The sequence below is a fragment of the Planomonospora parontospora genome, assembly GCA_014647935.1.
Taxonomy (GTDB): Bacteria; Actinomycetota; Actinomycetes; order Streptosporangiales; family Streptosporangiaceae; genus Planomonospora; species Planomonospora parontospora.
The window spans coordinates 1-55,917 of sequence record BMQD01000012.1 but is presented as its reverse complement, the minus strand read 5'-3'; the positions used below and the strand labels follow the sequence as shown (position 1 = coordinate 55,917).

The 55,917-nt window shown below is 70.4% G+C and carries 52 protein-coding genes and 3 pseudogenes; 28 read left to right on the top strand and 27 right to left on the bottom strand.

The window, feature by feature from the left end; all coding sequences use genetic code 11:
• Positions 1–266 precede the first annotated feature (266 nt).
• The 4 genes from IEZ07_RS19500 to IEZ07_RS19485 all read right to left on the bottom strand — a co-directional run bounded on the left by IEZ07_RS19500 (position 267) and on the right by IEZ07_RS19485 (position 3,278).
• Positions 267–722, bottom strand: coding sequence for an SRPBCC domain-containing protein (locus IEZ07_RS19500; RefSeq protein WP_191896047.1), 456 nt, complete (start codon positions 720–722; stop codon positions 267–269).
• Positions 723–773: 51 nt separating this feature from the next.
• The gene (locus IEZ07_RS19495; protein WP_189238827.1) at positions 774–1,112 is read right to left on the bottom strand and encodes an ArsR/SmtB family transcription factor; all 339 of its coding nucleotides are present in this window, start codon (positions 1,110–1,112) and stop codon (positions 774–776) included.
• A 232-nt stretch (positions 1,113–1,344) separates the two neighbouring features.
• Positions 1,345–2,073, bottom strand: a complete 729-nt coding sequence (locus IEZ07_RS19490) for an ArsR/SmtB family transcription factor (protein ID WP_191896046.1) — start codon at positions 2,071–2,073, stop codon at positions 1,345–1,347.
• A gap of 38 nt (positions 2,074–2,111) precedes the next feature.
• Positions 2,112–3,278: an NAD(P)/FAD-dependent oxidoreductase gene (locus IEZ07_RS19485; protein ID WP_191896045.1), complete on the bottom strand. Its 1,167-nt coding sequence runs from the start codon at positions 3,276–3,278 to the stop codon at positions 2,112–2,114.
• 180 nt (positions 3,279–3,458) lie between these two features.
• Here IEZ07_RS19485 and IEZ07_RS19480 point away from each other — a divergent pair, with 180 nt between their 5' ends.
• The gene (locus IEZ07_RS19480; RefSeq protein WP_307729028.1) at positions 3,459–4,160 is read left to right on the top strand and encodes an ArsR/SmtB family transcription factor; all 702 of its coding nucleotides are present in this window, start codon (positions 3,459–3,461) and stop codon (positions 4,158–4,160) included.
• A gap of 89 nt (positions 4,161–4,249) precedes the next feature.
• On the opposite strand, the gene IEZ07_RS19475 is transcribed toward IEZ07_RS19480, so the two are convergent.
• From IEZ07_RS19475 to IEZ07_RS19455, 5 genes are all read right to left on the bottom strand, one after another.
• Positions 4,250–5,452: an RNA polymerase sigma factor gene (locus IEZ07_RS19475; protein ID WP_191896043.1), complete on the bottom strand. Its 1,203-nt coding sequence runs from the start codon at positions 5,450–5,452 to the stop codon at positions 4,250–4,252.
• Entirely contained in the window at positions 5,449–5,790 is a 342-nt protein-coding gene (locus IEZ07_RS19470) for a YciI family protein (protein WP_191896042.1), read from the bottom strand. Before IEZ07_RS19470 ends, IEZ07_RS19475 begins: the two co-directional genes overlap by 4 nt.
• Before the next feature lie 444 nt (positions 5,791–6,234).
• Positions 6,235–7,434, bottom strand: coding sequence for a sulfurtransferase TusA family protein (locus IEZ07_RS19465; protein WP_191896041.1), 1,200 nt, complete (start codon positions 7,432–7,434; stop codon positions 6,235–6,237).
• Positions 7,431–8,282, bottom strand: coding sequence for a phosphate/phosphite/phosphonate ABC transporter substrate-binding protein (locus tag IEZ07_RS19460; protein ID WP_191896040.1), 852 nt, complete (start codon positions 8,280–8,282; stop codon positions 7,431–7,433). The genes IEZ07_RS19465 and IEZ07_RS19460 overlap by 4 nt, the downstream gene beginning before the upstream one ends.
• Before the next feature lie 15 nt (positions 8,283–8,297).
• Positions 8,298–9,419 (bottom strand): acyl-CoA dehydrogenase family protein, encoded by a 1,122-nt coding sequence (locus tag IEZ07_RS19455; protein WP_191896039.1) that lies wholly within the window; start codon positions 9,417–9,419, stop codon positions 8,298–8,300.
• Between the two features lie 1,385 nt (positions 9,420–10,804).
• Between IEZ07_RS19455 and IEZ07_RS19445 the strand changes: the two genes are divergently transcribed.
• Positions 10,805–12,001 carry a coiled-coil domain-containing protein gene (locus tag IEZ07_RS19445; protein WP_191896038.1) on the top strand — a complete coding sequence of 399 codons (1,197 nt, stop codon included), beginning with the start codon at positions 10,805–10,807 and terminating at the stop codon, positions 11,999–12,001.
• 77 nt (positions 12,002–12,078) lie between these two features.
• On the opposite strand, the gene IEZ07_RS19440 is transcribed toward IEZ07_RS19445, so the two are convergent.
• Positions 12,079–13,044 (bottom strand): helix-turn-helix transcriptional regulator, encoded by a 966-nt coding sequence (locus tag IEZ07_RS19440; RefSeq protein ID WP_191896037.1) that lies wholly within the window; start codon positions 13,042–13,044, stop codon positions 12,079–12,081.
• A gap of 118 nt (positions 13,045–13,162) precedes the next feature.
• Between IEZ07_RS19440 and IEZ07_RS19435 the strand changes: the two genes are divergently transcribed.
• Together IEZ07_RS19435 and IEZ07_RS19430 are read left to right on the top strand one after the other, a co-directional pair.
• Complete coding sequence (locus IEZ07_RS19435; RefSeq protein ID WP_191896036.1) at positions 13,163–13,981, top strand: SDR family oxidoreductase; 819 nt, start codon at positions 13,163–13,165, stop codon at positions 13,979–13,981.
• A gap of 251 nt (positions 13,982–14,232) precedes the next feature.
• Complete coding sequence (locus IEZ07_RS19430; RefSeq protein ID WP_191896035.1) at positions 14,233–15,306, top strand: endonuclease/exonuclease/phosphatase family protein; 1,074 nt, start codon at positions 14,233–14,235, stop codon at positions 15,304–15,306.
• Here IEZ07_RS19430 and IEZ07_RS35790 read toward each other — a convergent pair.
• On the bottom strand, positions 15,296–15,424 hold the full coding sequence (locus tag IEZ07_RS35790) for a hypothetical protein (protein WP_275413848.1): 129 nt from the start codon (positions 15,422–15,424) through the stop codon (positions 15,296–15,298). The two genes, IEZ07_RS19430 and IEZ07_RS35790, sit on opposite strands and share 11 nt — an antisense overlap.
• Positions 15,425–15,540: 116 nt before the next feature.
• Here IEZ07_RS35790 and IEZ07_RS19425 point away from each other — a divergent pair, with 116 nt between their 5' ends.
• The 8 genes and pseudogenes from IEZ07_RS19425 (at position 15,541) to IEZ07_RS36455 (ending at position 24,005) form a co-directional block, all read left to right on the top strand.
• The gene (locus IEZ07_RS19425; RefSeq protein WP_191896034.1) at positions 15,541–16,587 is read left to right on the top strand and encodes a hypothetical protein; all 1,047 of its coding nucleotides are present in this window, start codon (positions 15,541–15,543) and stop codon (positions 16,585–16,587) included.
• A gap of 261 nt (positions 16,588–16,848) precedes the next feature.
• Complete coding sequence (locus IEZ07_RS19420; RefSeq protein ID WP_191896033.1) at positions 16,849–17,922, top strand: hypothetical protein; 1,074 nt, start codon at positions 16,849–16,851, stop codon at positions 17,920–17,922.
• Between the two features lie 187 nt (positions 17,923–18,109).
• Positions 18,110–18,364, top strand: coding sequence for a hypothetical protein (locus IEZ07_RS19415; protein WP_191896032.1), 255 nt, complete (start codon positions 18,110–18,112; stop codon positions 18,362–18,364).
• A 214-nt stretch (positions 18,365–18,578) separates the two neighbouring features.
• Positions 18,579–18,995 (top strand): hypothetical protein, encoded by a 417-nt coding sequence (locus tag IEZ07_RS19410; protein WP_191896031.1) that lies wholly within the window; start codon positions 18,579–18,581, stop codon positions 18,993–18,995.
• 45 nt (positions 18,996–19,040) lie between these two features.
• Positions 19,041–21,143 carry an NAD-dependent DNA ligase LigA gene (gene ligA, locus IEZ07_RS19405; RefSeq protein ID WP_191896030.1) on the top strand — a complete coding sequence of 701 codons (2,103 nt, stop codon included), beginning with the start codon at positions 19,041–19,043 and terminating at the stop codon, positions 21,141–21,143.
• Positions 21,144–22,033: 890 nt separating this feature from the next.
• A complete protein-coding gene (locus tag IEZ07_RS19400) occupies positions 22,034–22,408 on the top strand; it encodes a hypothetical protein (protein WP_191896029.1) in 375 nt (124 codons plus the stop codon).
• Positions 22,409–22,609: 201 nt separating this feature from the next.
• Positions 22,610–23,595: pseudogene (locus IEZ07_RS35785) on the top strand (PepSY-associated TM helix domain-containing protein).
• Complete coding sequence (locus IEZ07_RS36455; RefSeq protein ID WP_465264378.1) at positions 23,592–24,005, top strand: PepSY domain-containing protein; 414 nt, start codon at positions 23,592–23,594, stop codon at positions 24,003–24,005. The pseudogene IEZ07_RS35785 and the gene IEZ07_RS36455 overlap by 4 nt, the downstream one beginning before the upstream one ends.
• 56 nt (positions 24,006–24,061) lie before the next feature.
• On the opposite strand, the gene IEZ07_RS19390 is transcribed toward IEZ07_RS36455, so the two are convergent.
• A complete protein-coding gene (locus IEZ07_RS19390; RefSeq protein ID WP_191896028.1) occupies positions 24,062–24,529 on the bottom strand; it encodes an RICIN domain-containing protein in 468 nt (155 codons plus the stop codon).
• Between the two features lie 658 nt (positions 24,530–25,187).
• On the opposite strand from IEZ07_RS19390, the gene IEZ07_RS19385 reads away from it, so the two are divergent.
• Complete coding sequence (locus IEZ07_RS19385) at positions 25,188–27,308, top strand: sensor histidine kinase (protein WP_191896027.1); 2,121 nt, start codon at positions 25,188–25,190, stop codon at positions 27,306–27,308.
• Between the two features lie 428 nt (positions 27,309–27,736).
• On the opposite strand, the gene IEZ07_RS19380 is transcribed toward IEZ07_RS19385, so the two are convergent.
• Positions 27,737–28,627, bottom strand: a complete 891-nt coding sequence (locus tag IEZ07_RS19380) for a glycoside hydrolase family 19 protein (RefSeq protein WP_191896026.1) — start codon at positions 28,625–28,627, stop codon at positions 27,737–27,739.
• 183 nt (positions 28,628–28,810) lie between these two features.
• A pseudogene (locus IEZ07_RS19375) lies at positions 28,811–29,464 on the bottom strand (transposase family protein); the annotation flags it as partial.
• Positions 29,465–29,498: 34 nt separating this feature from the next.
• Here IEZ07_RS19375 and IEZ07_RS19370 point away from each other — a divergent pair.
• The 3 genes and pseudogenes from IEZ07_RS19370 to IEZ07_RS19360 form a co-directional block, all read left to right on the top strand.
• Positions 29,499–29,710 (top strand): annotated as a pseudogene (locus IEZ07_RS19370) (transposase family protein); the annotation flags it as partial.
• A gap of 119 nt (positions 29,711–29,829) precedes the next feature.
• The gene (locus IEZ07_RS19365; RefSeq protein ID WP_191896025.1) at positions 29,830–31,266 is read left to right on the top strand and encodes a GGDEF domain-containing protein; all 1,437 of its coding nucleotides are present in this window, start codon (positions 29,830–29,832) and stop codon (positions 31,264–31,266) included.
• 85 nt (positions 31,267–31,351) lie between these two features.
• Positions 31,352–32,452: a Tn3 family transposase gene (locus IEZ07_RS19360; RefSeq protein ID WP_191896024.1), complete on the top strand. Its 1,101-nt coding sequence runs from the start codon at positions 31,352–31,354 to the stop codon at positions 32,450–32,452.
• A 91-nt stretch (positions 32,453–32,543) separates the two neighbouring features.
• On the opposite strand, the gene IEZ07_RS19355 is transcribed toward IEZ07_RS19360, so the two are convergent.
• Positions 32,544–33,128, bottom strand: a complete 585-nt coding sequence (locus IEZ07_RS19355; protein ID WP_191896023.1) for a TetR/AcrR family transcriptional regulator — start codon at positions 33,126–33,128, stop codon at positions 32,544–32,546.
• Between the two features lie 252 nt (positions 33,129–33,380).
• On the opposite strand from IEZ07_RS19355, the gene IEZ07_RS19350 reads away from it, so the two are divergent.
• A complete protein-coding gene (locus IEZ07_RS19350; RefSeq protein WP_191896022.1) occupies positions 33,381–34,541 on the top strand; it encodes an FAD-dependent oxidoreductase in 1,161 nt (386 codons plus the stop codon).
• 446 nt (positions 34,542–34,987) lie between these two features.
• On the opposite strand, the gene IEZ07_RS19345 is transcribed toward IEZ07_RS19350, so the two are convergent.
• The gene (locus IEZ07_RS19345) at positions 34,988–35,572 is read right to left on the bottom strand and encodes an NUDIX domain-containing protein (protein ID WP_191896021.1); all 585 of its coding nucleotides are present in this window, start codon (positions 35,570–35,572) and stop codon (positions 34,988–34,990) included.
• Between the two features lie 598 nt (positions 35,573–36,170).
• Here IEZ07_RS19345 and IEZ07_RS19340 point away from each other — a divergent pair.
• Positions 36,171–36,866, top strand: a complete 696-nt coding sequence (locus tag IEZ07_RS19340) for a hypothetical protein (protein WP_191896020.1) — start codon at positions 36,171–36,173, stop codon at positions 36,864–36,866.
• Positions 36,867–37,015: 149 nt separating this feature from the next.
• Here IEZ07_RS19340 and IEZ07_RS19335 read toward each other — a convergent pair whose 3' ends face one another.
• From IEZ07_RS19335 to IEZ07_RS19315, 5 genes are all read right to left on the bottom strand, one after another.
• Complete coding sequence (locus IEZ07_RS19335; protein WP_191896019.1) at positions 37,016–37,942, bottom strand: aminoglycoside phosphotransferase family protein; 927 nt, start codon at positions 37,940–37,942, stop codon at positions 37,016–37,018.
• 312 nt (positions 37,943–38,254) lie between these two features.
• Positions 38,255–38,488, bottom strand: a complete 234-nt coding sequence (locus IEZ07_RS36300) for a GNAT family N-acetyltransferase (protein WP_373868866.1) — start codon at positions 38,486–38,488, stop codon at positions 38,255–38,257.
• A 95-nt stretch (positions 38,489–38,583) separates the two neighbouring features.
• The gene (locus IEZ07_RS19325) at positions 38,584–38,820 is read right to left on the bottom strand and encodes a hypothetical protein (RefSeq protein WP_191896017.1); all 237 of its coding nucleotides are present in this window, start codon (positions 38,818–38,820) and stop codon (positions 38,584–38,586) included.
• A 62-nt stretch (positions 38,821–38,882) separates the two neighbouring features.
• Positions 38,883–39,650 carry a pirin family protein gene (locus IEZ07_RS19320; protein ID WP_191896016.1) on the bottom strand — a complete coding sequence of 256 codons (768 nt, stop codon included), beginning with the start codon at positions 39,648–39,650 and terminating at the stop codon, positions 38,883–38,885.
• Between the two features lie 84 nt (positions 39,651–39,734).
• Entirely contained in the window at positions 39,735–40,292 is a 558-nt protein-coding gene (locus tag IEZ07_RS19315; RefSeq protein WP_191896015.1) for a YceI family protein, read from the bottom strand.
• 127 nt (positions 40,293–40,419) lie between these two features.
• Between IEZ07_RS19315 and IEZ07_RS19310 the strand changes: the two genes are divergently transcribed.
• From IEZ07_RS19310 to IEZ07_RS19295, 4 genes are all read left to right on the top strand, one after another.
• On the top strand, positions 40,420–40,869 hold the full coding sequence (locus IEZ07_RS19310) for a MarR family winged helix-turn-helix transcriptional regulator (protein WP_191896014.1): 450 nt from the start codon (positions 40,420–40,422) through the stop codon (positions 40,867–40,869).
• A 428-nt stretch (positions 40,870–41,297) separates the two neighbouring features.
• Positions 41,298–41,885 carry a hypothetical protein gene (locus IEZ07_RS19305; RefSeq protein ID WP_191896013.1) on the top strand — a complete coding sequence of 196 codons (588 nt, stop codon included), beginning with the start codon at positions 41,298–41,300 and terminating at the stop codon, positions 41,883–41,885.
• A gap of 179 nt (positions 41,886–42,064) precedes the next feature.
• Positions 42,065–42,571 carry a signal peptidase II gene (locus IEZ07_RS19300; RefSeq protein ID WP_204054477.1) on the top strand — a complete coding sequence of 169 codons (507 nt, stop codon included), beginning with the start codon at positions 42,065–42,067 and terminating at the stop codon, positions 42,569–42,571.
• Between the two features lie 706 nt (positions 42,572–43,277).
• Positions 43,278–44,159 (top strand): hypothetical protein, encoded by an 882-nt coding sequence (locus IEZ07_RS19295; RefSeq protein ID WP_191896012.1) that lies wholly within the window; start codon positions 43,278–43,280, stop codon positions 44,157–44,159.
• A gap of 114 nt (positions 44,160–44,273) precedes the next feature.
• Here IEZ07_RS19295 and IEZ07_RS19290 read toward each other — a convergent pair whose 3' ends face one another.
• The 3 genes from IEZ07_RS19290 to IEZ07_RS19280 form a co-directional block, all read right to left on the bottom strand.
• Positions 44,274–44,720: a hypothetical protein gene (locus IEZ07_RS19290; RefSeq protein WP_191896011.1), complete on the bottom strand. Its 447-nt coding sequence runs from the start codon at positions 44,718–44,720 to the stop codon at positions 44,274–44,276.
• A 299-nt stretch (positions 44,721–45,019) separates the two neighbouring features.
• The gene (locus IEZ07_RS19285; RefSeq protein WP_191896010.1) at positions 45,020–45,706 is read right to left on the bottom strand and encodes a response regulator; all 687 of its coding nucleotides are present in this window, start codon (positions 45,704–45,706) and stop codon (positions 45,020–45,022) included.
• Entirely contained in the window at positions 45,676–47,007 is a 1,332-nt protein-coding gene (locus IEZ07_RS19280) for a sensor histidine kinase (protein ID WP_239320279.1), read from the bottom strand. Before IEZ07_RS19280 ends, IEZ07_RS19285 begins: the two co-directional genes overlap by 31 nt.
• A gap of 261 nt (positions 47,008–47,268) precedes the next feature.
• Between IEZ07_RS19280 and IEZ07_RS19275 the strand changes: the two genes are divergently transcribed.
• Together IEZ07_RS19275 and IEZ07_RS19270 are read left to right on the top strand one after the other, a co-directional pair.
• Positions 47,269–48,033 (top strand): ABC transporter ATP-binding protein, encoded by a 765-nt coding sequence (locus IEZ07_RS19275; protein WP_191896009.1) that lies wholly within the window; start codon positions 47,269–47,271, stop codon positions 48,031–48,033.
• Positions 48,034–48,036: 3 nt separating this feature from the next.
• Positions 48,037–49,968, top strand: a complete 1,932-nt coding sequence (locus tag IEZ07_RS19270) for an FtsX-like permease family protein (protein ID WP_191896008.1) — start codon at positions 48,037–48,039, stop codon at positions 49,966–49,968.
• A 66-nt stretch (positions 49,969–50,034) separates the two neighbouring features.
• Here the strand turns inward: IEZ07_RS19270 and IEZ07_RS19265 are convergent, their stop codons facing one another.
• The gene (locus IEZ07_RS19265) at positions 50,035–50,721 is read right to left on the bottom strand and encodes a class I SAM-dependent methyltransferase (protein ID WP_191896007.1); all 687 of its coding nucleotides are present in this window, start codon (positions 50,719–50,721) and stop codon (positions 50,035–50,037) included.
• Positions 50,722–51,468: 747 nt separating this feature from the next.
• Between IEZ07_RS19265 and IEZ07_RS19260 the strand changes: the two genes are divergently transcribed.
• The 4 genes from IEZ07_RS19260 (at position 51,469) to IEZ07_RS19245 (ending at position 54,830) form a co-directional block, all read left to right on the top strand.
• On the top strand, positions 51,469–52,230 hold the full coding sequence (locus IEZ07_RS19260; protein ID WP_191896006.1) for an SDR family oxidoreductase: 762 nt from the start codon (positions 51,469–51,471) through the stop codon (positions 52,228–52,230).
• A gap of 86 nt (positions 52,231–52,316) precedes the next feature.
• Positions 52,317–53,198, top strand: coding sequence for a helix-turn-helix transcriptional regulator (locus IEZ07_RS19255; RefSeq protein ID WP_191896005.1), 882 nt, complete (start codon positions 52,317–52,319; stop codon positions 53,196–53,198).
• A 301-nt stretch (positions 53,199–53,499) separates the two neighbouring features.
• Complete coding sequence (locus IEZ07_RS19250; RefSeq protein ID WP_204054478.1) at positions 53,500–53,844, top strand: response regulator transcription factor; 345 nt, start codon at positions 53,500–53,502, stop codon at positions 53,842–53,844.
• Positions 53,845–54,587: 743 nt separating this feature from the next.
• The gene (locus IEZ07_RS19245; protein WP_373868860.1) at positions 54,588–54,830 is read left to right on the top strand and encodes a helix-turn-helix domain-containing protein; all 243 of its coding nucleotides are present in this window, start codon (positions 54,588–54,590) and stop codon (positions 54,828–54,830) included.
• A gap of 420 nt (positions 54,831–55,250) precedes the next feature.
• Here IEZ07_RS19245 and IEZ07_RS36210 read toward each other — a convergent pair whose 3' ends face one another.
• Together IEZ07_RS36210 and IEZ07_RS19235 are read right to left on the bottom strand one after the other, a co-directional pair.
• On the bottom strand, positions 55,251–55,427 hold the full coding sequence (locus IEZ07_RS36210; RefSeq protein ID WP_191896004.1) for a hypothetical protein: 177 nt from the start codon (positions 55,425–55,427) through the stop codon (positions 55,251–55,253).
• Positions 55,428–55,558: 131 nt separating this feature from the next.
• Entirely contained in the window at positions 55,559–55,798 is a 240-nt protein-coding gene (locus IEZ07_RS19235; protein ID WP_191897862.1) for an ATP-binding protein, read from the bottom strand.
• Between the last annotated feature and the right edge of the window lie 119 nt (positions 55,799–55,917).

Here is a 55,917-nt window from a genome sequence, read left to right as displayed (position 1 = left end):
GCGGGCGAATGTCAACACGAAATCAACCGCAAGGGCTCGACCTGGAAGAACAAATTATATAATAATCTTTTGAATAATGCGCCGCCATGGATCCGCTACCGTGAGCATGCGCTCGCAGGTTATTCGATCAATGACCGGGCGGCGCATGGTTGGAATACAACGGCAATATTCGGCAGCAGTCAAGGGAGGTGTTGGCAGACGATGCCGAGAACCCGGCCGCGCATGATCCGGCGGCGGCCGGCAAGTAAAGAACCAGTTCAGAGGGGCTAAGCAGAACAGGCCGACTGGAGGCGACCAAGGATCATCGGCCAGCCCGACTGGTGCGCCAAGTAGTAGTCCATGAGCAGGGGCGTGAGGTTCTCCCAGCCCTTGTGGGTCATTTCCACGCGGGTGAGGGAAGGACCCAGAGGCTTGAAGACGAGTTCGACTTCCGTGAAGACGGGACCTTGGATGACTTCCCAAGTGAAAGCCACCAGTGCCGGCGGCTCCCAGCGCAGGATATGACCCCAGTCGCGCTCCCTGCCGTCCTTCAGCACTTCATAGATCCGGCCGTCGACATGCTCTTCGACGCGCACGTCCTGAACATTTCCCGGCTCGATGGCGAACGAGTCGATGGGCCACCACGTCACCAGCCGCCTGGTGAAGGTGCTGAAGGTCCGGGCCTGATCCGCCTCAACGGTGACGGCATGGCGGATCGGCTCCACCCCGGTCGAGCTTTTCATCGGTATGACCTCAGCAGACGGCGGAACGGCGTTCTCAGTCTGCCAGATGTGTCAGCCGACCGCCGACTCGTTACGCACTCCGACATCAATGCCCTCAACCGTGTCACGCGCCCTGATCATGCTGTCCCGCCACAGGGATTCGACAAGGTCGCGGAGCTGAGCCAGGGCTTCCTCGCTGGCGCGGTAGATCCGGCGAGTACCGTCACGTCGTTCGACGATCAACCCGGCGTCCTTGAGCACCTGCAGGTGCTGGGAGACCGCTGAACGAGTGACCTCGAAGTGCTCAGCGATGCGCCCCGCAGGCAGTTCCTCCGTGGCCACGAGGCGCAGGATCGCACGCCTGCGAGGCTCGGCGATGGCTCGCAGCACGTCGTCCAGGTCCCCGCTCATGTCTTCGATTCTAGCGAGCGACCAGGCCGGCGCCGTTCCTCATCACCGGCCGGGCTCACATCCCGGCCGACCGGGCTTTCGCAGGAGGACGTCCTGCTCCATCGTGGGGATATCAACTCGCCCACCTCGCACCCGCCACCCGAACTCGATCGGGGGCGTCGCCCAACCGGAGATCAACTGATCATAGACTTCCCTTTCGTTAGCGTCAACTGTCAGAGTCGTGTGGTGCGTCCTACGCGCTCTGCGCGGAAGAGGCACGGACGTAGGCCCGCGGGCGTGCGGGCACGACATGGCTGCGCCGGAGCTGCGATTCCGCCGGGAGGCAGTGCAGTCGCCATTCCAGCATCCCCTCCTCCAGTTGGCGCGCACACCGGCCGTGCGCCCGCAGCAGCCAGACCGCCTCCCGGGACAGAAGGCAGTGGGCGCTCCGGCAGTAGGCGATGACCTCACCGCCCACGGGGATCTCATTCATCCTGGATCGGAGCTCCTCCAGCGGGATGGAGATCGCCCCGGGGATGTGCGCGGAGGCGTACTCCACCGTCGGCCGTACGTCGATGAGCACCGTCTTGCCGTCCCACAGCTTGCGCAACACCTCCTCCCGGGTCACGACCTCGGCGGGCCGGGCCGTGCCGCCACGGCCGGCGCTCAGCGCCTCGGCCGCGGGAAGGCGGTGCTGGGAGACCTGCCGGAGGGTGGCGTACAGGGAGGTGACGTCCTCACCGGCGAGCCGGTAGAAGATCCGCGTTCCCTCCCTGCGGCTGCACACCAGCCCGGCGTCCCGCAGCACCTTGAGCTGAGCGGAGGTGTTGCCGATGGGGACGTCGGCGGCGACCGCCAGATCCTCGACGTTGCGCTCGGCCTGAGACAGCAGGTCGAGGAGGTGGAGACGGACGGGGTTCGCCATGGCCTTGGCCACGCGGGCGAACTCGCCGAGCACGGTGCTCATCGTGTGCGTGGACATGCTCATCACTTCTTTCCAGACCAGGGGGGCGGGCGGGGCTAGGCGTTCCAGCGTTTGAGCCAGTCGGCCTCCTGGTCTGCTTTCTCCTGGTGGAAACGAGCGGAAGGCTCATACAGCGTCACCTCGGGCGCCGGCGGTTCGAGGAAGTTCCCCTCCCCCTTGGCCGCCAGGTGACCTCCCAGTTCGATGTAGCAGGATCCGTAGCCCGTGAACCAGGGTTCCGGGGCGTCGTACCCGAGGTGGCGCGCCACCCCGGAGGCGATCACATCGGCCGCCCCTTCAGCGAATACGGCCGCCTTGGGCAAGGGCTTGCCGTTGGGAAGGGTCAGCAGCGTCGCATCGCCCAGCGCCCACACCCCTTCGGCCCCCGTGGCCAGAGTGCGCGCGTCGACGGGGATCCATCCGGCACCGCCCAGGCCCGTCCCCGCCGCGGAAGCGGGCGGCCGGTGCGGCGGCACGACGGCCAGAAGGTCGAAGCCCTCGCGGCTCCCGTCGCGGAAGACCAGTTCCCGCGCGTCACCGTCGACCTTCTCCACCGCCCGCTGGGCAAGGAAGCCGATGCCGTGATGGCCGAGCATGTCCACGAGCGCCTGGCCCACGACGGGACCGGCGACGGGCATGGGCAGCGGATCCGGAGTGATGGTGTCCACTTGCACGTGTTCCCGGGCCCCCTGCTCCCGCAGCAGGTCCGCGGCCAGGAACGCGGCTTCGAAAGGAGCGGCGGGGCACTTGAAGGGCAGGCCGGCGATCAGCACCACCAGACGGCCCTGGCGCAGGTCCAGCAGCTTCCGGTGAAGGGAGAGCGCGCCCTGTGCGGTGTAGAACTCCACGGCGCTCTCACTCTCGAGGGCTTCCGCCAGCCCGGGGACCTGGGAAGGGGCCAGCTCCGCTCCGAGCGCGATCACCAGGGCGTCGCAGTCGAACCCGCCGACGTCGGTGAGGACCCGGCGCCGTTCCGGCTCGATGAGCGTGACGGACGCAGTGATCATCTCGATGCCCGGCAGGGCGGTGGCCGTCGGCCGGACCCGGACGTCCTCGGGGGTACGCCACCCCCGCATGATCCACAGCAGGGACAGACCCAGCGTCCCGTCGAAGGAACGGTCGATGAGGAGGATGCGGTCTTTGTCGGGAAGCCGCTCGCGAAGACGGCTTGCGACGGTCAGGCCGCCGACGCCGGCCCCGAGGACTACAACGGTCTTTGACATGGTGCAGAGCTCCCGCCGAACTGAGACGTGATCATCTTTTCGGTGCGGACACGCAGCAGAAGAGCCATCGATCAGGCTCGGACGCGCTGGATCGCCACGACCAGCGCAGACGTCGTGCATCGGTGCTTGACGAAGCAAGGAAAACGGGGACAGTGACGATCAAAAAAGCTATACTCCTCCATGCATCCATTAATCCATTGCTCCTTGGAGGATTATATGGTCGGAGATCCGGCTAGGAAAGCCTCCCTTTTCGACCAAATCGCCCGGGTCGGTAAGGCTCTTGGTCATGGGAAGCGGCTAGAGCTCCTTGACCTGCTCGCACAGGGAGAACGGAGCGTCGAGATCCTGGCCCAGACCGCAGGCTTGGGCGTCACGAGCACCTCGGCCCATCTGCAGACCCTCAAACAGGGCGGCCTGGTCTCCACCCGCCGCGAGGGGACCCGTGTGCTCTACCGCCTGGCCGGTGACGACGTCGTCGACCTGTACGCGCGTCTGCGCAACGTGGCGGCCACCCACCTGGCGGACGTGCAGGTCGCGGTGGCGGCGTACCTGGGAGAACACACCGAGGAGGTCACCCGCGAGGAGCTGCTCGAACGGGCGGCGTCAGGACAGATCACCGTACTGGACGTCCGCCCTTACGAGGAGTTCGAGGCCGGGCACATCCCCGGCGCCGTCTGCATCCCCATCGACGAGCTGCCGGACCGGCTGAACGAGCTGCCGGTCGACGCCGAGATCGTGGCCTACTGCCGCGGCGCCTACTGCGTGTTCGCTCCGGAGGCGGTGCGCCTGCTCGCCGGCCGCGGCATGAACGCCAAGCGCCTCGCCGACGGCATGCTCGAATGGCAGGTGGCCGGCCTGCCGATGGAGAGCGGAGGCACGTGACGGGCCTTCCTCGCGGCGAAGGGACCCGCGACGGTACGGCACCTGACATCGTGGTGGACGGCGTGCCGGAACACAAGGTCCGGCCGCTCCTACATCCAGCCGAGCCGTTCGCTCAGCAGTGCCTGCTGGGCGGGGTTGGTCGTCATCTCCAGCGCGCGCCGGTCGGCGGCCTGCGCCTCCTGCAGCCGGCCGAGCGCACGCAGCAGGTCGGCGAGGGCGGCGTGGTAGAGCGGATAGCGATCGAGTTCCCTGCCCAGGTTCTCCAGCTCCTTCATCGCCGCACCCGGCCCTTGGGCGTACCGTACGGCGACGGCCCGATGCAGCCGCGTCACCGGCGAAGGGGTCAGGTGGAGCAGCATGTCGTACAGGACGACGATCTGCGGCCAGTCGGTCTCCTCCCACCGGCCGGCCTCGGCGTGACAGGCGACGATCGCGGCCTGGAGCTGGTAGGGACCCGGACGCCGATGGCACCGGGCCGCCCTGGTGAGCAGGGCGGTCGCATCCGCGATCGCCTCCCGGTCCCACAGCGATCGATCCTGGTCCTGCAGGAGCACCAGCCGGCCCGCGGCGTCGAACCGCGCGGCGGCCCGGGCCCGGTGCAGCCGGATCAAGGCCAGCAGGCCGGCGGCCTCGGGTTCACGCGGCATCAGCCCGGCCAGCAGCGCCGCGAGCCATTCGGCGTCATCGGCCAGGCTGCGCGAGTGCGACCGCTCGCCGCCGTTGGACAGGTAACCCTCGTTGAACATCAGGTAGACGGCGGCCAGGACTTCGCCGAGGCGTTCGGGAAGCTCCTCCTCGGCGGGAATGCGGTACGGGATCCCCGCATCGGTGATCTTTCTCTTCGCCCGGGTCAGCCGCTGGGCCACCGTCGCCTCCGGCTCCAGGAAGGCCGCGGCGATCTGGGCCGTGGTCAGGCCGCACACCACCCGCAAGGTGAGAGCGATCTGCGCCTGCCGGGACAGAGCGGGATGACAGCAGGTGAAGAGCAGCTTCAGCCGGTCGTCCGCAACCGGCCGGCGCGGCCAGTGCAGCTGGGCGAGCTTGTCCCGGTAGGTCGCCTCCCGGCGCAGCACGTCCAGCCCGCGTCTCCGGGCCACGGTGAACAGCCACGCATCCGGCCGCTCGGGTACGCCTTCGGCCGGCCAGCGCCGCAGTGCCGCCTCGACCGCGTCCTGGACCAGGTCCTCCGCCGCGGAGAAGTCATCGAGCAGGGACATCAGGGACGCGGAGAGCCGGCCCGCATGCTCACGCACCACGCGGGCCAGCACGTCATGTGCAGCGTCGGCGGTCATAGCGCCGGGCGCACCTCCACGACCGGGCAGGCCGGCCAGGACCGTGCCACCCGCAGCGCCTCGTCCAGATCACCGAGCTCCACCTCGACGTAGCCGCTGACGACCTCCTTGCCCTCGACGAAGGGGCCGTCCGTGATGATCGGGTCGCGGCCGTCGTCCAGCCGCACCGTGGTCGCGGCCGTCGCGGGGTACAGCTGGGTGCTGTGCGTGATGCTGGTGGCGTGCTCGGCGAACCAGCGGCCGACCTTCTCGAACGCCGCATCGCGCTCGGCCTGGTCCTTGGCCTCCCAGTCCTTCCTGTACTGCTCCGTCTCTATGAACATCAACACGTACTTCACGTGTACCACCTCCTACCCCTTAGACGAACGGCGGCAGCCTGGATTCGACACCTCGCCCCGGCAATGTGGTCCGGCCGCATACGCCGTGCGTGATTCGCCGAAACACCTGACCGGAGCCGGTAGGAGCAGATCCCCGGCGTCCGAGGGGGTTCCAGGGCCGTCGCGGCGGTCCTGGACTCTTCCGCAGAGCACCCGGGACGACATCACCCGGTCGGCGGATACGGCGCAGGTGCCGCTGCCGGCACAGTCTCACACGCGTGCGGGGCAGGAGGAGGCGGGATGGCGATATCCGGGTCCGGCCGCTTCGCCGCCGGATCGACCGGCCCTGCGGACCGGGAAGACGCGAAGGCCGGGAAGGCCGGCGATCCCTACGCCCCCGGCGCCATCGCGCCCGGCAGGGTGAACGGACGCGGCGCCTGGGGCGAAGAGGCGCCGCGTCCGTTCTCACATGAAGTTGCGCGTGTGCAGAGCTGACAGTTCAGCCGCCTCGTCGTGCGGGAAGCCGAGACGGACGAGCCGATGCTGCCGTCCTTCGTCCATCTCCGCCTGCAACTCCTGCACGGCCGCGTACCCGCGCTCTATGCCCTGGGGCGTCCACTCGCCCGCGGCCAGGACGACCAACGCGTCGAACACGTCCTGGTTCAGACCGGAACTCGCGATCAACGCCTGATGCCGGTGCTCCACCGCGTTGCGGAGCCGGCCCCGAAGCGAGGAGTCGACCGTGGACTGGTGCTGCAGATGGGCGACTCCGAACGCGACGTGGCGCGCCTCGTCCTGCCGGGCGAGCTTGACCACCTGGCGTGTCACCGGATCGGGGGCGTGCCTGTCCAGGAAGGTCAGCAGGTTGAGGAAGCTGCCTTCCCCCAGGACGGACAGCAGGAACGACGCGAGCGAGAAGTCCGGCTCGGTGAGCAGGGTCGTGAGCGACTCGCGGCCGCTCACCGAGGAGGTGCCCATCTCCCCTCCCGTGAGCAGCGCCCTTCGGGTGAAGACCTCCACGTGCCTGGCCTCGTCCGCCGCCTGGACCGCCAGGAGCTGCAGGACCTCCCTGAAGTGCGGATGGACACGGGCCAGAAGCCGGGCGGGGATCACCAGCGCCGCCTGCTCGTTCTCCACGAGGAAGGTCATGACCTGCACGACCGCTTGTTCGATCTCCGCGGGGACGCTGAATTCGGCATCCCAGTGCACCGCCTTCGCCGGGTCCCACTGCGCCGCGGCCGCGTGCGCGTACAGGCTCGGCGCGATGTCGGCCCACACGAAGTCGCGGTCGACGAGATCAGCGTTGATCTTCGGTCCGCCCGGCTCGACGAGCGCTCCCCGCGCCGCCAGCCCCCAGTGCAGCTCAGGCTTGGCGACGATGCCTCCGGGATCAGGGCCTCCGGCTCGTTCCGCGCGCGCCCAGCGGTCGAGATCGGTCCGGCCCCGCGTGACCCACGCGCGGACGTCGTCGTCGGTGTCGCCGGCGCGCCGTACCTGGTGCCCCTGCTTACGGCACCAGGCATCGAGATGGACCAGGAGCGCGGGATCGCGGCCGGTGACCGCCAGTTCGGTCCCCGGCCGCAGTTCACCCAGGGCCCGCTGGACGAGCAGGTGGGCGCCGCGCTCGAAACCGAGGTCGCCGAGGTCCAGGAAGTGCGGCGTCATGGCGCGTACCCGGCCGCCGTGACCGCACCCTGCCCGTCGTAGAAACCGCTCTCGTCGACGGCGGTCTCCAGTGCGGCGTACCCGCTGGTCCGGCCGGGCTGCCACACGGTCAGGCCCTCGAGGTCGAACAGCGGCCGCACCTGCGGATCCGCGTACGACATGGACAGGAGCAGGTCGCCGAACCTGCGCATCACCTCCTCCGGCACGGTGTCGCCCACGCTCATGTTGCAGTGGTCGAAGGGCGCCGTCTGGGCCAGCACCCGGGTGCTCCCGGCCGCCAGCGTGCCCTCGCGCCCGAACAGCAGGTGATTGGCGTCGATCATGCACGCCGCGGCCACCTCGCCCGCCATGAGAGCCCGCGCGGCGTCGCGCTCACCCCCGATGTGGTCACCGTGCAGGCCCACGCCCACGTCGAAGCGGCGGATCGCGACCTCGGCCCCCGGCCGCAGGCCGCGTCCGGCCAGGAACGAGGACGGGATGAGCGTGGCCTGCGGGGAGTCCACCGCGCCGACCGCGACGGTCTCTCCTTTCAGGTCCGCGACGTCCTTGTACGGCGAGTCGCTGCGCACCACGATCACGGAGGTGAGGTCCCGATCGGTGTCGCGCATGACGAGGGGCGTCAGCCGGCGGTCGGCCGCCTCGGCGAGGCGGCGCGCCCGGATCCATGCCAGCGGCGAGTTCCAGGCCGCGTCGATGCGACCTGCGACGAGGTCTTCGACCTGCCGCTCGTAGTGCGAGTAGAGGACGAAGTCGAAGGGAAGCCCGTGCTCGATCAGCCAAGCCCGGAAGCCTCCCCAGATGGTGACCACCTTGGGGTCGTAGGCGACGGCGCCCATCACCAATGTCATCGTGGGGGTCCTTTCCTAGAAGAGGGGCATGCCGAGCGTCGCCCGGCCGACGAAGTCGTGCAGCGCTTCGGTCGTCGGAGCCATCACCCGGGCGGCCAGCGCATCGCGGAACAGCCGCTCCACGCCCGTCTCCTTCCGGAAGGCCGATCCCCCGCACAGCCGCATCACGCCGTCGGCGACCTCCGCGGCCGCTTCCGCCGCCACGGCCTTGACCTGCAGGACGCGCAGGGTCGCGTCCTCGCGCCCGCTTCCCAGAGCGGCGAGGGTGTCGTCGATGAACGCCCGCACCATGTCGGTGCGGATGCTCAGCTCCGCGAACCTCGCACGCTGCAACGGCTGGTCGGCCAGGCTCTGGCCCAGGTGATCGAGCCGGGAGTGGAGGAGGTGGTCATGCGCCTTGGCGACCAGCGCCTCCATGAGGCCGAGCGAGAAGGAGGCGTTCAGCACCAGGAAGTACGGCAGGGCGGTCTGCAGCGCGATCTCGAGGCCGGCTCCGTCGCCTCCGAGCAGGGCCGAGCGATCGACCGTGACGGAGCGGCCCGTCACCGGTTTGGAGGCGTTCCCCCGCAGACCGAACCCGTCGAACGACCCGCTGATGTCCAGACCCGGCGACCTGCTGGAGACGAACCAGATGCTCATCGGCCCCTCCGCCTCCAGGGGGCGGCTCGACCACACGTAGCTGTCGGCCTCCCCCGCCGCGGTGATCCAGCTCTTGCGCGCGTCCAGCCGTACCCGGTCGCCGTCGGCCGTCGCCGTACCGAGAGGCGCCCAGAAGTGGCTGCGAGAACCGGCTTCGGAGAAGGCGAGGGTCGTCAGGTGCTCGTCCCGGGCGATCTCCCGGCGGACGCGCTCGTCACCGTGCGCCTCGATCAATGCGGTGGCGGCGTAGTGCATGAGCACGACCATCGCGGTGGAGCCGCAGGCACCGCTCAGTCGCTCGATCACCCGTGCCGCCGCGGGGAGCCCTTCGCCGCGCCCGCCCATCTCGGCCGCGCTGATCAGGCCGAGCAGCCCGCCCTTGGCGAGTGCGTCGATGCTGGAGCGGGGGAACGCGCCGGCCCTGTCCGTCTCCGCCGCCTGGGGAGCGACAGTGGTCTCGATCGCCTCGTTCAAGGAGGTCATGTGGTCATCGGACATGGACGTCACCTTTCCGCGTTCGGGGATTGTCGATTTCCAGCATTCGATCAGGGGCTATCCGACGATATGCAGAGCAAATAAAGGCCTCACCGGAACGGGTTTCTCTCGGCCGTCAGAGGAAAAGCAAAGAGATCGGCGGTCTTCGGATTAAGTGCAGATGGATGGATTATCCCGTTCCCTGCCGTCCCGTCCGGATGATCGGAGCGGCAGGAGGAATCGGCCCATCCGGCGCGCCCTTCATTCGCCTGCGCGGCCCGCAGGGTCCCGGTGAATTGAATAAATAACTCAGATGATTATTCCGGACGATGTTCATCGGCGCCCGAGATGCTTTCTTCGGCGGCGGGCTCGCCGAGTCATCGCAGCTCCGGCCAGTCTCCTTCGTGTCACAGACATGCGTAAGGTTTCACAATCCGGCATTTCTCCGATAGCGATCGATCGGCGGGTGCGCGCTACACCGGCCCTGCTTGAATAACGTGGTCAGCCTTCGGGGAGAGTCGTACAGATCTCCGTCTTAAAGGCGGTCGTCATTGTCCGCGAGTTCTTGACCCGGCGGTCCTGCAGGGGATCCATTTATAATACGCAAACAACATGGGCACTTCCGGAACAGTGGGCGACCACATACAGAGAGTACGCTCCGCCTTCCGTTAGCGTCAACTGTCAAAAGATGTTCGTGTCAGCCTTCGGATCAGGCGCCTTGCTCGGAGACGGAGTCCACCGATCGCGACACTCCCTGAATAGGCGGTCCGGAATCCATATTCTGATCGACCGATATCGGGTGCCCCGGCGCACTCGCATCGCTGATCTTTCGTCCGCAGCAGTGCGACGGCCCGGCATTCGGCGCCGCCGGCCTGCTCCCACGGCCGGTGACGGCTCGGACTGCTCCGGTGATTGCACGCCACTCCGCACGAAGCCGTAGGCCGCAGCGCACTCGGCCAGCCGGTGGGAGACCGTTGGTCGGCCGAACCGCCGGGGCGAAGTCAGCGTGCACAGACAGAGGAGATCGTCGGGCGCGAACCCGGCGCTGAGCAGTTCGGTGTCATAGCGGGCGTTGTGCGCGATGATGACCGCACCATCGAGCAGGGCCGCCACATCGCTGGCGATCTCACCGAAACGCGGGGCTCCTGCCAGGTCTCCGGCGGCGAGACCGTGGATGTGTGTCGGTCCCGGACCCGTCCCCGGGTCGATGATCGTCGAGTAGCTACCGTCGGGACTGCCGTCGGGGTGGAGCCGGACGACCGCGATCCTGATCCGCTCCTCCCTCGGATCCCTCGCCCCAACTTGCGGGAATCTTCATTCCCGGTAGTTGGTGAACAGCTCTCATCGCGCAACAGACCAGATTTATTTATTTATATTTTCTAGAAAACAAAAAATGCTAGGCTCGGCACATGACACAGGAGACGACCACGCCCCGGCCGTGCAAGCACTGCGGGACGCCTGTGCAGCAGCACCCCGGCCGAGGACGACCCCGCCTGTACTGCCTCCAGGGCGACTGCCAGGCCGCCGCCAAACGGGAGCGCGAGCTGCGCCGCGCCACCCCCGGCCTGGAAGGCGCCCTGGCCAGAGCAGAAGAGTTCTACGAACGCATGGAGAAAGGGATGACCGCCGCGATCGCCCCCCTGGCCCAGGTCCTGGCCGAGGAACTGAGCCCCGCAGGGGTGGAGGCCCGGGTGAGCGCGATCCAAGCCGAGGCCCACACCAGGGTCGCCATCGCACGCACCGAGCGGGAACAGGCCTTCGAGCAGGTACGGCTGGCCCGGGAGGCGGCCGAGCACGCCCGCCGCGAGCGCGACACCATGGCCGAGCGCACGGCCGAGGCACTGGCCGAGCGCGACACCGCGCTGCGGGACGCCGAGACGGCCCGCGAGCAGGCACTGGCCGCGCTCCGGGAGGCCGCGGCCACCGAACGCCTGGCCAGGAACGCCGAAGCCCAGGCGCGCCGCCGCGCCGAGCAGGCGGAGGCGGCCCGGGACGCGGCGGTACGGGAGATGGCCGAACGCGTGGAGGCCGCCGGAGCAGAACGCGACCAGGCCCTGGCACAGGCCGCACAGGACCGCCGGCGCACGGCCGAGGCACTGGCCGAGCGCGACGAGGCGCGGACCGAAGCAGAACAGGCACACCAGGCCAGAATCGAGGCAGAGCGATCCGCCGCCGCCGCCGCGGTGCACGCCGAGGCCTCAGCGGCCGAACGGGACCGGGCACTGGCCCGCGCCGAAGAGCAGTCCCGGGCACGGGCACGGGCCGAGACCCGAAGAGCCGAGGCGCTGGCGCTGCAGGTCCAGGCGCAGGAACGCGCCGCCGCCACCGAGACCGCCGCGGCACAACGAGTGGCCGAGGCCGAACGGCGGGCCGCCGACCAAGTCGCCGAAGCCGAGGACCAGGCCGGACGACTACGGCAGCAGACCGAGTCTATGCGGGCCGAACGCGACGACGCCCGCACCGCACTGCTGCTGGAGCAGGCCAGGGCCGCCGACCTGAGGGAACAGCTGCAGGCGGCACGCTCCGAGGCGGCCGGCCTGCGGGAAAGAGCCGTCGCAGCGGAGCTGCGCGGCAGTGGCCCGGCCGGACCGCCGCCCACCCCCTGACGGCCCGGCGACGCCCGGGCCCGCTGCTCCGGGACCGGCACCACCCGCTTCTGCGCCCCTGAAGACCGTTACGCGGGTCACGGCGGCTCCTGGGTGCCGGCGGTGAGGCGTCGTCCCCAGGCGCGCATATGGACGACGGCTTCCGGTGGGCCGTGCACCACGACGGGAGCGTTGAGCGCTCCGATGCAGAAGGCAGCCCAGTCCAGGGAGTCGGCGGCGATCTCCACCCGGCACGAGGTTTCGTCGACGGGCTCCACCGTCCCGTAGTGCGCGATCTCCTCCCGCACCCGTTCGGCGGGGGCCCCGACCGTGGCCCGGACGGGATACCTGGCGGGCACCGCCCTGAGCCGGGCGCGCACGTACTCCACGGGATCGTCAGCGGGCAGGGGGCGGGGGGCGAACGTCGCGCCGGTGCGGCTCGCACCACCGATGCGGTCCGCACGGAAGGTGCGCCAGTCGGCCCGGTCGAGATCCCAGGCGATGAGATACAGACCGTTCCCGACGCGGACGATGTGGTGCGGGTGCACTGTCCTTGCCGCGACCTGACCGGTAAGGGCGCGGTAAGCGAACTCGACCGTCTCAGTGTCGCGGCAGGCCAGGGCGAGGGTCGTCAACGAGGCGACATCGGTGATGCCCACGCGTGCCTCGGGGGGCCGCGCCGGGAGGGCGACGGCGCGGAGGCTGTCGATGCGGCGCCGGATCCGCACGGGAAGCACCTGGACGATCTTGGCCATGGCGCTCAGCGCGGCGTCGGCCGACCCCGGGAAGGGACCGGCGGTGATCTCCTGCAGCCCCAGGACGATGGCGGCGGCCTCGTCCTCGCTGAGCACCAGGGGCGGGAGCGAGGCGCCGGGACTGAGCTGATAGCCGCCGCCGGTGCCCCGTGCGGCGGTGATCGGATACCCGAGCTCCTGGAGGCTGCCGATGTCACGGCGGAGCGTGCGCCGGCTGATGCCGAGGCGGCGCGCGAGCTCGTGGCCGGGCCAGTGGCGCCGATTCTGCAGCAGGCCGAGGAGCTCGAGGACGCGGGTACCGGTCGACATGAGCCCACACTAAGCCGCACTTGTGGACATATAGCGGCCACAAGCCCGGTGATGATGAGAACCGTCACCGAAGCGGGACCGGAGCGTACACCGCACCCCCACGAAAGGACCCACGAACATGCACATCCTCGTCACCGGAGCGACCGGCCAGGTCGGGCGGCACCTCGTCGCGCAACTCCACGAAGCCGGACACGACGTCCGCGCACTCTCCCGCACCCCCGCCGAAGCCGGCCTACCGACCGGTGCCGAGGTGGTGGCCGGCGACCTCACCGATCCCACCACGCTCAAAGCAGCCTTCGACGGGATCGACGCGATCCACCTGATCACCTTCGGCGGCGACCACGACCTGACCAACGGTCCCGAGATCATCGACCTCGCCGCACGCCACGGCATCACCCGGGCCACGGTCCTCGGCGGCTGGTCGCCCACCAGCATCGAAAGCGCACTGGAATCCAGTGCGATCCGCTGGACCTTGCTGCAACCGGCGGAATTCATGTGCAACGCCCTCGAATGGGCCGATGAGATCCGCTCCCAGGGCACCGTCTCCATGCTCGCAACCTTCCCCAGCGCGGTGGTGCACGAAGCCGACATCGCCGCCGTGGCCGCCACCGCGCTCACCCACGAAGGACACGAGGGCCGGAGCTACCCGATCACCGGACCCGAAGCCCTCACCCCGGCGCAACGCGCCCGGACCATCGCCGAGGCCACCGGGCAGGACATCGCCTTCGTGCACCTGAGCAAGGACGCGGAGCGCGCCCGGCTGCGCGGCTACGGATACGACGAGGAGTACGTGGAATTCGGAATCCAACTGGCCACGAACCCGCCCGAGGCCAGCGGTGTGGTGCTGCCCACCGTCGAAGACATCACCGGCACGCCCGCGCGCACCTTCGCCCAGTGGGCGCGGGAGCACGCCGAACGGTTCCGCACCGCGCCCTGACCCGCACAAACCGAACCCGAAGCGCCGCACAGCGGAGACCCGGGGATCGAGCAACACGCGAACCAAAGGTCACGCCGGCAGAACAGACGCAAGCGGCTCGGCATGACACTCCGCCGTCGACAAACGGTGACATGCGGCGGACGACGCGCGCACATCCGGCACCCATCATGGCCGGTCAGGAACGAGCCGCGCACCGTCCCGCCCCGGCACCGACGGATGCGACGGCGCGCGGCGGCGAGCGAGGACAAGGGATGACGGAGACGGACACGGCGGAGACCGGACAGGACGACGGCCGTCGGGACATCGGGTCCGGTGCCCGGCGCGCGGGCATCCGCCGGGCCATCCGCATCGGCTCCTGGCCGGAACCCGGCAAACGCGGCCCGGCGCTCACCGCGTCGGCACTGCTCCTGGGCCTGTCCATGCTGCTGCACGCGAAGATCCCGAACCGGATCGGGAACCTCGGCAGCCTGGTGGAGACCTTCCTGCCGTGGTCCGGCCTGGGAGTCCCGATACTGCTGGCCGGTGCGCTGCGCCGCCGCAGCGCACCGGCCGCGGCCGCACTGCTGCTGCCGGTCATGGCGTGGCTGAACCTCTTCGGCGGGCTGCTCGGCGACAAGTCCCACCCGGGCGGCGACCTCACCGTGGCCAGCCACAATGTCGGCGCCGGCAACCCCGATCCGGCCGGCACCGCCCGCACCCTGCGCACCTCCGGAGCGGACCTGCTGGCGCTGGAGGAACTGACCCCGCACGCCACGGGAACCTACGAGAAGGAACTGGCGACCACCTACCCCTACCGCGCAGTGCGGGGCACGGTCGGACTGTGGAGCAAACTGCCGCTGTCCGATGTCCGGCCGATCGACATCATGAACCACGGGACGCTGGCGGACACCGTACCTGCCGACGAGAAGGCGACATCCAACCGGGCACTGCGCGCCACAGTGACCACGGGCCACGGACCGCTAACGGTGTACGTGGCCCACCTGGGGTCCGTACGGGTGAATCCCAGAGCGGGCTTCTGGACGGCCTCGCGGAACATAGGCGTGCAGGCGCTCGGCAAGGCCCTCGCCGCCGAGCAGAACAAACGGGTGGTGCTGCTCGGCGACCTGAACGGCACCATGGACGACCGTGCCCTCGCCGGCCTCACCTCGCAGCTGCGCTCGGCTCAGGACGCGGCCGGAGACGGCTTCGGCTTCAGCTGGCCCGAGCCTTTCCCGGTGGTGCGGTTCGACCACATCCTGGTCCGCGGCGTGGAGCCGGACCGCTCGTGGGTGCTGCCGGCCACCGGCAGCGACCACTTGCCGGTCGCGGCCGCAATCAGCTGGTGAGCAGATCGCCTTCCGTGCCCGAGCCCGGGGCCCCGTCGTCCCCGGCGGCGTCGAACTCGGCCGGTTCGCTGTCGATCTCGACGCTGATGGCAACGAAGCAGTTGACCGTCTCGCTCACCAGGCCTGCTCGCTCCCTCCTCCTCCAGGGGTGTCACCGGGGTCGAGGAAAGGACGGCACGCGCCCAAAGTGACAAGGGGCGTGTCCGCGCCCATCACGACGCAGGAAGGATCACCATGAGACCCAGAGTTCCAGGAAGGACGGCGCTCTTCGCAGTGCTGCTGTCCGGCATCCTGCACACCCCCGCCGCAGCGGCCACTCCGGCGGCCGCCACCGCGTGCACATGGCAGGCGAGCACACTGCCCCTGCCCTCCGGCACCACATCCGGCCGGGTCTCGGCCACGGACCACCAGGGCGGATACTCCGGCACGGCGTGGGGCGCCGACGGCAAACGCCGGGTGCTGTCGTGGAAGGACGGGACGGTCACCGACTACGGAACCGGAGGCCCCAACGACCAGGTGATGGACCAGAACTCCACCGGGACCATCATCGGCTACAGCCCCATCGCCTACGCTCCGCCCGCCGGCCACGCCTGGAGCACCCGCAACGGCAAGAAGGCACCCCTGCCCAAGCCGGCGACCGTATACGTCTCCTCCGCCTACGCCATCAAGGACAACGGCGACATCACCGGCTGGATGTGGGGCACCTTCGACGGCGTCTGGCAGACCCGCCACGTACGCTGGCCCGCCGACCGGCCCACCGAGTTCGAGATGATGCCCGACCTCCCCAAGGACGCCGTCGTCGCGGACGTCGACGACGACGGCACGATGCTGCTCAACTTCAACGGCAACCAGGGGACCTACGCGGTAGGACTGTGGCGCGACGGTGCGACGACCCACCTGGCCAAGATCCCGGGAGCGACACGCACCACCGTGCGCGCCATCTCCAACGGAAGAGTGATCGGTGAGACCACCCGCCCGGACGCCACAGGCAAGACCTCGACCGACGGCGTGCTGTGGGACCAGGACGGAAGCGTCCACATCCTGCCCGGCACCGCCTCCGTGTCCGGCATCAACCGGGACGGCCTGATCGGCGCCGCCCTCGACCCGGACAAGAACAACGACTACCTCGCCGGCATCTGGCGGCTCCAGACGTTCGACTCCGTCCTCGGAAACGCCGACAGCAGCGTGACCGTCATCGGAAACGACGGCACGATCGGCGGCTACCGGTTCAACCCGGCCACCGCCAGGTCCCAGCCGACGATCTGGCGCTGCGGCCGGTGAACCGGTGAATCCGAGCGGACGCGTGCGAACGGACGACGGCCGGACCCGCAGTACGGGATGCGGGGTGATCCAGGGATCCACCGCCGCAAACCCGGCTGTGAGCATGGCGAGCGTCAGCCCGGAAGCCGCACGGGGAGAACCGCAGGCCCGCCCCCTCCTCCCGAGGATCCACGCACCCGGCACGACCGCACCCCCTCCCCTGGCCGCGACCGGCGGAAGCGGCATGGTGCGACCACCCGCCACACGATGAGAAGGAACGCGATGCGACACAGATCACTGGCCTGCGCCATGCTCGTCACGGCCGTGCTCACCCCGGCGACGGCGGCTTCGGCGGCCTCACCGCAAACGGGTACGGCCGGAGTCGGCACCCCCACCTGCACCTGGCGGAGCAGCGCCCTGAGCGTGCCCGCCGGGGAGACCGGCGAGGTGACGGCGACCGACGGAGCCGGCGGCTTCGCCGGCGTCGCCCGGGCGAACGGCGTCACGAACCACGTCGTCGCCTGGAAGGACGGCAAGTACACCGACTACGGCCGAATCGAAAGCATCTACCACTCCAAGGTCAACGACGAGAGCCGATCCGGCACGGTCGTCGGGACCGCGGCGTTCAGCGCGTTCGGCTCCTCGGCCAGCAGGGCCTTCCGGAGCACCGGCGGCAGGCTGGAGGTGCTCCCCATCCCCTCCGGCTACTCCATGGCCGGAGCGGTCGCGGTCAACGACGCCGGCGACGTGACGGGGTACGTCTGGAAGAGCGGCGCCAACAACACCGCCGTGCGCTGGCCCGCGGACCGGCCGGGCACCGTGGTCGTGCTGCCCGGCCTCACCCCCGGCTACCCCTACACCCGCCCGATCGCCGTCGACGAAGACGGTTCGATGCTGGTCGAAACGACGCAGTACGACGTCGCGATCTGGCGGGACGGCGTCGTCACGCCACTGGAGATACCACCGGGAGTGCAGTACCCGCAGGGCGTCGACCTGTCCAACGGGCGTGCCGTCGGCTACGGCACCTACGCCGACGGCACGCCGGTAGGCCTCTACTGGGACCAGCAGGGCACCGGACACGTCCTGCCCAACTCCAGCCACCACATCAGCAACGGCAACCCACTGTTCACCATCAACCGGGACGGTCTGATCATCGGGCGGATCGACGAGGCCCACGGCGGCGACGACAGCGCGGGCACCGGGTACGGAGTCTGGTCTCAGGGCGCCTGGGTCTCCACCTTCGGCGACCTCAGGACGGACTTCCCCGTGAAGCTCGGCGACGACGGCACGGTGGGCGGCTACCGGATCGCCGCTGACGGGCACCCGCGGCTCCCCTACGCATGGCGCTGCCGCTAGCCCCCTGAGCCGGTTCACATGAGCGGGTTCATATGCACGCTCACCAGGCGGCCCGCGCAGGGCGGCCGAAGGCCGGGCCGGCACTGACCGAGAGAAGGAGCGGGTCGCACTCGAACAACCGGTGCGGCCCGCTCCGAAGTGCGCCAGAGTATGGGCCAGCCGACGCGCAGGACGACCGCAGGAGGCGATGGCCGCAGCCCGCGACGAGGTCCACCGGCACGTCACCCGCTTCCAGCAGCTCGTCGGCACGGTGCCGGCCATGTGCCACGGTGTGGGCCTCACCGAAGCGCATCACACCGCCGTCGACGCCTACATCGAGATCATGACCGCGTGGATGCGCGGCTACCACACCTGGGGGACCGAGACTGCGCGCTACCACGCCGCACTGGAAACTCTGCCGAGCTCCGTCCCCGGCCACTTCGAGGACGTCCTCGGGTCCTGAAGTGCACCGACCCGGTCAGCCGGGGCAGCGACGGCTTTCCCTTCGTTGTTGTTTTTTCTTCGGTGGTTATTGATTTTGAAATAGAGAGCACCCTTTACAATGTAGATTTTTATGTGGCATCTGAATCCAGACCTCCGTGATCGAGAGAACAGGCTCAGACGCTGAGTGCCCACCCCGTCTTCGAGGGCCTGAACGGATATGTGACCGCCTCGCCGTGCCCGCCCTGGCCATAGCCGTTCTGACGACCGAGCAGGAGGAGCGCTACCGGCTGCTGGGCAGCCATCCCACACCGATCAACGTCACCTTCGCCCTGCGCCGCGCCCCGGCCCGTCAAGCGGGTCTCACCGTGGCGGCGAGGGCGTGGCCGGAGCCGCGGCGCCTGCGCATGCCCGTGCTGAGCACGCGCGCCAGCTGGCGCCGTATCGCCTCCGGGGTCGTCGTCGGCCTGGCGGCCGGACTCGCCGGCAACCTCGTGGCCGGGCTGGCGTTCGGCCTTGCGACTGCGACGGTAGCGGTGCGCTATGCCGCGTTCCTGCTGTGCACCCGGCGTTGGAGCCGCCAGGCGCTGCCGTGGCTGCTGGGCCGATTCCTGCGCGGTGGCCGCGCCGGGAGTCATCGGCAGGCGGCGTAGCAGCCCAGTTCAGGAAATGTCACCCTTAATCGCCAAGATGAACCCATGAACGACGCCCCTGCCGCTCCTGCCCTCACCGCTCTCGCCGACCAGGCCGCCTACGCCGCGGCCGTGCAGCTGGCCGTCGACGCCGCGGCCGCCTACTACGGGCCCGGCACCTCCCCACTGGACGATGACGCCTACGACCGGCTGGTCCGCGGCATCGAAGCCTACGAGGCAGACCACCCCGAGCAGGTGCTGCCCGACTCCCCCACCGGAAAGGTGGCCGGCGGCGCGGTGAGCGGCGACGTTCCGCACACGGCGCCCATGCTCAGCCTGGACAACGTCTTCGACCCCGACGGCCTGAAGCGGTGGACGGCCGGGCTGGAGCGCCGCCTGGGCCGACCCGTCACGGTGTGGAGCGTGGAGCCCAAGCTCGATGGCCTGGCCATCTCCGCCCGCTACCGGCGCGGCCGCCTGACCCGGCTCGTCACCCGTGGCGACGGCAGCGCCGGCGAGGACGTCAGCCACGCCATCGGCACGATCGTCGGCCTGCCCGAGCGGCTCGCCGAGCCGGTCACCGTGGAGATCCGCGGCGAGGTCATGATGACGGCCGAGCAGTTCGAGGCCGCCTGCGCCAAACGCACCGCCCACGACGGCACCACGTTCGCCAACCCGCGCAGCGCCGCCGCCGGGACCCTGCGCGCCCAGGACCGGCCGTATGTGTGCGAGCTGACGTTCTTCGGCTACGGCGCGCTGCCGCTGCCGCCCGGTGACGCCTCCGACCTGGCGGAGCGGCTGCGCACCCTGCCGCACAGCCAGATCATGGAGCAGGTCGCCGCCTGGGGCGTGGCCACCACTGCGGCCACGCCGGTCGCCGGCATCGTCGCCACCACGGTGCAGGAGGTCCAGGCCCGTATCGAGCAGATCGCCGAGGCACGCACCACACTGCCGTTCGGCATCGACGGCATCGTCGTCAAGGCCGACCTGGCCGACGACCAGAACCAGGCCGGGTTCGGCTCCCGGGCGCCGCGCTGGGCGATCGCCTACAAACTCCCTGCCGTCGAGAAGATCACCAAGCTGATCGCCGTGGAGTGGAACGTCGGCCGCACCGGCATCATCGCCCCGCGCGCCGAGCTGAAGCCCGTCGAGATCGACGGCAGCGTCGTCACCTACGCCACCTTGCACAACGCCGCCGACATCACCCGGCGGGGCCTGATGCTGGGCGACTCCGTGACCGTGTACAAGGCGGGGGACATCATCCCGCGCGTACAGGCACCGCTCGTGCACCTGCGCACCGGCACCGAGCAGCCGATCGCTTTCCCGCAGGTCTGCCCGAACTGCGGGGATGCGATCGACAGCAGCCAGGAGCGGTGGCGGTGCGTGCGCGGCCGGGCCTGCCGCGCGCTGGCCTCCATCACCTACGCCGCCGGCCGCGACCAGCTCGACATCGAGACCCTAGCCGCCTCCCGCATCCAGCAGTTGCTGGATGCGGGGTTCATCACCGACTTCGCCGACCTGTTCACCGTCACCCGCGAGCAGCTCCTCACCCTCGAGCGCATGGGCGCCACCAGCGCCGACAAGCTGCTGGCCGCGATCGAGACGGCCAAGACCCGCCCGCTGAACCGGGTGTTCTGCGCCCTGGGCGTGCGCGGGACCGGCCGGTCCATGAGCCGCCGGATCGCCCGCCACTTCGGCAGCATGGAGGCCATCCTGGATGCCGACGCCGACGCCGTCCAGGCCGTCGACGGCATGGGCGTCGAGAAGGCCAAACTCATGCTCGAGGAACTGGCCGAGCTGCGGCCGCTGATCGGCAAGCTGATCGCGGCGGGCGTCAGCATGACCGAGCCCGGCGCCGTCGCGGCGCCCGCGGACCCGGCAGCCGGCGGGGAGGGCACCGGAGAGGCTCCGGCGGCCGGGTTGCCGCTGGCCGGCATGGCGGTGGTGGCCACCGGTGCGATGACCGGCCCGCTGGAGGCGCTGTCGCGCAACCAGGTCAACGAGCTGATCGAGCGCGCCGGCGGCAAGGCCTCCTCCAGCGTGTCGGCGAAGACATCGCTGCTGGTCGCCGGGGAGAAGGCCGGATCCAAGCGGGCCAAGGCCGAAGGCCTGGGTGTACGGATCGTCACCTGCGAGGAGTTCGCCGACCTGGTCGCTGGCTTCCTGTGACCCTCCTGGTCACCACGCTGGTCGCATTGGCCGTCGTCGCGGTATGGCGTCGGGTCCCCGCCGCCCGCCGGGCAGAGACAGGCCGAGACGGCCAGCCCGCTTCCCGAGCCGGGGCGCAGCCCTTCGGGGTCACCCGTGACCGCGATGGTCAGCGTCTCCTCGGGCACGACCAGCACATACCGATGTGATCTGCCGGCCGAACCTGTGTCATCCGTCGGGCTCCTGAGGAGTGAGGCAGGCGGGACGGTCGTAGGCCGTGTCGATGCGGTGCGGTGCGCGATCTTTCTCGTGCACTCCCGCACGCAGGACGGTCGCCGACCGTCTTTCGCACCCTGCTGCCGCGTGGGGATCAGATCTCAATCCTGAGCACCGAGGTTCAAAACCCCCATTGGGGGTCGTCCGGTGCGGGCGATCCGAGATGCGCCGGCAGTACACGGCCGAGCAGAGACCCCCGACCCCGTCCGATGCGCAGCGGGAGCTCGTCGAGCCCGTCCTGAGCATCGGACACGCCGGCCGAACGCGGCAAGGTCGTGGACACCGGGCTTCCCTGCGGCAGACCGCGCCCTTACGTCGCGCCTACCGCTCCAGCCCGCTCGCCTGCACTCGCATCCAGCGGTTCAGCCTTCGGTCCTGGACGTCCCAGGCGGGAACCCCGGATCCGTCTCCGGCTCGGCGCACCGACCGGCGCCGGCCCTTACGGCGCCGTGATCCGCGCCGGGCCGGGTCCGGACCCCTGCGGCCCGTCCCCCCTTAAGTCCTCGCGTGCCCGCTCGATGAACTCCCGGAGGGTCATCGGTCGTTTCCCCGGCACCGGCGACATGGTCAGCGCGTCGACGGGGCCGAGCTTCCAACGGCTCGGCCGGAAGGCGATTCCGGCCGTGCTCACAGCCATGATCGGTCATCTTCTCTGGTTCGCCCTCATCGTCATCGACGGCTCGCGCAACCCCGTGGTGGCCCACTACGCCCCCGACATCGTGCACACTCCCGCCGACCTGAACACCGGCGTGGCCGCTGTCGTACTGCCGGCGCTACTGCTGTTCCCCCTGGGATGCGCGTTGCTGAGGCGCCTCCTGGTGAGGCAGGGCGCGAGGTGGCCCGGCCTGCTGATCGGGACGGGGGCCATCGTCTACACGACCGGAGGACTGACGCTCTTCGTCACCGGTCCGCACTCCCCCATCGTGCAGATCCTCGAAGTCGGCGGGGCCGTGCCTTACCCGCTGGGGTTCTTCATGATCAGCCTCAGACGCACCTCCATCGCCGCCTGACCACGTTCAAGGACTCGTACGCCGACGGCGGGGCCCGCAGGAGCCCAGGCCACGAAACAGCCCGGCCCGTATCCCGGCCCCGGCCCATCAGCCCGCGGTCCGGCATGCCTCCGGCCCCGTCCCCTGCGTCCTGCTGACCATACGGCCGCGGCGGGAGCACCCCTGACGCGGTCCGCCCGCCCCTGAGTGGAGAAACACCCGATGACCTCTACCGCCGACCGCAGCAGCGCTGCCGGGCAAGCCCCCGGGACACTCCCCGGACGCCCGGCGGTCTGGGCCGCTTTGCGCCCCCTGGTGCTGCGGCTGCACTTCTACGCGGGCATCCTCGTCGCCCCCTTCCTGCTCGTCGCCGCCGGCACCGGCCTGCTGTACGCCGCTTCCTTCCAGATCGAGCAGGTCGTCTACCGGCACGAGCTCACCGCACCCGCCGGCCCTGCCACCCTCCCCCTGAGCCGGCAGATCGAGGCCGCCCGGGCGGCGCAGCCCCAGGGCACGATCACGGCGGTACGCCCCGCCGCCGAGCCCGGCCACACCACCCAGGTGCTGATGGACCGGCCCGGGCTGCCCGAGAACACGCGGCTGGCCGTCTTCGTCGATCCCCACACCGGCCGGGTACACGGCCAGCTGGAGAGCTACGGCGACGTGGGAGCGCTGCCCGTACGGGCCTGGATCTCCAACCTCCACCGCGACCTGCACCTCGGCGAGCCCGGAGGGATCTACAGCGAGCTGGCCGCCGGCTGGCTGTGGGTGGTCGCGCTCGGCGCTCTGGCGCTGTGGGTCACCCGGCGCCGCCGTGAGAAGCGCCGGCTCCTGCTCCCCGGCCGTGCCGCCCGCGGAGGGCGCCGCACGTGTCCTGGCACGGCTCGGTCGGCCTGTGGGCGGTGCCGGGCCTGCTGTTCCTGTCCGTCACCGGCCTGAGTGTGACGCTCGGCTGGACGACCGCTCCGTCGATCAGCCCCCAGGGCGGCGGCCACGCCGCGCACGCGGGCGCGGGAGGGCACCGTGCCGCCACGGCCGACGTCGGCGTGGACCGCATCGCCCAGGCCGCCGCGGACAAGGGCCTGTCCGGTCCGCTGGAGATCGTCTGGCCCGGCGACCCGGGCGCCCCTACCTCGTCAGGGAGATCGACAAGACCGCGCCCACCCGGCTGGACCAGGTCGCCGTCGACGCCGCCACCGGCCAGGTGACCGGCGAGCTGCGTTTCGCCGAATACCCTCTCGCCGCGAAACTCCTCCGGTGGGGCGTCGACGGGCACATGGGGCTGCTGTCCGGCCCGGCCAACCAGATCCTGCTGGCCGCGCTGGCCATCGCCCTGATCGCTCTCATCGTGCTCGGCTACCGCATGTGGTGGCTACGGCGGCCCACCCGTGGCTACGGCCAGCCGTACCCTCGGGGCGGCTGGCGGCAGGTGCACTGGACCGTGCTGACGCCGCTGGGCGTGCTCACCGCCGCCGCCGGGATCTTCGTGCCCCTGATGGGGGTCTCGCTGGTGCTCTTCCTGGTGATCGACGCCCTGCTCGGACTCCGTTCCCGAAGGACGGCCCGGCGCCAGGACCGGACTCTGCAGCCCGATGCACAGGCAGGGAGGACGTGGTGACGCCCTGCCGCAGGCTCGCGGCCGGGCAGGGCGCCGGGGTGAGTCGGGGTGAGAGGTCAGGCGCCGTGGGGGAAGACCTTCCACACCTGGGCGAGGTTCGCGCCGCCCCACATGCGGGTCAGGCCGAGGAGCTGGTCGTTGGCCTGCAGATGGGAGGCGATGGACAGGGCGTAGGAGGGGTGGACGACCGAGGCGATGACGTAGCCGTCGGTGCTGACGTCGACGGGCTCGAAGCGCCAGTTCTGGTGCAGGCTGTCGTTGCCCTCCTTGAGGGTCACCACGTCGGCGGGGTTGGCGCCGGCGGACAGAGCCCGGCCGTGGGCTGCGGAGCGGATGACGACGGTGCCGTCGGCGTTGCGGTGCAGCGTCCAGCGGTGGCTGGTGGCGTCGGCGAAGGGGTCCTGGGCCCAGGTCTGGACGTGGTTGCCGACGTTGTCGTGGAAGTCGTTGCACATGAAGTAGGTGCCGGTGACGTGGTGGACCATCATCACCGATCCGGTGGGCGGGGCGCCGGCGAGCGGCATGGCGCGGCTCCTTTCGCGGGGAAGGGGGAAGGGATGCCGCGGGCGGCGTCCGTGCCTGCCCGGGGCGGCCGAGGACGGTGAACGGAAAGCCGGGCCCGTGTCGTTCACGGCCGGGGAAGATGTCCGCCTTCCCCCCTGTCACTAAAAGTAAATGCTCGAACACTTTTGGTCAACAGTTGGTCAAGGCAATGGTCGACCTCCCTCTCGGGCGCTATGGCCGCCCTTCGCCTGCAGGCGCGGAACGGCGGTGAGCGCGCGCAAGCAGACATCACCTTGAGTGACACATTCACTGAATATGGCTACTTAGAGTGGTCGATCCTGGTAGTCGTAGGTCATGGCTCTTCACCGCGGGCGTCTCGCCCTCTGCCGCCGAACGGTACGAGGTGACCGGCAGCCCGCTGTCGGCCCCCGCAGGCCTCGGCCGCCCGGGATCGGACGACCTGCACGAGCACCTGCACCAGGCGGTCGCGGCCGCGGCCGCAGATCTGCCGGCCGGGCTCGGCCCCGGCCTTGCGGCCGCCGTCTCACGTGAAGACCCGTGGATGCCTGTGCCTTTCCGGTCACGGCGGCGGCCGGTGGCGCGCCGTGATGCGGTGTCGGCGCCCCGTGTCCGCGACCCGCTACCCGGCGCAGCGCCGTCCCGATGCCGGGTAGCGGCATGACACCGCGCCGCACGGCGGTGTTCACCGTGCTGTACGCCGCCGCGGTGTTCATCGGCCGGATGGACCTGATCGGCGGGACGGAGCTGGGGCTGATATGGCCGGCCGCCGGGGTGGGGGCGGTGTGGCTGCTGGCCCAGCGGCACGTGCGGTACCGGTGGCTGGACGTATCGGTGCTGGCGGCGATCACGTTTGCGGGCAACCTGGTGACCGGGGCGGGCCTGCCGCTGAGCGCCGCCCTCGCGGCGGCCAACGTCGCGCAGCTGCTGGTCTTCTTGGCCGTGTTCACCCGTTCCTGCCCGCAGGTATGGAACGCCCCGGGCTGGGGGGCTTTCGAGCGGGTCCAGCACTTGTGGGGGCTGCTGGCGGCCGCGCTCGCCGGTGCCGGGGTCGGCGCGCTCATCGGCCCGGCCGCGCTGGAGGCCTCCGACGGCCCAGTCTCGGCGGTGTCGGCCGCGGTGTGGCTGACCCGCAACCTCGTCAGCATCCTGGTGATCACAGCGCTCGGTCTGCGCCTGGGGCGCTTGTCCGAGCGCCTGCCCGGTGTCTTGACCCGGCCGGCCGCGGCCCGGCAGGCGGTCCGCGAGAGGCTGGCCCGCACCCCCGACCGGCGCATTGCGGAGTTCTGCGCCCTGGTGACGGCCTCGGCCGCGGCCTACATCGCGACGTTCTGGATCCTGCGCGACCTGCCGCTGACGTTCCTGCTGATGAGCATGACGGTGTGGACCGCCGTACGGTTCGGCGCCACCTTCACGGCCCTGCACGCCCTGGTCACCGGCACCGCCGCCGTCGCCTTCACCGCCTACGGCGGCGGCCCGTTCGCCGCGATCGGCTCCCCCACCACCCGGGTGCTGATGGCGCAGGTCTTCGTCGGCATGGTCGCCGTGATCGGCCTGGCCCTGGCGCTCGGCCGCGACGAACGCGAGACGCTCTTCAGGCAGCGGGCCGCCGCCGAACAGGAGCTCGGCGCGCAAGCCGGGATGCTGGCGGCGATCGTCGAGGCGATGCACGACGGGCTGGTGGTCGTCGACGCCGACGGGCGTGTCGTCATGAGCAACCCGGCCGCCCGGCGCCTGCTGGGAGCCGGGGCCACCCCCTCGACGTCCGTGCCGGTCTCCTTCGAGGCGTACCGGCTGCTGCATCCCGACGGCACGCCCCTCAGCGAGCGGCGGCAGCCGCACATGCTGGCCCTGTCCGGCCACGAGGTCCGCGACATGGACGTCCTGGCCTGCCCGCTGGACGGACGCCAGGAGCACCTGCTCAGCGTCAGCGCCACCCGGCTGCCCGCCCACGACCGGGCGGTGGTCGTGGTCTTCCACGACGTCACCGCCGAGCGGCGCCAGCGCGACGAGCTGACGGCCTTCGCCGGCATCGTCGCCCACGACCTGCGCAACCCCCTGTCCACCGTCAGTGCCTGGGCGCAGCTGCTGACCGATGCCCTCGACGCCGAGCCCGCCGGTGAGGCGACCGGTGAGCTGGCCGACGGCATCGCCCGCATCCGGCGCGCCGCCTCCCAGATGCAGGAACTGATCGACGACCTGCTGGCGCACGCCACCGCGCGGGACGCCCCCCTGGCCCTCGAGCCGGTCGCGCTCGAGTCCGCCGTGCGGCAGGTCGCCGCGGCCCGCGGCGGCCTGCCGCACGGGCCGGGCCCGGTCTTCGACATCGGCCCGCTGGATGCGGTCCGGGCCGATGCGGCGCTGCTGCGCCAGCTGCTGGACAACCTGATCGGCAACGCGATCAAATACACCGCTCCGGATCAGCGGCCGCGCATCACCGTCACCTCCGCTCTCGAGCGGCCCGGCTGGGTCCGCGTCGAGATCACCGACCGCGGCATCGGCATTCCCCCGGGCCGGCATCAGATGATCTTCGAGAACTTCCGCCGCGTCCACACGGGCGGTCCGTACACCGGCAGCGGGCTCGGCCTGGCCATCTGCAAGCGCATCGTCGAACGGCACGGCGGCACGATCCGGGCCGAGGACAACCCCGGCGGGGGCTCCCGGTTCATCTTCACGCTGCCCGCCACCGGCGCCCCGGCTCCCGACCGGACCGGTGAGAGCGCCCGGGCCACCACGCAGGACAGCAGACCCCGCACTTCCCGCCGCTCCGGCGATACGTGACGAAGCGGCGGCGGCACCCCGGGGTGACGCCGTCATCACCCCGGGCGGCGCCGCCGGGCAAAGTGGACCGCGAGCACCGTCCTGCGGCCGTTGGGCCGGCGGCTCCGCCTCCTGCGGCGGCCCCTGGCCGAGGTTGTTGGTGTGCAGCCCAGCGGCAGACCGCCCGGCCGCTTCGCGACCGTACTGCCGCAAGCGGGACCGTAGCCGTGGTGTGCGAGGACGTCGGAGTTCACATGGGGGCAATTGCCGAATTCTGCAGACCATGGGTGGTTCACAAGGCTGAAATTCCGGGGAATCAACCGTACGGAGGCATGCGAAAGCGATTCCCCGAGACGAGGAAACGAAACCCGGGGAAGGACGCGGAAACGGTCCGCGCCCTTCCCCTCACACCGTTTCGCCGCCAGACGGAACGGTGTGCCGCCGCACGGTCAGCACCGCAGGCCGGAACCCGGGTCGACGTCCAGGATCCCGGTGAACTCCAGGTAGAGCCTCACCCGGTTCTCCACCTGCCGGGAGTTGCCGCCGTCGCACTCCAGACGGCCGTTGATGCTGCGGATCGTCTCGCCGAAACCGTGCCCGCCGACCATCGCCGCGTGCGGCGTCATCGTGCCGGGACCGTTCTGGGTCATCCAGTACCAGATGGCGGTCATCCACGCCACCGAGGCCTCCTTCTGCACCAGATCCGGGTTGTTGAGCAGGTCGATCTCCAGCGCGTCGCCGGCCGCCTTGTAGTTGAAGTTCCAGCTCAGCTGGATCGGCCCGCGGCCGTAGTAGGACGACAGGCCCGCGGGACAGCCGTACGGCTTGGCGGGGTCACAGTAGTGGGAGTAGTTCGCGGTGTTGACCTCCACGATATGGCGCAGGCCGCCGGTCTCGTGGCTGATGTTGGCCAGGAAGGCCGCGGCCTCCTGCTTCTTGACGGTGTCGGAGCCCGTGGCCGCGAACTCCGGGTAGGCGCTCAGGGCCGTGACCAGGCCGCTGTAGGTGTAGAAGGGCTTGCGGTCCTTGAACATCTCTTCGAACTGGGCCTCGGTGACGACGAAGTTCCCCTCGTTCGCCTCGCAGGCCCCCTTGTCCGTCCAGTTGCCGGACGACCCGCCCGGGACGTTGTTCTGGTTCCACCACTTCGCCCGCCAGTTGCGGCCGCCGTAGGAGGCGACCAGCCCGCCGGCGTACGCCTTGGCGGGGTTCCACTCACTGGCGCAGATCGGGGTGACGGCCGGGGAGGCCGCCACGGCGGCGGACGCCGGCAGGCCCGCCACCAGCCCGCCCGCCACCGCCATGGCGGACAGGGACACCACAATGCGATTTCTTGCCATCTGCTCACTCCTTCGCGCGGTGGAAACCGCACACGAAAACGGAAAAGGGACCGATCCTGGACGGACAGCGGCATCGCGACAGGGAAAACCCACTGCAGACCGCTGCAGGACCGATGCCAATCAACAGGAAACGATTTATAACGTCAACGGGAAAGCAGGAATGTTCCGCATAGTGAGCGTTTTTCATCCTGGGTAGCGGTCCTCTTCGATGAGCTGCAGGACGAGGACGGCCTGGACGATCGCGGTGGCGCGGCGTGGGCAGCGACGCAGCCGGACCAGCGCCTTCCACGCCTTCAGGGTCGCGGCGGCGCGTTCGCCGATCGCCCGGATACGGGCGTGGGAGCGGTTGACGGACTTCTGATAACGCGACAGGCGCGGCCGGTGCCGGTGGCGCTTGAACGGGGTCCGGATCGTGCCACCCGCGCCCGGGTACCCCCGGTCGGCGAAGACCTGGACACCGGCGCCGGTCAGAGCGTCGATCAGGCCGGTCCGCCGAGCGGCGGTCAGATCGTGCACCGCCCCGGGCAGCGTGGGAGAGGTCCCCACCAGGCGGCTGACCGGATCGGCGAGGAACGGGACGTTGACCCCGTACCGGTGGTGTTTGCCGGAGTAGTACGGCCTGTCGTCAGCCAGCCGGTCGATCGGGAGAAGCGTGCCGTCACCGGCGGCGTAGGCCAGGTGCGAGGCCTTGCGTGCGGCGGTGTGCACGTCGTCGGCCAGGGCGGCGACCAGGTCGACCGCCTCACGCACGTAGCGCCAGGCGGTGGTGGTGCCGATGGCGAACCCGCTGCTCAGGCGGGCGTAGGTATCGCCGTTGCGCAAGTGCGCCAGAACGAGGGCCGGCAAGGGCTACCAGGGTGCCGAAGGTCCGGTCGTCACGCCGTACAAGGGCCGCGGCAAGCCCGTCTCGCAGAAGCAGGCCAACCGCTCCCACGCCCGGCTACGCGGTCCCGGCGAGCGCGCCAACGCCCAACTCAAGAGCCGGCGCATCCTCCGGCGGCTCCGCTGCAGCCCCAGCAAGGGGCCTGGCACCTGTGCAAGGCCATCACCGTCCTACAGAACTACGAGGTCGCCCGACGATGAAAAGGGTTCACGGAACAGGATGTCCATGACCGTGTACCCGGAGTTTCTCATGTCCGTTCACAGACGGTCGATGAACCTTGAACAAGTCTGGCCTCGTTGTCGGCGGAACCGGAGAAATCATGGTGTGGTACCTCGCCACCGGCGCGGCTCTGCTGGCGGCGTACGTGTTCACGACCCTGGCCGGCGCTCCGGCGGTCGTGGGCATCGTACTCGGCCAGGTCGCCCTGATGGTTAGTCTCACCGCCGTCGCCATCGGCGCCCGGCGCTACCGGCCCGCGACACGATGGCCGTGGCTGCTGATCCTCGGGATGCTGCTGGCGATCGTCGGCGGGTTCTTCCCGTCCGGTGTACTGGCCGGCACCGCGTCGCCGCCCAGTGTCGCGGACGTGTTCTATCTGCTGTCCTACGCGGTCGGTGTGTGGACGCAGGCGACCATCGTGCGTAGTCGTACGCCGGCCTGGAGCCTACCCGGGCTGCTGGACGCCGGCATCATCACGGTGTCCGCCGCGTTGCTGTCCTGGATCTATGTGATCGACCCCATTCTCAGTGACACCGATGCAGGACTGCCGACGCGACTGATCGCGGCTGCGTATCCCCTGGGTGATCTCCTGCTGGCCGCTTTCTGCGCGCGGCATCTCCTGGACGGCGGGCCCAAGGGGGTAGCGGCCTACAGTCTCGCCGGGTACGTGATGCTGACCGTCATTCCGGACACACTCAACACGTTAGACGCGCTCGCCGGGGAAACCCGGTGGACGTTCCTGGTCTCCGTGCTGTGGATGGCCGGCGGCCTTCTGCTCGGCCTGTGTGGCACGCACCCCTCGATGCGGGACGTTGACGCGCCGAGCGCCGTAGCCGCCCCCGACCTCGGACCGGCGCGGCTGACCATGCTCGCTCTCACCTCGCTGCTGGCCCCGGCGGCGCTGCTGGTCCAGTACCTACGCGGCGCCCCGCTGTACGTTCCGCTGATCTGCGCGTCCTGTGGTTTGCTGTTCTTCCTGGTCATCGGCCGGCTGGCGGGCCTGGTCGCGATTCAGCGCCGGATGGCGGTGACCGACGCGCTGACCGGCCTGTGGTCCCGGCGCTACCTGGACGGAGCATTGTCCGGCCTGGCAGAGCGACGCAACCGGCGGGCCGCCGTGCTCCTGCTGGACATCGACCATTTCAAACGGGTCAACGACACCTATGGCCATGACGGGGGCGACCGGGTTCTGCGCGAGGTAGCGCAGCGGCTGTCCCAGGCGGTCCGGCGGGGCGACGTGTCGGCCCGGTACGGCGGCGAGGAGTTCGTCGTCCTGCTGCCCGACACGGCGCCCGACGACGCGCGGGTGATCGCAGACCGGATTCTCACGGCGGTTCGCAGCGAGCCGATCACGGTCGGCGGGGATGTCACCATCACCGTCACCGTGTCGATCGGCGTGGCTTGCCTGCCCGCGGACGTGAGCGTGCCGGGCGAGCTCACCCTCCTCGCCGACCAGATGCTCTACCGGGCCAAGGAATCGGGCCGCAACCGGGTCGTGACCACGTCCGATACCGCGGTGGTCACGGCGGCCGCCTGAACCGGGCCGCCTGGTCGACGCCGAGGTGGTGAACGGCCCGTGGAAGCGGCTGGTGTTCGGCCATCCGGTGCGCGAGGACGGTTCGGTGAGTCGGCACGTCCACGCCTTGTGCGTGCTGGAGCGGTTCTGGCGGGCCTTGAAGCGCCGCGAGATCTACGCCGACGCCTCCACCCGGTGGCGCAACCCGCAGGCCGATCTGTCGCTGGCTCAGGCGTGGGGCGGCGGCTTGGTCGCCGCGGTCGACGGGATGCGGTTCGTCGTCCCGGTCCCGGCCGCCTTCGCCCGCCCCAGCCGCAAGCACTTCGGGTCCAAGCGCGGCATGACCTGGCTGAACGCGATGAACGACCGTGGCATGGGCCGCGGCGCGAAGATCGCGCCGGGGACGATCCGGGACTCCCTGCACATGGTCGACGTCGTCTTCGGTCTGGACGGCGGCAACCTGCCCGAGATCCTCGTGTCCGACACCGGCTCCTACAGCGACCTGGTCTTCGGTCTGCCGGAGCTGCTCGGGATCTCCTACCGGCCTGCGCTGGCGGACCTGCCCGATCAGAAGCGCTGGCGGATCAGCGGCTCCGCCGACTACGGGCCCTTGAGCACCTTCGCCCGGAGAAAAATCGACCTGGGCAAGATCCACCGCAACTGGGAGGACATCCTGCGCGTGGTCGCCTCGATCTACACCGGCACGGTGCGCGCCTACGACGTCGTCACCATGCTGCAGCGCGACGGTCACCCCACCGCGCTCGGCGAGGCGATCGCCTCCTACTGCCGGATCTTCAAGACCTTGCACATCCTGGCGTTCATCGACGTCGACGAGACCTACCGGCGCGACATCAAGGACATCCGCAACCTCCAGGAGAACCGCCACTCCCTGGCCCGCAAGATCTGCCATGGCAAGAAGGGCGAGCTCTACCACCGCTACGAGCGCGGCCTGGAGAACCGGCTCGGTGCGCTCGGTCTCGTCCTGAACTGCGTCACGCTCTGGAACACGGTCTACCTGGACGCCGCCGTGCGCCGGCTCAAGGCGCAGGGCTATCCGGTGCGGGAGGAGGATATGGCCCGGCTGTCGCCGTTCGTCCACTCCTACCTCGGCGTCCACGGCACCTACACCTTCGCCCTGCCCGGCCTGGCCCCCGGCGCCATCCGCGACCTGCGCAATCCCGATGCCGAGCAGGACGACGAGATCTGACCGGTCCCGCCCGCGGGTTGGCGGGGTCTGCGCGAAGCCCGCCGCCCGGAGCAAGCGGTCGATGGGCATGGTCGCGTGGTGATGCCGCCCGTCAGCCGGTGATGGGCGGGCGCCAGCCGTGGGTCAGAATGCCGAAGATCGTCTCCACGGCGGTCTGGAGGTCGTGGCGGCCGCGGGCGAGGGCGGGGATTTCCAGCACGTAGCGAGCGAGAGCGGCGCAGGCGAGGTCATCGTGGTCGGCGCCGAAAGCGTCGGCGATGGCCGCGGCGAGGGCTTTGGTGTGCCGCGTCCACATGCGCTCGGCGTAGGCGCGCAGTTCGGGTGTGGAGTCCACCAGGTGGGTGAACTCGGCTCGCTGGGGGTGGGTTTCGATCGGGATCCAGGTGTCCAGGACATGCCGGCGGAGGGCGTCGAGGACACTCTGGCCGGGCGTGCGCTGCGCGACCGCGGCGATGAGCTGTGCCTCACGGTCCTGATCCTCGTCGAAGACGAGTGCTTCCTTGCCGGTGAAGTGCTTGAACACCGTGGTGGTCGACACGTCCGCGGCATCGGCGATGTCACGGATGCTCACCTGGTCGTAGCCCCGCTCGAGGAAGAGCCGCAGGGCCGCATCGGCGATCGCTTGCCGCGTGGCCGCCTTCTTGCGCTCGCGGCGGCTGATGGAAGACACAGTCATGGATGAAGCATACCCAGTGACGGCACCATGCAAATTATGCACTTATTAGCTTAGTTGACTCGTTGCACTTTTGTGCTTAGTCTCGTCAACGTCACAAGGCCCCAGGTCGGCGGCGCATCCTTCCAGGCCGGCGCAGCACCCGCCCATCACAGGCTTTGTCGTCCCTCTGCCTGCGTGCTTGCGAGGGCTGGACGTGAGCGTCCGGCTCGCTTGTCGCAGGCCCTGACCACCACTGATCACAAGGAAACAGCCATGACTTCTCCCGCACCCCGCCACGCCCGTATCAGCGTCATCGGCGCCGGACCGGGCGGCCTGACCTGCGCCCGCATCCTGCAGCGGCACGGCCTGGCGGCCACCGTCTACGACCGCGACGCCGGCCCGGACGCCCGCGACCAGGGCGGCACCCTGGACCTGCGCGTCGACGACGGCCAGGTCGCGCTGCGCGAGGCCGGCCTGCTGGAGGCGTTCTTCGACCTGGCCCGCCCCGAAGGGCAGGAGATGCGCCAGATGAACCCCGACGGCCAGCTCCTGTTCCACCACGTCCCCGGCGACGGCGAACTGTTCAAGCCGGAGATCGACCGCGGCCGGCTGCGCACTCTCCTGCTGGACTCCCTCCAGCCGGGGACGGTGCAGTGGGGCCGCGCCCTCACCACGATCAGCGGGCCCGCCGACGGCCCCCGCCTGCTGCACTTCGCCGGTGGCTGCACCGTCGAGACCGACCTGGTCATCGGCGCCGACGGCGCCTTCTCCCGGGTCCGCCCCGCCGTCTCCCCGGCCGTCCCCCATTACAGCGGAGTGAGCTTCCTGGAGGCATGGTTCTCCGACGTCGACCAACGCCACCCCGACATCGCCGACCTCGTCGGCCAGGGCGGCGCCGCCGCGGCCGACGGTGAACGCGGCCTGTTCGCCCAGCGCAACGGCGGCGACCACATCCGCGTCTACATCATCCGGCGCACCCCCGCCGACTGGATCACCCAGAACGGGCTGACCATCAACGACACCGACGCCATCCGCGCCCTGCTCCTCAAGCAGTACGCACACTGGTCCCCCAGCCTGCGCCGCCTGATCAGCGACAACGACGGACCCTACGTCGACCGCCCCATCCACACCCTGCCCGCACCCCACACCTGGGCGCACAACCCGACCGTCACCCTCCTCGGCGACGCCGCCCACCTCATGCCCCCGCTCGGCGTCGGCGTCAACCTCGCCATGCTCGACGCCGCCGAACTCGCCCTCGCCCTCGCCGGCGCCCCCACCATCGACGACGCCATCCGCGCCTACGAGCACACCATGCTTCCCCGCTCCACCGAGATGGCCCAACTCCTGGAAGGCGGCGCCGAACACCTGCTGTCCGACGAACTCCCCGACTTCGCCCGCGACGACGACCTCCAAACCCTGCCGAGGAGAAGCTGAAACAGGTGCGCACCGCCGCCCAGCACCCTTGCCGCCCCGCCCGACCAGCGCGACCGGCCGCGCCCTGGCGAAGACTTACCGAAGATCAGCGAGGGGCAGCCGAGGTGAGGCGGACCTGTCCACACCGGGTCGCCGGGGCGGCTGGCGTGATGTGAGTCAGCTGATGATCGAAGCGGGAGAGCCTGCCGCGAGTTCGGCGTCCACGCAACACGGCCGCGGCGGCGCCGACCTCGCCCGGATGCTCCATGACCACGTTCGCACCTGAGACCACGATCGACGCTACGGCCCTGACCTGGCGTTCACCCTGTATCCGGCGGGCGTCGCGGTGCCGTCTCCGGCGGTGGGCCGGATCCTTCCCAAGCGGCACACGCACCTGGCCCTGTCGTGGGTGTGACCGGTGCTGCAGACGGCAAGGACGACCGGGCTGCCGTTTCGGAGGGAACGCCTCACGCGCCTGCCGGCCGCAAGCCACCCGCGAAGCGATGCTCTCCCCCGCCGTCGAGGCACGCCCGGAGTTTGCCGAGGAAGCGTTCCAGGCCTGGGTCATAGGCTCCGTCCGGCCAGGCGTGCCGGTCATCGATCGGCACCCACTGGACCGCGCCGAACTCGCGCCGATCCGGAGTGATCGGTGCGTTCCGGTCCGCGGAGTAGCAGAACCACAGGGTGACGTCGGTGTGACTGTGCCGCCCCCGCGTCCGGGTGACCGTCAGGAAGAACGGGGTGTCTCCGGTCTGCGGATGGAACGCAGGGCTGATCTGCAGTTCCTCCATCAGCTCACGGCACACCGCCGAGCGCGGGTCTTCGAGGTCGTCGACGTGCCCGCCGGGGAACAGCCACGCCTGGGCGAGCAGGTGGTCGACAATCATGATCGAACGGGTCGGATCGTCGATCAAGACGGCGTACACCGCCAGATGCCGGGGCGGGGTGGAGGGCTTTTCCAGGCGGAAGAGCTGCGCTCCGGAGTCGATCCACTCCAGCATCCACGCCTGGTGAGCCGCTTCCTGCGGATCGTACGGCTCGACGGCCGCCACCAGGTCACGAACCGCGGCGCGGGCTGCGCTGCCTGTCGGCATCCTGTCGGCCTTCCTACTCGGAAACCACCGGCCGCAAGGGCCGATGAACGCTCGCCTTTGTCTGCGCCCGGCCTTCCAGGCGCCGCACGGATAGCGGTGGGCATGCGTACGGCGGCCACGGCCGGGACCGCGTTCGGGCCGCCCACTGCATACCGGCCCTGTGCAGCTACCGGCGCACCATCCATGGGCCATTCAGCCGCAGTGCCTCGTGAGCGCGGACTGCAGGGCGAACATGTTCATGATCGGTCCCCTGGAGCGTCGGGATGGAGTCGCCCCGGTCTCCCTCGCGAATTCACCATTTCGCCCGCATCGTAGGACAGTGCAGCGTAGGCAGGCACGCCGTTCTTCTTCCAAGGGGCCGGACGGCTGCTTGAGCTGACCGCTCTGCTGGTCGTTCACCTCACCTCGCGCGGGGATGGTCCCTCGTTCTTGGCGATGGCCTTCGACAGGCCATCGTGGCCGGACGTACCGCCCCCGATGGCGGAGCAGATCGCGTCAACGCGCTCACCGGGAAGAGACGCCCGCTATCTGCCCTATTGGGCATATGCTGCGACGCATGGTGCGACTTCGCCGGCTGCTGACCGCAGACCGCTCACCGGTCGGCCCGCCTGCGGATTTCCTGGCCAGCCGGTGGGAGCCCCGCACCGCCCGGACATTGCACACCACTGTGCTGGACGGCCACAGCGGCGACACCGTGATCCGTACCCAGGGCGTCGCGAACATCGCCGATGACCTCGAGATCGGCGTGATGACGACGGGAGACGGGCCGGTCCGCATGCTGCGGATCGGTTCTGAGATCTACCACCGGCTGCCCGAGGCCGAGCAGCGCAAGACCGGCAAGCGATGGATCTGGGCGAGAAGCCTGCCGGGATACACCCATCGCGAGTGGGGCCCGACCAGCGCCCTGATTCAGCGCAACGGGCAGATGCGCTCCTTCGCCCGGGAAGACCAGGACGGGGAGGAGCTGCGTCACTACACCTTCCTGCTGCGACCTCGCCACGATGAGGATCCGGTAGCCGCTGATCTGTATCAGTACCTGCGACTGCACGGCGCCGACCGGATGACCTGGGAGGTCTGGCTCACCGCAGACGACCGCGTGCGACGCGTCCGCTCCCATGCCACCACGCTGCGCAGCCAGCGCGCCCTGCACGGGCTCGTCTCGATGACCAGCGAGTACTGGGACTTCGATATCCCGGACGGGTTCACCCCACCGCCACCGGAAGACCTCCCGCCCCGGCCTTCGGCAGACTGACCCCAAGCATTGAGCCATTTTCATCCCCTGCCCGGCCGACGCGATCGGCAACGTCGACGTCCTGCTCTGCAGATGCTGAACGAGCCGCCGGTCATGTTCGGCGAGACCGACCGCCTCCGCGCACCCGTGCCGCCTCCGCAGGAGTCCGGTCACTCGCCGCGGCGCAGCAGCGTCAGGGCGATGGTGGCCTGGGCGGGATCGAGTGCGGTCTTGCCGTCTTCGACGTCCCACAGGGCGTTCTGCAGCACGCGGCCGAGGGTCCATCCGGCTGCCCGCCCCCGGTCGAGGCCGAGGACCTCGGTCAGCAGGTCGAAGCGGCGCAGCACCGCGCGCGCCACATCACCGGTGGCCTCCATCTCCTCCCACCGGTTGTCCAGCGCCGGCAGCAGCTCGAATCCCGGGTCACCCGCCAGCGGTTCGGGGTCGATGGCCAGCCAGGGTTCCCGCTCCCCTGCCAGGACGTTGTCGTAGTGCAGGTCCCAGTGCAACAGGCGATCACCGGCCTCGCCGATGAGTTCGGCCACCGCGGACGCGCAGGTGCGCACCAGCCGCTGCTCACCAGGATCAAGCAGCGCGGGCACAGCCCGCGGGACCTGGTCGAGCATGGCCGCGGCGACGTCGGACAACCGCCGCAACCCCTCCGGGGCGGGTAGCGACGTCAGGCGGGCCATCAGTTCGGCCAGGATCTGCACGGCCGCACCGTCGTCGGCCACCGCCGACAGGGGCCGGGTCGCATCCAGGCGTTCCAGCAGCTGCGTGCCGCTTTCCCCGTCGTAGTCGAGCAGGCGGACGATGCCGTCGCCTTTCCACGCCCGCAGCCCGGTGGCGGTGCCGGCGGTCTCCTCCCGGAGCTGTTGGAGCTTGAGGACCGCAGGTGCCCCGTCGCTCTGAAGCACGGGCAGGACCAGCGAGGCCATGCCGTATGCGACCGGGCCGTCGAGCAGCAGTCCCCAATGGTCCAGGAACTCGCCGCCGAGGCGGGGCAGATCATTGATCCACGCGCGCGCCTCGGCGCCGTTCGCGCCGTAAGACGCGGCGAACAGGTCAGGAACGTCGATGCGGGTCGACATGCTCATGGAAGACGTCTCCTTCGTGGGTCCAGGGTGAAGCCGCGACGAACGAAGGAGAGCGCAGAGGTGCCCGATCACCGGGCAGACGTCAAAGCATGCCCTCACCTTACCCGGAGGCGATCACATGCGGGAGGCCGATCACTCCACAGTTCGAGCCGGACATGCGCGGTGAGGTCCCGGGGCGTGGTGCAGACCAGGGCGTTGGGACCGGTCTCGATCCAGCCCTCGTGCCGTCCTTGCCATTCCTGGTCCCACGGGGCCGTCTCCCGGCCGTCGCCGGCCGCCTCGTCGATCACCAGACGGTCCGGTCGGGTTCACTCATGGGGGTGACTGTATGCCGCTGCTGTGCGACCACCGGGGAGTGCCAGGGCCGGGCGTGTCCGCCGGCAGAGTACCGTTCCCGGCGCGGGCCGCCTCCAGCACACCGCGTGCCAGGGCCGAGCCCGGACCGCGGCCTTCGGAGCGGGGGTCGATCTCGGTGTGCAGCAGCGACAGCCCTGCCCTGGCGCGCGTGTAGGTCACGGACCCGGCCGGCTCCTCATCCGGGAGGATCTCGAACCGGCCGGCCCGGGGGTCGTCGACGATGCGGGGTGCGTCTGCTGCTCCATGGTGTGCTCCCTGTGGTCGGTGATGGCACGCGGCCGCCTTCAGGCGGCCTGTCCCTCCGGGGCGGCGGGTACGGCGGGCAGGAGGAGGGCCTCCAGGGGGTGGCGGCTACGCGGGGCGCGCTCGCGGGCGGCCTCCAGGAGCGCGTGCAGCCGTGCCTCGGCCAGGGTGTGGGTGGCATCGAGGCCGCGGGGGCTCCACCGCTCGGCCAGCAGCGGGTGCACCGGTACCGAGGTCGTCGCGGTCTTGCCCGCGTACTGAATCGGGGTCGTGGTCATGTTCGCGGTCCTGCTCGTCGTCGTGAGGGCGGGTGGCGTGTGCCGGAGGCGGGCGGTGAGGGTCAGGCGGCGAGGGTGGCGTGCATCTCCCACACCAGGATCTCGGCCGGCTCGGCGGCGGTGATCTTCTGGCCGCCGGTGGCGGTGAAGCGCACCGCGTCGCCGGCGCCCAGCTCGCCCGCCCCCTCCAGCGTGACGGAGCCGCGCGGCACGAACAGGTGCAGGAACGGCGCCTCGGGCAGCTCGACGTGCTGTCCGGGCTGCAGGCGGGCGGCGTACAGCGCGGCGTAGCGGTTGTTGATCCGGATGGCCGCGGCGCCGTCGTGCTTGGCCATGCCGGAGGCGACCGGGACCAGGCCGCCGCCGAGCAGCTCGGCGTCGATCTCCAGCTGCTCGTAGCCGGGGGCGAGGCCGGCCTCGTCGGGCACCACCCACATCTGCACGAAGTGCACCGGCTCGTCGTGCACGTCACCGGCCAGGCGCCAGGAGTCGTTCTTCTCCGAGTGCAGGATGCCGGTGCCGGCGCTCATCCGCTGGGCCAGGCCCGGGTAGATGACGCCGTTGTGGCCCTCGGAGTCCTGGTGGACCAGGGAGCCCTGCAGCACCCAGGTGACGATCTCCATGTTCCGGTGCGGGTGGGTGTCGAAGCCGGTGCCCGCATGCACGGTGTCGTCGTTGTTGACCAGCAGCAGCCCGTGGTGGGTGTTGGCCGCATCGTGGTGGTGGCCGAAGGAGAACGAGTGCTTGGAGTCCAGCCAGCCGATCTCGGTGGCGAAGCGCTCGCCGGCGCGGCGGACGTCGATGCGGGGCGCGAGGGACAGGGTGGTCATGTCGGGTTCCTTTCGAAAGGGTGTTCCGAGACGGTGGCGGGACGGCGGCCGGGGACCGGCGGCGCCGGCGAAGGCCGGGTCTCGTCAGGCGTTCTTGACGGCGGAGACCTCGAACTCCAGCACGATCTTGTCGCTGACCAGGAAACCGCCGGTCTCCAGTGCGGCGTTCCAGGTCACGCCGTAGTCCTTGCGGTTGATCGCCACCGATCCCTCGAAGCCGAGCCGGGTGTTGCCGAACGGGTCGGCGGAGGCGCCCTCGAAGGCGAACGGGATGGTGATCGTGTTGGTGACGCCCCTGATGGTCAGGTCGCCGGTGAGGTCGAAGCTCGCCTCGCCGGTCATCCGGAAGGCGGTGGAGGCGAACGTGATCTGCGGGTGGGCCTCCATGGCCAGGAAGTCGTTGCTGCGCAGGTGCTCGTCGCGCTGGTCGTTGCGGGTGTTGATGCCGGCGGCCTGGATGGTCACGGTCACGGCGGTGGCGGCCGGGTCGGCGGCGTCGAAGACGACGGTGCCTTCGAAGTCGTCGAAGGCGCCGCGGACCTTGGTGACCATGGCGTGGCGGGCGGTGAAGCCGATCTGGGTGTGGACCGGGTCGATGGTGTAGGTGCCGGTCAGGTTGGTGTGGTCGGTGGTGATGGTCATGTCGGTTCTCCCCTGTGAGCGCGACGCCATACTTCATGACGTGTCATCTATGTCCTTCAACCTATATGACGCATCATTCATTCCGCAAACTGCATGACACATCATTAATCTGGGGTAGGATGAGCTCATGGACACCCCTTCCTGGCTCGATGACGACCAGCAGCGCGCCTGGCGGGCCTACCTGCGCATGCAGGCGCGGTTGAGCGCCGAGCTGAACCGGCGGCTGCAGGCGGCCTCCGGCCTGTCCCTGGCCGACTACGACGTGCTGGTCCACCTCACCGACGCCCCCGATGGGCGGCTGCGCCCGTATGAACTGCAGCGCGCCCTCGAATGGGAGCAGAGCCGCCTGTCGCACCACCTGAGCCGGATGCAGCGCCGCGGCCTGGTCGAACGCCAAGAATGCGCCGACGACGGCCGGGGAGCCTTCATCGTGCTCACCGCAACCGGACGCCAGGCGATCACCGACGCCGCCCCCGGCCATGTCCAGGCCGTCCGGGACCTGTTCTTCGACGCCCTCGACCCCGACCAGGTCGACGTCCTGCGTCACCTGGCCGACCGGGTCCTGGCCCGGCTGTGAGCGTTCGTCCATTCCCACCTGAGCGGCTACGGCACCTGCACCTCCGCCCTGGCCGAAGACCGGCGCCACGACATCATCCGCAAGACCAGGAACGGCCTGGAAGCAGCCCGCAGACGAGGCGGGACCGACGGTCGGCGTCCTGTGGTCGACGACGACAAGCGCGCCGCGATCCTCGCTCGCCGTGAACGCGGAGGATCCACCCGCGCCCTCGCCGTCGGCGTCCGCTCCGGCGCAGCGCCGCGGGGATCTGCGCCCGGGTCCGGACTCGGCCCGCCTGCGGGGTCGGGGCCTTGGCCGGGACCGCACGGGATGGAAGATCCGTCGAGGGGAACCGGCGCGGGGGCGAACGCGTTGGGCGGGCAGGAAGTGATCATCGTGCCTGTCACCCGATCAGTCACCGGGGGACCCTGAGATTCAGCGGACACTCCGTGATCGCTCTGCTCGCCGGCGGGTTCGTTCTCGTCCTCTTCCTGTTCGAAGGGCTCTGGCAATGGATCGTCTCCCGCGTCCTGTCCCCGATCCTGTCCTGGATCCGGCGTGGGATGCGGTGGCTGGCCGAGGCCTGTTTCGGGCCGCCGATCCGACGGTCGGACGGATCGGTGATGGCCGAGGGATGGTTCGAGCAGCTTCCGTCCGCCTCCGTCTCCGCCCTCTCCGACGTCGGAGTGTCGCGTCGGGGATTCCTGACCGTGTCGGAGGAGCAGGTCGTGTTCTCGATCGACAGGGAGGCCGGGATGAACCGCCGTACGGTGCCGCTGAGAGGAGCGGAGATCACGCTCCCCGGACGCGGGAACGAGGATTCACCGGTGGACGTCCTGGTGGTCACCCGCGATGACAGACGCTACCGGTTGAGCTTCCACTTCCCAGCCGGAGTCCGGCTCTTCCTCGCGTCGGCGTCCCGCCATGCGAGCCATGCCGGATTCAGCACCGAAAAGGTAATTCATACATTTTCAAGAATATTCGCGCTGTTTTCGTGTACCGCGAGCGCCCCGAGGCCAGGTGGGCGCTCGCCCTGATCGTCTTGGAATCTTCTCCGGTACACGGGAGTAAGGGACGGGTCGTCATCGCCGTATCCACCAGCAGGCCGGTATCGCTAGATTTGCTGCGCTCGATCCCACGATCGCAAGGTAGGTAAGGCATGCCGGACGAACGAAGTGCGCGCGCAGCGCGACGAGGAATGCGGCCGTACGGGTGGATGCTCGTGCTGGCCGTCATGGTTCTTCTCGTCGACCAGGCCTCCAAGTTCTGGGCGATCTCGGCGCTGGCCGACGGCGGGCGCCTCTCGGTGATCCCGGGGGTGATTCAGCTGCGGTTGTTGTTCAACCCGGGTGCCGCCTTCTCGATCGGCGAGGGAGCGACGTGGGTGTTCACCCTGGCTGCGGCCGCGGCCGTGGCCGGCATCGCGCATGTCGGGCGGCGGCTGCGCTCGACGGCCTGGACCGTGGCGTTGGGTGCGCTGCTAGGCGGTGCCGCCTCTCACCTGCTGGACCGCCTGTTTCGCCCGCCCGGCTTCGCCCGGGGCCATGTCGTCGACTTCATCGACTACGGGGGGCTGTTCGTCGGCAACCTCGCTGACATCGCCCTCACCGGAAGCTGTGCCTTCGTGGTGCTGCTCAGCGCGCGGGGCATCTCCCTCGACGGCACGCCGGACCGGGGCATGGACGCCCCCACCCCCTCCGGGGGCACTGCGACCAGCATCTGAGCCGACGGCATGGTCGAGAGCACCGGGATTGAGGAACCCGGGAGCAGCGGTTGGCACTGAGAACGATCATGCTGCGGGAGGCGGTGCCGGAGGCTCTGCCGGTGGAGGCGTTCGCGGCGAGCAACACGGTCACTCTGGCGGTGGCCAATGAGCCGGCCGCGGGCACGATCGAGACGGTGCTGGCCGAGTCGGACCTGAAGCTGGGCGTGGAGGCCTTGGCGGGAGCGCCGGCCCAGCAGGCGAACCCGTTCGCGGACGCGTCACCGGTGCGGGTCCGCCACCCGCTGGCGGCCGACGACACCGATGAGACGCCGTGGCTGACAGGCCTGGTGGCGAGCAGCGCCTCGATCTCCTTCAGGGTCAGCGCTCCTTCAGGGTCAGCGGCAGACGCCGGGCCGCCCGGTCGCCGTTCAGCGATCCGGCCTCCCGGATGGGCACCAGGAGGCCGGCCTGGGACGTGGATGGACTGGCGGGGATCCAGCTCTCGTACTCCTACAGCTCGCCGGCCGGGCTCGGTGCCCGGTTGCCCGCTTTCATCGACGCGCTCACCTGGGCACTGCCCGCCCGGCTGGCCCCGCCTCTTCGCCGCTCTTCCTCGGCCTGGAGATCACGGCGGCCTGCGACAGGACAAGATGAGTACGCGTACTCAGCCGGAGCCGGGTACGCATGTTCCCATCCATGCCACCTCCTGCCTGATTATTCCCATATGAGAACAATGACGTCCTGGGCCGTCACCGGCCGGGGCACCCTGATCGGCACCGTCGTCGGGGCGGTGGAGGGTGCGATCTGGTGGCACGCCGAGGGCATCGCCGTCATCCACCTGTTCCTGATACTGCTCGTGCCTGTGCCATTGGGCGCGATGCTGGCCGTACGCGCCCGGCTGCCCCGCTGGTGGGTGACGGCGCTGGCAGGGCCGCTCGCCTTCGCGGCCCTGGTGCAGGCGCTGGACGCGCTCATTCCCAGCCACTCCGCTCCCGAGCTGCCCGAGGCGTTCCACGTGCTCCCGTTCGTCCTCGCCGGGGTGATCGGTTACGCGGCGGTGGCCCGGATCGCCGCGAGTCACGGTCCGCGGTGGCCGAGGATCGCGGCGGCCGTGGCGCTCTCCGTCCTCGTCGCCGTCATCCTCCAGGGACGGGCCGCGATCGCCGACTGGCACAAGGAGCGGGCGATAGCAGGCCTGGATCTCACCGTCCTCGGCCTCGGCGCGCACACCTACCAGTCCAACGGGTCCGTCGTCTGGCAGGACCTCCAAGGGGGAGACCTGCCCGCCGGTCTGAGCATGTGGTACGAACTCCGCAACACCGCTGGAACCGTCGATATCCGATCCATCGACGTCACGCTCGTTCCCGCGTCCTGGGGCAGCGCGGAGGAGCTGTGCACGCGGCCGTCCGCCGCCGCATCCCGCCGGACCTGCCGCCCGCTTCCCGGGAACCTGTGGCTACGCGCCGACGAGTACGGGCCGGTCTCGGTGACCGCCCAGCGGCAGGAGACGTTGATCGAGGTCAGCGCCCCGTCCGAGGCCGAGGCACGTGCGGCCCTCGCCGACCTGCGCCCGGTGACCGCGCAGACCGTGGCGAGCTACCGCTGACCACCGGAACTCACCAGCGGAGCTCACGAAGCCGAGCGCACCAGCGGCCGGACGATGCCTCCCGGCCGCCCGCCGCCTACCGGGTCCAAGACCCGCCGGCGTTGGCGAGAAGGGTCACCGCGAAGCCTCCCCTCCAGGCCGGGCCCGCCTCCGTCGGGAAACGACCGCCCCGGCCACCCCTGCGACCAGCAGGGCGATGCCGAGGTGAAGGACCGGGTTGACGAACGCGGGCACCAGGTCGACGACCCGGCCGCTCTCGTCCTGGCACACGGGATGCCGCAACGGCCACCAGGTACTCGACGGCCTGGGCGCGGAGTCGTACCTCTCCAACGCGCACAGATCCGTGTAACCGGAGGCGTAGAAGAAGCCGCCCGACCACATTCCGGAGGTGTACACGGCCAGCGCGCCGAGCAGGCCGGCGCCGCCCAGTTCCCCCCAGGGCACGGTCTCCCTCCATGCCATGGTGATGACGATGTGCACGACCAGAGCGACAGCCGCGATCCCTAACACCGGCGAGGAGAGCGAGATGACGAACAGGGCGAGGAAGAGCGCTTCAGGCATGATGATCACCACGGTACCGGCACCGTTCCCGGGGCAGACAGTTGTTCCAGCTGATCCTGCAGCTGGACAATCCGCGCATCAGCGTCGAGGTCACGCTCTCCGCCGATTCGGTCGCCGTTCGGCCGCAGTGAGAGCCACCGAAGCCCTCGGCGCGCACACGGCCCGAACCCAGGCTTGATCCTTCACTCCGCTGCCTGGCGGCTGGGGACATGTTCGGGGGCGGAGGGCTGTCACGGCGCGGCGGCCGGTCGATGTCTTCGGGAGCACTGGGCCATCCGGCAGGAGTCACTACAGCGGGATCAACGAGGTTCCGGGTTTGCGGGTCGGCCGCGGAGATAGGCCAGGACGGCGAGGACTCTGCGGTGGGTGTCCTCGGTCTGGGGAAGGTCGAGCTTGGCGAGGATACTGCGGACGTGCTTGCCCACGGTCGCGTCCGTGACGACCAGCCGCCGGGCGATGGCGGCGTTGGAGTGGCCTTCGGCGATGAGCGTGAGCACCTCGTGCTCGCGCGGGGAGAGCTCTGCGAGCGGATCTCGTCGCCGGGTGATGAGCTGGCGGATGACCTGCGGGTCCACCACCGTGCCGCCGCCCAGCACCTGGCGCAGCGCGGCGACGAAGTCGGCGACGTCGACCACCCGGTCCTTGAGCAGGTAGCCGACCCGGCGGCCGGCGCCGGAGTCCAGCAGGTCGGCGGCGTAGCTCAGCTCGACGTACTGGCTGAGCGCCACCACCGCCAGGTCCGGATCGGCGTGGCGCAGCTCCACAGCCGCCCGCAGGCCCTCGTCGGAGAAGTCCGGCGGCATCCGGATATCAGTGATCACCAGATCGGGGCGGTGCTCGGCGACGGCCGCGCGCAGGGCCGCGGCGTCGCCCACGGCGGCCACGACGTCGAAGGCGAACCGGGACAGCAGGCCCGCCAGGCCCTCCCGCAGGAGGACGCCGTCCTCGGCGAGGACTACCCGGACAGCGGTCGGTTCAGATCGCACGGAAGCTCCACACGTACACAGGTCGGGCCACCGGCCGGGCTCGACACCAGCAGTCTGCCGTCGATCACCGCCACCCGGTCGGCCAGCCCGGTCAGTCCGGTGCCGCGGCCGGGATCGGCGCCGCCGGCACCGCCATCGACGATCTCCAGGGTGAGGACGCCGTCGTCCCAGTGCGCAGCCACTCCGGCCCGATCGGCACCGCTGTGCTTGGCGGCGTTGGTGAGCGCCTCAGCGGCGGCGAAGTAGGCCGTGCTCTCGACGTGGCGGGGCGGCCGTCCGGGCAGGTCGGCCGCGACGGTGACCGCCAGGGGGGACCGGTCGGCCAGTTCGCCCAGCGCCGCCGCCAGTCCCCGATCGGTGAGCACGCGGGGATGGATGCCGTGCACCAGTTCCCGCAGCTCGGTCATGAGCTGCTTGGCCTCATGGTGGGCGTCGGCCACACTGACGGCGGCCGCAGATCCGGGCGGCAGGTCCACCCGGGCCAGCCCGAGCTTCATGGTGAGCGAGAGCAGCCGTTGCTGGGCGCCGTCGTGCAGGTCGCGTTCGATGCGGCGGCGTTCGGCCTCGAACGCGTCGACCAGCCGCGCCCGCGAGCGCGCGACCTCGACGAGTTCGGCTTGGAGCCGTTCGCCGGATCCGCGCTGGAGCAGCGCCCGGGCGAGCGCGGCCTGCGCACCGGCGGTCAGCGCCAGCAGGTACGGAACGGCGGGCAGCAGCACGAGCGCGGCCAACGCGTACGGCAGCGCGGCCGCCGGGGCTGCGACCTTCACCAGACCCAGCGCCATCGGGCCGTCGCCGCCCAGCAGGATCAGCGGGGCGGCGATGGCGCAGAGCTGCAAGACCAGCGCAGACGACAGCACCGCGTAAAGGATGGGGGTGGTGGCGGCCAGCAGCAGGAAGTAGCCGAGTTCGCGCCAGGTGACCGATTCGGTATAGCGGGTGCGAAGCCACGGCACGACGCCCCGGCCCGGCGGCCGCCGATGGCCCGAACCCGTCGAGCGGAGATCCACCAGGCGCAGCCGGCGCCGCTCCAGCCTGGCCAGCGGGATGGTCGCCATCGGTCCGAGCCCGGCGACCAGCAGGCCGCTGAGGACGACGAGGAACGCCCTCTCGCTGGAGGTGGCGTCCGGCGCGACGGCCCGAAGCAGCGGCAGACTGAGCAGCACCAGCGGCAGGCCCGCCGTGAGCACGACCGGCACGGTCGACAGCAGGTAGCCGGCGGCGCGCCAGGGCCAGGCGGTCAGCAGGAACCCGCGGCGTCCCATCGCGGCCAGCGGAGTGGGCGGCGGATCGTTCGGCACAGGCGTACGCTAGTCGACCCCGCGACCCGCTCCGGCACCGAGGTAGTGCTGGGCATACCTTCATGTTGGTGGATCACCGTGATGCGGGCGCCGGTGCCGCGGTGGTGGGATCCCAGACATGAGACGAAGGCTTCCCGTACGCGTCACCGCTCTCCCGGCGGTCCTTGCCGATGCGGCATCGGCCGACGGCTTGGTGGACGCGGCGTCCGGTCCCCCGCGGACTCCTGCGCAGGCGAGCGGCATCGGCCTGGAGGTCGTGCGATGAGGGCTCCCGCCGCCGCGGGGCCGCACGCGGGCGTCCCGGCCGCACCCGTGCAGCTGTACCAGGTGAGCAGGCACTACGGGGCCGGTGAGACGCAGGTGCACGCGCTGGCCGACGTCAGTGTGACCTTCCCGGCCGGTTCCTGGACTGCCGTGATGGGCCCGTCAGGGTCGGGAAAATCCACCCTGCTGCACTGCGCCGCGGGCCTGGATCGGGTGACCGCCGGTCGCGTCCTGCTGGCCGGGCAGGACATCACCCACGCCACCGACGCGGAACTGACAAGGCTGCGGCGCCGCGCCGTGGGGTTCGTCTTCCAGAACTTCAACCTGATCGGTTCGCTGACCGCCGAGCAGAACGTCGCACTCCCGTTGCGGCTGGCCGGGGCCCGGCCGTCGCGCCGTGATGTGCAGACCGCGTTGGCCGATGTGGGACTGGCCGACCGAGGGCGGCATCGACCGCGGGAGCTGTCGGGCGGGCAGCAGCAGCGGGTGGCGATCGCCCGCGCGATGGTGACGCGGCCCTCGGTGCTGTTCGCCGACGAACCCACCGGAGCCCTGGACACCGGGTCGGCCCGCACGGTCCTGCGGCTGCTGCGCCGTATGGTCGACGCCGCCGGGCAGACCGTCGTCATGGTCACCCACGACCCGGTCGCGGCGGCGAGCGCCGACGCGGTGGTGTTCCTGTCCGACGGCCGGATCGCCGACCGCCTGCTGCGTCCCTCCGCCGTCCAGGTGGCCGAACGGCTCACCCGGCTGGAGGGCTGACCCATGCTGCGCATCTCCGCCAGCACCGTTCGCGACCGCTGGCCGCTGTTCGCCGGAGCACTGCTGACGGTCGCACTCGGCGTGGCCCTGGTCCAGTCGTCGGTGCTCGTGCTGGTCTCCACGGGCGAGCCCGCGATCCCGCCGGGCACCTCCGGCCGGGTCGCCGAGCAGATCAGGGAGGGGTACGTCGGGGCCGCGACGCTGCTGGGCATGGCCACACCGCTGGCGATGTTCCTGGCGGTGTTCATCGTGGGCTCGACGTTCGCCTTCTCCGTCGAGCAGCGGCGCACGGAGCTGGCCCTGCTGCGGATGCTCGGCGGGAGCCGCCCTCAGCTGATCAGGCTGCTGCTGGGCGAGGCGTTCCTGCTGGGGCTGGCCGGCAGCGCCTTCGGGATCCTGCTGGGCGTGCCGGCCACCTGGATCCAGGCCCGGCTGCTGATCGGGATCGGGCTGCTTCCCGGCGACTTCTCCGCCCGCTGGTCCAACGGGATGCTGCTGCTGTCGCCGGCCGTGGGAATCGGCGTCGCGGTCTTCGGGGTGCTGTCGGCCTCCTACCGGGCGGCGCGGGTGCGCCCGTTGGACGCCCTGCGCAACGCCCCCCGTGCCACCCGCGTGATGACCCTCGGCCGCTGGCTGTGGGGGGTGTCCTCACTCGCGCTGACCGTAATGCTCGTTGTGGCAGGGCATGGAGCGGATCTGCTGGGCGCCCTGCTGGTCGCGATGGCGATCCCGGTCTTCGGATCGGTCGCCCTGAGCGCGTTGAGCCCGCTGGCCGTCCCACTGGTCGGCCGGCTGCTGGGGACGGTGCTGCGGACCAGCGCGCTCGGCGAACTGGCGCAGGCCAACCTGCGTGACGCGGTACGGCGCAGCGCCTCGACGGCCGCACCCGTCATCGTGCTGGTCGGCCTGCTGGTCGGCCTGACCGGCGCGCTGAACTCGCTGGCCCGCGCCACCGGCGCCGACCTCGAACGCAGCACCGCCGCCGACCTGGTGGTCGCATCGACCGGAGCAGCCGCAGCCCGCATCCCCCGGATCCCCGGCGTCGCCCTGGCCTCCCCGCAAAGCCAGGTGGAGATGTCGGTGACGGCCCGGCACCGCGTGGAGCACCGCTCCTACCGGCAGACCCACCATTCGGGGATCATCGCGGTCGACGGCGCCGCCTACCGGCGCACCCACCGCCTCACCCTGCGCTCGGGCTCCCTGGACGCCCTGCACGGCCGCACCGTCGCCATCGGCCCCGGGCTGGTCGGCGAAGGCGTCCGCGACGGCACGGTCACGGCACGGATCGGCCCCCACGGGTTCACCCTGCGCACCGTCGCGCGCCTGCCGGAAGTCCTGGAGAACGGCAGCGACAACTTCCTGGTACCGCGCGACCTCATCCCCACCGCGATGCTCGCCGACGCGCCGACCGAGACCCTGGTCCAGGTCGCCCCCGGCACATCACCGCACGCGGTCGCCGACCGGATCCGCGCCGCCGGAATCGGCGAGGTGCGCACCCTCCGCCAATGGGCCGACGCCCGGGTGCAGACCCAGCAGCGCGGCACCACCGGGATCATGGCCGTCCTGATGGGCATGTCCGGCCTGTACGCCGCGATCGCGGTGATCAACGCCGTCGTGATCGCCGCCGCAGAACGCCGCACCGAGTTCGCCGTCGCCCGCGCCACCGGGTTGAGCCGCAGCCAGGTCGTCCGGATGGCCGTCATCGAGTCCGCCGCGGTCACCCTGATCGGTCTGCTGCTGGGAACCCTGGTCGCCGCGGCTGCACTGGCGAGCTTCTATGCGGGTCCCGCAGGCGTGCACGTCCTCTCCGTACCCTGGCTCCTCCTCGGCCTGCTGATCATGGCCTCACTGGCCGTCACCGCCGCCGCCAGCGCCCTGACCGCTCTGACAGCGACCAGACCGTCTCCCACAGCCCTGGTCGCCGCCCGCGAGTGACCATCCGGCGGAGACCCGGCAAAGAACCCGACCGAGATCTGACACAGAAGGGCCCTGTCCGTCGACTCACCGAGCCGGCCGCGCGTTTCCCGCACACCGATCTCCGTGCCCGCAGGGGTCTGTTCGGTGAGCATGGACGACAGGGTGGACGCAGTGGGCCTTGTGCCGGGTGATTTTCCGGCCCAGGCCGCGCTCGACGTCCGGCGGGTCGAGCAGCGCCAGCGGGGACATCGCCGCCCGGACCTCCGTATCGAGGCACGCCTCCGGCCGCCGCCAGTAGGCGCCCGTGAAGCCGTCGGTGCAGTCCGCCGGGACGGGAACCGGGATCACCTCCACCCGCGCGCCCGCCCACTCCAACTCGTCCCGGACCGCGTCCAGGGTCGCCAGATCGCGCTCGCGCTCGGCGATCTGCGGGAAGTACTCCTCGACCAGCCAGAACCGCGAACTCACCGCCGGGTCCCAGGTGAGCACGGCCTGCCGCCGGGAGACCCGGCGCAGCTCCGAGAGCCCGGCCCGCAGGTCGGTCCAGTGGTGCACGGTCAGGATCGCCGTGGCCGCGTCGAACGCCCCGCCCCCCACGGGCAGGGCCTCGGCGATACCCTGCACGGCCGGAGCCGACCCCGGCGGACGCTGCGCGATCATCGTGGCCGACGGTTCCACCGCGACCACCCGTCGCCCGGAGGGCTCGTAGGAGCCGGCGCCCGCACCCACGTTGAGTACCGAGCGAGCCGGGCCGAGAGCCGATTCGATCATCGCCGCGATGCGCGGATCGGGCCGCCGCCGACGCGCGTACCCGTTGCCGAGAACCGCATACGGATCATCCGGCGCCGTCACGGGCGCCCTCCTCTGCGCTGACCGTGGAGCTCCTCGTGATCCACATCCTAAACGATCATCATCCGGTTCCGGGAAGGAGCTACCGCCGAGGGGCGGTTCAGCGGCAGCGGTCGAGGGCCTGCTCCCGCGCGAGGAGACATATTGGGTTCTGTCCAGTCAGACCCCTCCTATCAGCCCTTTCGGGCGTGCTTGGTCTGCCCCCATTAGCTGCGCCGAGCCGCAAAGCAGCTTCAAGCAAGGTCTCAGTTCCGGTGCGTAGCTATCACACAGGTTGACATACCTGTCGGTAGCGGACGTTCACTCTTTGATCGCAGCCCTCATTCATCGAGGATCGGTGATCGAGCAAAAGGGCTCGGGTGCGAAGTGAGCGGGAGCCGGACGAGCTGATCGACGCCTGGTCGCTGTGGACGGCGACTGGGAGCTTGTGGGTGACAAGAGGTGCAGCCCATGAGCCCAAAACCCGCAATGGCGTGATCTTGGATGCGGATTCCGGCGGACCGGGCCGTCCGGCCCAGGGTGGTACTGGCTCTCCCAGGGAACGGCGGGCGCTGGTTGGCCGTCTCCGCCGGACGCAGAGTGGTCGGCATCCGCCTACCGCACCGGCCCGCCGGAGTCACCGGGTCGGCCCACCGGAACCGGCCCACACAGCAGACCTAGGAGAACCCCATGAGCTATCCCTCACTCGCCACCCGCACCGCCGTCGTGACCGGAGCGGCCAGCGGCATGGGAGCAGCCACCGCTCGCCTGCTCGCCGCGGGCGGCGCCCGCGTCGCCCTGCTCGCCCGGCGCACCGACCGACTGGACGCGCTGGCCGCTGAACTCACCGCAGCCGGAGGCCAGGCCCTCGCCGTCACCGCCGACATCACCGACCAGTCCTCCGTCGACGCCGCGGCCAAGGCCGTCCACGATGCCTACGGCCTGGTCGACCTGGTGATCAACAATGCCGGTGTGATGTTGCCCAACCCCCTCACCGAGGGCCGGCTCGACGAGTGGACCCGCATGATCGACACCAACCTCACCGGCGCTCTGCGCGTCATCCGCGCGTTCGCCCCCGACCTCGCCGCGGCCGCCGCCGATGGCCGCACCGCCGACCTGGTCAACGTCTCCTCCATCGCCTCCCACGTCCTCTTCCCCGACTACGCCGTGTACGGGGCCACCAAGGCCGCCCTCACCCAGCTGTCCGCCGCACTGCGCACCGAACTGGGCCCCCGCGACGTCCGGGTCAGCACCATCGAACCGGGCCTGACCGACACCGAACTCAGCGGGCACATCGACAACGCGGAACTGCGCGGGCAGCTCGACGGGATGTTCACCACGATCCCCGCCCTCACCGCCGAGGACATCGCCGACCTCATCGCGTACACCGTCAGCCGTCGCCGGCACGTCAACCTGCGCCAGTCGATCGTCCTGCCGACCCGCCAGGCCTGACATTCCCCGGGTCGCCGACCGGTGGTGTGCTGCCTGGCACCGGCAGGGCCAGGCAGCACACCACCGCGATCGGCCACAATCGTCGTATGAGCACCGCGACCAGTCTGAGCGACTTCCTCCGGAACCGCCGCGCCCGCCTGCACCCGCAAGATGTGGCCCTACCGGATTTCGGCGGGACGCGCCGTGTCGCGGGCCTGCGCCGCGAGGAGATCGCCGAGCTCGCCGGCATGAGCGTCGATTACTACACCCGGATGGAACAGGGCCGCGTGTCCAACCCCTCGGACGCCGTGCTCGACGCCCTCGCCCGCGCACTGCGGCTGAACGACGACGAGACCCGCCACCTGCACCACCTGGCCCGACCGCGGCGCACCGCCCGCTCAGCGCGCCACCACCGGATCCGCCGGCAGAGCGCGCGGCCGATGCTGCGGCGGCTGCTGGAGGAATTGAAGGATGTACCGGCAGTGGTGATGGGCCGGCGCATGGACATCCTGGCCTGGAACCCGGCAGCGTGCGCCCTCTTCGGCGACTACGCCACCGTGGACCCGGCCGAGCGCAACATCGCCCGGATCACCTTCCTCGACCCGGCGTCCCGGGAACTGTACGCGGACTGGTCCTCCTGCGCCCGCGAGAACGTGGCCTACCTCCATCTGGAGGCAGGACGAAATCACTCCAGCGACCCGCAGCTGGCACACCTGATCGGGGAGCTGTCTATGAAGAGCGAGGACTTCCGCCGCCTGTGGGCGGAACATCCGGTCCAGGACAAGACCTCGGGCATCAAGAGGTTCCACCACCCGTTGGTCGGCGACCTGGAACTGACCTACGAAACCCTGCGCGCCGCCGACGACCCCGACCAGGCACTGATCACATACGCGGCCCAGCCGGGCACCTCCTCCCACGACTCCCTCCACATGCTGCTCGCATGGACCGCCCCCGCAGCCACCGGCTCTCATCAACCGACCGACTCCTGAACAAGATCACAAGACGGCGTCCTGGGGGTCGGACCGAGTAAGCGCCATAGACGCAACCTGCAGGCCAGCGGGCATCCGGCAGTTCATCACGGCCTGGAGGGAAGGCCCGCACCGGTCAAGATCAACGACTTTACGGGGCGTCGACGCCAACCTCGATGCGGCCTTCTCCGACTCCCCGGAGGCGGGGTTCCCGCCTTCACCTCCTGGAACGCGGCCTGCTCCGGGGTGCTCATCCAGGCGTAGGAACCAGCGAAAGGGGCAGTTACCGGCAGGGGAAACGGGCATGTTTCGGGGGGTGGTCATGCCTGCGGTTCTCATCGCCGAAGACGACCCCGACATCCGCGACCTGATCGCCTTCCGGCTGCAGAAGGACGGCCATGCGGTGCGGGCCGTCGGCGACGGCCTGCAGGCCCTGACCGCGGCCCGGGACCAGCGGCCCGACCTGGTGATCCTGGACTGGATGATGCCCGGCATGGCCGGGCCGGAGGTGTGCCGCCACCTGCGGACGATGCCCGGCATGGACGGCGTGGCGGTGCTCCTGCTGACCGCCAAGGCTGGGGAGGCCGACGTGGAGGAGGGCTTTCGCGCGGGCGCCGACGACTACATGACCAAACCGTTCAGCCCCGTGAGCTCACCACCCGCGTGAACGCGCTGCTGGGCCGGCGCGTGCACGCCGGACCCGCCGGCACCGGCGAGGCGTTGTCCGCGGAGTGATCGGCCTGCCCGGTGATCGATCGGCCGGCACCAGGAGGGGCGGCGTCGTAGACGGAGACGGGCTGCAGGTTCAGGCGCAGTCCGCCGTGGGCGTCGACGCGGTCGGCGTCCAGCAGGATGCCGGCCCGGCGGCGGATGCGCCCGGCCCGGCACCGTTCCGGCGACGTCGATGCACTGACCGGACGCGGAGACGTACACCGGGCCGGCGTAGTACTTGTACTGCCCGGTGTCGGTGTCCTCGCCGCTGCCGTCGCCTCTGGAGATCGTGACCCTCTTCCAGCTCGCGGTGTCGGCGTAGGCGCCGTAGCCGTAGGTCAGGGCGCAGTTCTTGCCGGCGCTGGAGCTGTAGTACACCTCCAGCGTGCCCGTGCGGGTCCCGTCTCCGCCGGAGATGGCATAGACGCCGACCCGGGAGGTAGCTGCTGCCGCAGGGCCCGGCGGCGGCGACCGGGGCGGCGCTCACCGCCAACATGTGGTGGTTCGCGGAGCCGTTCGTCAGCCGGTGAGCGCGGCCGCGATGGCGGGGCCGAACGCGGCACCCAGCAGGTAGCAGAGGTTGAACAGGCCCATGGCCGTCGCCCACGCCCTGTCGGGCACCGCCGCGGTGGCGCGCGCCGCGAACGCGCCCTGCCCGGAGGCGTCGGTGCGTCGGTTGGTGTTGTCCGACAGGAACTGGTGGATCAGAAGGCGGCCGGAGAGTCCGTCGTGGCCGCCCGGCCGACGGCTGCCGACCCTCTGGAGCGGCTCACACCGCAGGAACTCCAGGTGGTACGGCTGGCGAGGGACGGCGGCACGAGCAGGGAGATCGCCGCCCAGTTGTTCCTGAGCCCACGCACCGTGGAGCACCACCTGTACCGGGCCTACCGCAAGCTCGGCATCCGCTCCCGTCGCGAGCTGACCCGCCTCGGCCTTGCTTGAGGCTCAAGGGGGCGTTTCGGCACTCGATCGCAGAGACCGCGGCAGGGGCAGCGCGTCTGCCCGACAATCGATCGATCAGTGAACACGGGAACCTCCTCGATCTTGTCCGTCGCCCGGGCAGTCCGCGTGGGCGAACGGGGCGTGATCGCATCCGTCGGAGATCCCGCCCGGCCTTCATTCGGTCTGCCCGGCGCCCGGGCGCCGGGCAGTGCGGCCTGGACGAGATCGTGGGCGTGCCGCAGGTCCTCGCAGAGACGGCGCCCGACCGGGGTCAGGCTCACTCGGCGGCTGGTGCGGTCGAACAGGGGGTGCCGATGCGCCGCTCCAGCTTCTGGACGACCTGGCTGACGCGCGCCTGGGACAGGTGCAGCCAGTCGGCGGTACGGCCGATCGGTGCCCGAGCCGGGCGTCCGCGCTTACCTACGGGACCTGCCCGAGGCCGAGTTGCACCTGTTCGACACCGGCCACTTCGCCCTCGAAACCCACCTGCCGGAGATCGCCCCGCTCATCGCCGACTTCGTGGCCGCGCCTGGACCGCGGGATGAGCAGAGCGGCGGCCGGACTGGCGGTGCTGTTCACCGCGGCGCTGACCACCATCCGGCCACCAGGAGACCGAGCGGAGCTTCTTCTTTCCGCTTCACAGGGCTGGTGACGCCCCCGCGGCTCATTCCGGCCGCGGCCATCCCGGCGGCAGGAGCAAAGAGCCGGTGACGGCTGGGGCGGCCGATTCACTGTGGGGCCAGCGGGTCTGCCGGCAGCCGGACGGTGAAGACGGTACCGCCGCCCTCGCGCGGGGCCGCGGTGATGGCGCCGGCGTGCGCCTCGACGATGGCCCTGGTGATGGCCAGGCCCAGCCCGGTGCCCTTGATCCCGGCCGCCCGCGCGGTGGAGGCGCGGAAGAACCGGGTGAACAGCTGGTCGTACTGCTCGGCCGGGATGCCGATGCCGGTGTCGGCCACCGTCACCACGACCGCTGCGGCCCGCTCCTGCCCGCTCCTGCCCGTCCTGCCCGTCCTCCCCTGCGCCGGTGCCGGTGTCGTGGCCGGCGGTGACGGTGACCGTGCCGCCGCCGGGCGTGTACTTGACC

What these genes read in the sequence shown, in the direction of transcription:
- IEZ07_RS19385 (WP_191896027.1), top strand. Translation starts at nt 25,188, where the DNA reads ATGACACCGCGCCGCACGGCGGTGTTCACCGTGCTGTACGCCGCCGCG.
- IEZ07_RS19480 (WP_307729028.1), top strand. Translation starts at nt 3,459, where the DNA reads ATGCATCCATTAATCCATTGCTCCTTGGAGGATTATATGGTCGGAGAT.
- IEZ07_RS19380 (WP_191896026.1), bottom strand. Translation starts at nt 28,627, where the DNA reads ATGGCAAGAAATCGCATTGTGGTGTCCCTGTCCGCCATGGCGGTGGCG.
- IEZ07_RS19250 (WP_204054478.1), top strand. Translation starts at nt 53,500, where the DNA reads ATGCCTGCGGTTCTCATCGCCGAAGACGACCCCGACATCCGCGACCTG.
- IEZ07_RS19260 (WP_191896006.1), top strand. Translation starts at nt 51,469, where the DNA reads ATGAGCTATCCCTCACTCGCCACCCGCACCGCCGTCGTGACCGGAGCG.
- IEZ07_RS19255 (WP_191896005.1), top strand. Translation starts at nt 52,317, where the DNA reads ATGAGCACCGCGACCAGTCTGAGCGACTTCCTCCGGAACCGCCGCGCC.
- IEZ07_RS19315 (WP_191896015.1), bottom strand. Translation starts at nt 40,292, where the DNA reads ATGACCATCACCACCGACCACACCAACCTGACCGGCACCTACACCATC.
- IEZ07_RS19300 (WP_204054477.1), top strand. Translation starts at nt 42,065, where the DNA reads ATGCTCGTGCTGGCCGTCATGGTTCTTCTCGTCGACCAGGCCTCCAAG.
- IEZ07_RS19465 (WP_191896041.1), bottom strand. Translation starts at nt 7,434, where the DNA reads ATGACGCCGCACTTCCTGGACCTCGGCGACCTCGGTTTCGAGCGCGGC.
- IEZ07_RS19390 (WP_191896028.1), bottom strand. Translation starts at nt 24,529, where the DNA reads ATGCCGCTCGCCGGCGCCCCGCCCACCGGATCGGTGATGATGGTCCAC.
- IEZ07_RS19400 (WP_191896029.1), top strand. Translation starts at nt 22,034, where the DNA reads ATGATCGGTCATCTTCTCTGGTTCGCCCTCATCGTCATCGACGGCTCG.
- IEZ07_RS19420 (WP_191896033.1), top strand. Translation starts at nt 16,849, where the DNA reads ATGCGACACAGATCACTGGCCTGCGCCATGCTCGTCACGGCCGTGCTC.
- IEZ07_RS19440 (WP_191896037.1), bottom strand. Translation starts at nt 13,044, where the DNA reads ATGTCGACCGGTACCCGCGTCCTCGAGCTCCTCGGCCTGCTGCAGAAT.
- IEZ07_RS19310 (WP_191896014.1), top strand. Translation starts at nt 40,420, where the DNA reads ATGGACACCCCTTCCTGGCTCGATGACGACCAGCAGCGCGCCTGGCGG.
- IEZ07_RS19270 (WP_191896008.1), top strand. Translation starts at nt 48,037, where the DNA reads ATGCTGCGCATCTCCGCCAGCACCGTTCGCGACCGCTGGCCGCTGTTC.
- IEZ07_RS19485 (WP_191896045.1), bottom strand. Translation starts at nt 3,278, where the DNA reads ATGTCAAAGACCGTTGTAGTCCTCGGGGCCGGCGTCGGCGGCCTGACC.
- IEZ07_RS19430 (WP_191896035.1), top strand. Translation starts at nt 14,233, where the DNA reads ATGACGGAGACGGACACGGCGGAGACCGGACAGGACGACGGCCGTCGG.
- IEZ07_RS19445 (WP_191896038.1), top strand. Translation starts at nt 10,805, where the DNA reads ATGACACAGGAGACGACCACGCCCCGGCCGTGCAAGCACTGCGGGACG.
- IEZ07_RS19295 (WP_191896012.1), top strand. Translation starts at nt 43,278, where the DNA reads ATGAGAACAATGACGTCCTGGGCCGTCACCGGCCGGGGCACCCTGATC.
- IEZ07_RS19325 (WP_191896017.1), bottom strand. Translation starts at nt 38,820, where the DNA reads ATGACCACGACCCCGATTCAGTACGCGGGCAAGACCGCGACGACCTCG.
- IEZ07_RS19275 (WP_191896009.1), top strand. Translation starts at nt 47,269, where the DNA reads ATGAGGGCTCCCGCCGCCGCGGGGCCGCACGCGGGCGTCCCGGCCGCA.
- IEZ07_RS19335 (WP_191896019.1), bottom strand. Translation starts at nt 37,942, where the DNA reads ATGAGCATGTCGACCCGCATCGACGTTCCTGACCTGTTCGCCGCGTCT.
- IEZ07_RS19415 (WP_191896032.1), top strand. Translation starts at nt 18,110, where the DNA reads ATGGCCGCAGCCCGCGACGAGGTCCACCGGCACGTCACCCGCTTCCAG.
- IEZ07_RS19435 (WP_191896036.1), top strand. Translation starts at nt 13,163, where the DNA reads ATGCACATCCTCGTCACCGGAGCGACCGGCCAGGTCGGGCGGCACCTC.
- IEZ07_RS19475 (WP_191896043.1), bottom strand. Translation starts at nt 5,452, where the DNA reads ATGACCGCCGACGCTGCACATGACGTGCTGGCCCGCGTGGTGCGTGAG.
- IEZ07_RS19425 (WP_191896034.1), top strand. Translation starts at nt 15,541, where the DNA reads ATGAGACCCAGAGTTCCAGGAAGGACGGCGCTCTTCGCAGTGCTGCTG.
- IEZ07_RS19495 (WP_189238827.1), bottom strand. Translation starts at nt 1,112, where the DNA reads ATGAGCGGGGACCTGGACGACGTGCTGCGAGCCATCGCCGAGCCTCGC.
- IEZ07_RS19455 (WP_191896039.1), bottom strand. Translation starts at nt 9,419, where the DNA reads ATGTCCGATGACCACATGACCTCCTTGAACGAGGCGATCGAGACCACT.
- ligA (WP_191896030.1), top strand. Translation starts at nt 19,041, where the DNA reads ATGAACGACGCCCCTGCCGCTCCTGCCCTCACCGCTCTCGCCGACCAG.
- IEZ07_RS19320 (WP_191896016.1), bottom strand. Translation starts at nt 39,650, where the DNA reads ATGACCACCCTGTCCCTCGCGCCCCGCATCGACGTCCGCCGCGCCGGC.
- IEZ07_RS19350 (WP_191896022.1), top strand. Translation starts at nt 33,381, where the DNA reads ATGACTTCTCCCGCACCCCGCCACGCCCGTATCAGCGTCATCGGCGCC.
- IEZ07_RS19290 (WP_191896011.1), bottom strand. Translation starts at nt 44,720, where the DNA reads ATGCCTGAAGCGCTCTTCCTCGCCCTGTTCGTCATCTCGCTCTCCTCG.
- IEZ07_RS19365 (WP_191896025.1), top strand. Translation starts at nt 29,830, where the DNA reads ATGGTGTGGTACCTCGCCACCGGCGCGGCTCTGCTGGCGGCGTACGTG.
- IEZ07_RS19500 (WP_191896047.1), bottom strand. Translation starts at nt 722, where the DNA reads ATGAAAAGCTCGACCGGGGTGGAGCCGATCCGCCATGCCGTCACCGTT.
- IEZ07_RS19265 (WP_191896007.1), bottom strand. Translation starts at nt 50,721, where the DNA reads ATGATCGAATCGGCTCTCGGCCCGGCTCGCTCGGTACTCAACGTGGGT.
- IEZ07_RS19460 (WP_191896040.1), bottom strand. Translation starts at nt 8,282, where the DNA reads ATGACATTGGTGATGGGCGCCGTCGCCTACGACCCCAAGGTGGTCACC.
- IEZ07_RS36210 (WP_191896004.1), bottom strand. Translation starts at nt 55,427, where the DNA reads ATGGTGGTCAGCGCCGCGGTGAACAGCACCGCCAGTCCGGCCGCCGCT.
- IEZ07_RS19340 (WP_191896020.1), top strand. Translation starts at nt 36,171, where the DNA reads ATGGTGCGACTTCGCCGGCTGCTGACCGCAGACCGCTCACCGGTCGGC.
- IEZ07_RS19355 (WP_191896023.1), bottom strand. Translation starts at nt 33,128, where the DNA reads ATGACTGTGTCTTCCATCAGCCGCCGCGAGCGCAAGAAGGCGGCCACG.
- IEZ07_RS19490 (WP_191896046.1), bottom strand. Translation starts at nt 2,073, where the DNA reads ATGTCCACGCACACGATGAGCACCGTGCTCGGCGAGTTCGCCCGCGTG.